At 64.7% G+C, this 53,951-nt stretch carries 57 protein-coding genes (2 of these 57 cut by a window edge); 29 read left to right on the forward strand and 28 right to left on the reverse strand.

Going from position 1 to position 53,951, the window contains the following annotated elements; genetic code table 11:
- Together A9513_RS08075 and A9513_RS08080 are read right to left on the reverse strand one after the other, a co-directional pair.
- A protein-coding gene (locus tag A9513_RS08075; protein WP_037009461.1) for a LysE/ArgO family amino acid transporter crosses the window boundary here: on the reverse strand, positions 1-263 show its 5' end (the start). The gene continues 340 nt to the left of window position 1, outside the view; only the first 263 of its 603 coding nucleotides appear in the window; it begins with the start codon at positions 261-263; its stop codon lies off the left edge, out of view.
- A gap of 3 nt (positions 264-266) precedes the next feature.
- Positions 267-674, reverse strand: coding sequence for an ACT domain-containing protein (locus A9513_RS08080; RefSeq protein WP_037009458.1), 408 nt, complete (start codon positions 672-674; stop codon positions 267-269).
- A 92-nt stretch (positions 675-766) separates the two neighbouring features.
- Between A9513_RS08080 and A9513_RS08085 the strand changes: the two genes are divergently transcribed.
- The gene (locus tag A9513_RS08085; protein WP_141678353.1) at positions 767-1,672 is read left to right on the forward strand and encodes a LysR family transcriptional regulator ArgP; all 906 of its coding nucleotides are present in this window, start codon (positions 767-769) and stop codon (positions 1,670-1,672) included.
- Here A9513_RS08085 and A9513_RS08090 read toward each other — a convergent pair.
- Positions 1,659-2,720: a trans-acting enoyl reductase family protein gene (locus tag A9513_RS08090; RefSeq protein WP_065084429.1), complete on the reverse strand. Its 1,062-nt coding sequence runs from the start codon at positions 2,718-2,720 to the stop codon at positions 1,659-1,661. The genes A9513_RS08085 and A9513_RS08090 overlap by 14 nt on opposite strands.
- A 192-nt stretch (positions 2,721-2,912) precedes the next feature.
- Here A9513_RS08090 and A9513_RS08095 point away from each other — a divergent pair, with 192 nt between their 5' ends.
- A complete protein-coding gene (locus tag A9513_RS08095) occupies positions 2,913-3,902 on the forward strand; it encodes an NAD(P)-dependent oxidoreductase (protein WP_024762596.1) in 990 nt (329 codons plus the stop codon).
- Positions 3,903-3,931: 29 nt separating this feature from the next.
- Here A9513_RS08095 and A9513_RS08100 read toward each other — a convergent pair whose 3' ends face one another.
- Positions 3,932-4,222: a hypothetical protein gene (locus A9513_RS08100; protein WP_037009468.1), complete on the reverse strand. Its 291-nt coding sequence runs from the start codon at positions 4,220-4,222 to the stop codon at positions 3,932-3,934.
- Between the two features lie 264 nt (positions 4,223-4,486).
- Between A9513_RS08100 and A9513_RS08105 the strand changes: the two genes are divergently transcribed.
- The 4 genes from A9513_RS08105 to A9513_RS08120 all read left to right on the forward strand — a co-directional run bounded on the left by A9513_RS08105 (position 4,487) and on the right by A9513_RS08120 (position 8,314).
- Positions 4,487-5,326, forward strand: a complete 840-nt coding sequence (locus A9513_RS08105) for an ATPase (protein WP_024762598.1) — start codon at positions 4,487-4,489, stop codon at positions 5,324-5,326.
- A 189-nt stretch (positions 5,327-5,515) separates the two neighbouring features.
- Entirely contained in the window at positions 5,516-5,743 is a 228-nt protein-coding gene (gene feoA, locus A9513_RS08110) for a ferrous iron transporter A (RefSeq protein WP_024762599.1), read from the forward strand.
- Positions 5,744-5,750: 7 nt separating this feature from the next.
- Positions 5,751-8,045: a Fe(2+) transporter permease subunit FeoB gene (feoB, locus tag A9513_RS08115; protein ID WP_065084430.1), complete on the forward strand. Its 2,295-nt coding sequence runs from the start codon at positions 5,751-5,753 to the stop codon at positions 8,043-8,045.
- Complete coding sequence (locus A9513_RS08120; protein WP_065084431.1) at positions 8,045-8,314, forward strand: FeoC-like transcriptional regulator; 270 nt, start codon at positions 8,045-8,047, stop codon at positions 8,312-8,314. Before feoB ends, A9513_RS08120 begins: the two co-directional genes overlap by 1 nt.
- 139 nt (positions 8,315-8,453) lie before the next feature.
- Here A9513_RS08120 and A9513_RS08125 read toward each other — a convergent pair whose 3' ends face one another.
- The 3 genes from A9513_RS08125 to A9513_RS08135 form a co-directional block, all read right to left on the reverse strand.
- A complete protein-coding gene (locus A9513_RS08125) occupies positions 8,454-9,503 on the reverse strand; it encodes an alkene reductase (protein ID WP_024762602.1) in 1,050 nt (349 codons plus the stop codon).
- Positions 9,504-9,533: 30 nt separating this feature from the next.
- Positions 9,534-10,697, reverse strand: a complete 1,164-nt coding sequence (locus tag A9513_RS08130; RefSeq protein ID WP_065084432.1) for an MFS transporter — start codon at positions 10,695-10,697, stop codon at positions 9,534-9,536.
- A gap of 190 nt (positions 10,698-10,887) precedes the next feature.
- Complete coding sequence (locus A9513_RS08135) at positions 10,888-11,205, reverse strand: helix-turn-helix transcriptional regulator (RefSeq protein WP_024762604.1); 318 nt, start codon at positions 11,203-11,205, stop codon at positions 10,888-10,890.
- Between the two features lie 278 nt (positions 11,206-11,483).
- On the opposite strand from A9513_RS08135, the gene A9513_RS08140 reads away from it, so the two are divergent.
- Together A9513_RS08140 and A9513_RS08145 are read left to right on the forward strand one after the other, a co-directional pair.
- Positions 11,484-12,077, forward strand: coding sequence for an ACP phosphodiesterase (locus A9513_RS08140; RefSeq protein ID WP_065084433.1), 594 nt, complete (start codon positions 11,484-11,486; stop codon positions 12,075-12,077).
- 75 nt (positions 12,078-12,152) lie between these two features.
- The gene (locus A9513_RS08145; RefSeq protein ID WP_226045570.1) at positions 12,153-13,013 is read left to right on the forward strand and encodes a universal stress protein; all 861 of its coding nucleotides are present in this window, start codon (positions 12,153-12,155) and stop codon (positions 13,011-13,013) included.
- A gap of 146 nt (positions 13,014-13,159) precedes the next feature.
- On the opposite strand, the gene A9513_RS08150 is transcribed toward A9513_RS08145, so the two are convergent.
- The gene (locus A9513_RS08150) at positions 13,160-13,930 is read right to left on the reverse strand and encodes a 1-acyl-sn-glycerol-3-phosphate acyltransferase (protein ID WP_037009445.1); all 771 of its coding nucleotides are present in this window, start codon (positions 13,928-13,930) and stop codon (positions 13,160-13,162) included.
- Positions 13,930-14,685, reverse strand: a complete 756-nt coding sequence (olsB, locus tag A9513_RS08155; RefSeq protein ID WP_038803564.1) for an L-ornithine N(alpha)-acyltransferase — start codon at positions 14,683-14,685, stop codon at positions 13,930-13,932. Before olsB ends, A9513_RS08150 begins: the two co-directional genes overlap by 1 nt.
- Before the next feature lie 148 nt (positions 14,686-14,833).
- Between olsB and A9513_RS08160 the strand changes: the two genes are divergently transcribed.
- From A9513_RS08160 to A9513_RS08180, 5 genes are all read left to right on the forward strand, one after another.
- The gene (locus tag A9513_RS08160; RefSeq protein WP_065084434.1) at positions 14,834-15,730 is read left to right on the forward strand and encodes an acyl-CoA/acyl-ACP dehydrogenase; all 897 of its coding nucleotides are present in this window, start codon (positions 14,834-14,836) and stop codon (positions 15,728-15,730) included.
- A gap of 105 nt (positions 15,731-15,835) precedes the next feature.
- Positions 15,836-16,621, forward strand: a complete 786-nt coding sequence (locus A9513_RS08165) for an MBL fold metallo-hydrolase (RefSeq protein WP_024762609.1) — start codon at positions 15,836-15,838, stop codon at positions 16,619-16,621.
- 116 nt (positions 16,622-16,737) lie between these two features.
- A complete protein-coding gene (locus tag A9513_RS08170) occupies positions 16,738-17,865 on the forward strand; it encodes a serine hydrolase (protein WP_065084435.1) in 1,128 nt (375 codons plus the stop codon).
- The gene (locus A9513_RS08175; protein WP_024762611.1) at positions 17,862-18,209 is read left to right on the forward strand and encodes a hypothetical protein; all 348 of its coding nucleotides are present in this window, start codon (positions 17,862-17,864) and stop codon (positions 18,207-18,209) included. The genes A9513_RS08170 and A9513_RS08175 overlap by 4 nt, the downstream gene beginning before the upstream one ends.
- Positions 18,210-18,395: 186 nt before the next feature.
- A complete protein-coding gene (locus A9513_RS08180) occupies positions 18,396-18,995 on the forward strand; it encodes a YceI family protein (protein WP_065084436.1) in 600 nt (199 codons plus the stop codon).
- Positions 18,996-19,234: 239 nt separating this feature from the next.
- Here the strand turns inward: A9513_RS08180 and A9513_RS08185 are convergent, their stop codons facing one another.
- The gene (locus A9513_RS08185; protein ID WP_065084437.1) at positions 19,235-20,734 is read right to left on the reverse strand and encodes an MFS transporter; all 1,500 of its coding nucleotides are present in this window, start codon (positions 20,732-20,734) and stop codon (positions 19,235-19,237) included.
- 109 nt (positions 20,735-20,843) lie between these two features.
- On the opposite strand from A9513_RS08185, the gene A9513_RS08190 reads away from it, so the two are divergent.
- The 5 genes from A9513_RS08190 to A9513_RS08210 all read left to right on the forward strand — a co-directional run bounded on the left by A9513_RS08190 (position 20,844) and on the right by A9513_RS08210 (position 25,688).
- Entirely contained in the window at positions 20,844-21,749 is a 906-nt protein-coding gene (locus tag A9513_RS08190; protein WP_065084438.1) for a LysR family transcriptional regulator, read from the forward strand.
- A 111-nt stretch (positions 21,750-21,860) separates the two neighbouring features.
- The gene (locus A9513_RS08195; protein WP_065084439.1) at positions 21,861-22,436 is read left to right on the forward strand and encodes a YceI family protein; all 576 of its coding nucleotides are present in this window, start codon (positions 21,861-21,863) and stop codon (positions 22,434-22,436) included.
- Positions 22,433-23,590, forward strand: coding sequence for a phosphatidylserine/phosphatidylglycerophosphate/cardiolipin synthase family protein (locus A9513_RS08200; RefSeq protein ID WP_024762616.1), 1,158 nt, complete (start codon positions 22,433-22,435; stop codon positions 23,588-23,590). The genes A9513_RS08195 and A9513_RS08200 overlap by 4 nt, the downstream gene beginning before the upstream one ends.
- 34 nt (positions 23,591-23,624) lie before the next feature.
- Complete coding sequence (locus A9513_RS08205) at positions 23,625-24,917, forward strand: acyltransferase (protein ID WP_083196048.1); 1,293 nt, start codon at positions 23,625-23,627, stop codon at positions 24,915-24,917.
- A gap of 183 nt (positions 24,918-25,100) precedes the next feature.
- Positions 25,101-25,688, forward strand: coding sequence for a GNAT family acetyltransferase (locus A9513_RS08210; RefSeq protein ID WP_065084471.1), 588 nt, complete (start codon positions 25,101-25,103; stop codon positions 25,686-25,688).
- Between the two features lie 7 nt (positions 25,689-25,695).
- On the opposite strand, the gene A9513_RS08215 is transcribed toward A9513_RS08210, so the two are convergent.
- Both A9513_RS08215 and A9513_RS08220 read right to left on the reverse strand, forming a co-directional pair.
- Entirely contained in the window at positions 25,696-25,983 is a 288-nt protein-coding gene (locus A9513_RS08215; RefSeq protein ID WP_065084440.1) for a type II toxin-antitoxin system RelE/ParE family toxin, read from the reverse strand.
- The gene (locus A9513_RS08220; RefSeq protein ID WP_024762620.1) at positions 25,974-26,243 is read right to left on the reverse strand and encodes a CopG family ribbon-helix-helix protein; all 270 of its coding nucleotides are present in this window, start codon (positions 26,241-26,243) and stop codon (positions 25,974-25,976) included. Before A9513_RS08220 ends, A9513_RS08215 begins: the two co-directional genes overlap by 10 nt.
- A 187-nt stretch (positions 26,244-26,430) precedes the next feature.
- On the opposite strand from A9513_RS08220, the gene A9513_RS08225 reads away from it, so the two are divergent.
- From A9513_RS08225 to A9513_RS08235, 3 genes are all read left to right on the forward strand, one after another.
- On the forward strand, positions 26,431-27,009 hold the full coding sequence (locus A9513_RS08225; RefSeq protein WP_065084441.1) for a DUF2846 domain-containing protein: 579 nt from the start codon (positions 26,431-26,433) through the stop codon (positions 27,007-27,009).
- A 103-nt stretch (positions 27,010-27,112) separates the two neighbouring features.
- Positions 27,113-27,694, forward strand: a complete 582-nt coding sequence (locus tag A9513_RS08230; protein ID WP_065084442.1) for a DJ-1/PfpI family protein — start codon at positions 27,113-27,115, stop codon at positions 27,692-27,694.
- Positions 27,695-27,727: 33 nt separating this feature from the next.
- Positions 27,728-28,030, forward strand: a complete 303-nt coding sequence (locus A9513_RS08235) for a ribbon-helix-helix domain-containing protein (RefSeq protein ID WP_017519692.1) — start codon at positions 27,728-27,730, stop codon at positions 28,028-28,030.
- Positions 28,031-28,161: 131 nt separating this feature from the next.
- On the opposite strand, the gene A9513_RS08240 is transcribed toward A9513_RS08235, so the two are convergent.
- A complete protein-coding gene (locus tag A9513_RS08240; RefSeq protein WP_024762623.1) occupies positions 28,162-29,685 on the reverse strand; it encodes a fumarate hydratase in 1,524 nt (507 codons plus the stop codon).
- Between the two features lie 252 nt (positions 29,686-29,937).
- On the opposite strand from A9513_RS08240, the gene A9513_RS08245 reads away from it, so the two are divergent.
- Genes A9513_RS08245 through A9513_RS08255 form a run of 3 tightly spaced genes read left to right on the forward strand, consistent with a single transcriptional unit; the run spans position 29,938 to position 32,806 of the window.
- The gene (locus A9513_RS08245) at positions 29,938-31,065 is read left to right on the forward strand and encodes a diguanylate cyclase (RefSeq protein ID WP_065084443.1); all 1,128 of its coding nucleotides are present in this window, start codon (positions 29,938-29,940) and stop codon (positions 31,063-31,065) included.
- A complete protein-coding gene (locus A9513_RS08250; RefSeq protein WP_065084444.1) occupies positions 31,058-31,996 on the forward strand; it encodes an iron-sulfur-binding ferredoxin reductase in 939 nt (312 codons plus the stop codon). The genes A9513_RS08245 and A9513_RS08250 overlap by 8 nt, the downstream gene beginning before the upstream one ends.
- A gap of 36 nt (positions 31,997-32,032) precedes the next feature.
- Entirely contained in the window at positions 32,033-32,806 is a 774-nt protein-coding gene (locus A9513_RS08255) for an enoyl-CoA hydratase-related protein (RefSeq protein WP_065084445.1), read from the forward strand.
- A gap of 385 nt (positions 32,807-33,191) precedes the next feature.
- On the opposite strand, the gene pyk is transcribed toward A9513_RS08255, so the two are convergent.
- From pyk to A9513_RS08270, 3 genes are all read right to left on the reverse strand, one after another.
- Entirely contained in the window at positions 33,192-34,643 is a 1,452-nt protein-coding gene (gene pyk / locus A9513_RS08260) for a pyruvate kinase (protein ID WP_065084446.1), read from the reverse strand.
- 80 nt (positions 34,644-34,723) lie between these two features.
- A complete protein-coding gene (locus A9513_RS08265) occupies positions 34,724-35,632 on the reverse strand; it encodes a universal stress protein (protein WP_065084447.1) in 909 nt (302 codons plus the stop codon).
- Between the two features lie 100 nt (positions 35,633-35,732).
- Positions 35,733-36,545 (reverse strand): tetratricopeptide repeat protein, encoded by an 813-nt coding sequence (locus A9513_RS08270; protein ID WP_024762629.1) that lies wholly within the window; start codon positions 36,543-36,545, stop codon positions 35,733-35,735.
- A gap of 99 nt (positions 36,546-36,644) precedes the next feature.
- Between A9513_RS08270 and A9513_RS08275 the strand changes: the two genes are divergently transcribed.
- The 3 genes from A9513_RS08275 to A9513_RS08285 all read left to right on the forward strand — a co-directional run bounded on the left by A9513_RS08275 (position 36,645) and on the right by A9513_RS08285 (position 37,931).
- Positions 36,645-37,013, forward strand: coding sequence for a hypothetical protein (locus A9513_RS08275; RefSeq protein WP_065084448.1), 369 nt, complete (start codon positions 36,645-36,647; stop codon positions 37,011-37,013).
- Positions 37,014-37,088: 75 nt separating this feature from the next.
- Positions 37,089-37,511: a DUF4124 domain-containing protein gene (locus A9513_RS08280; RefSeq protein ID WP_024762631.1), complete on the forward strand. Its 423-nt coding sequence runs from the start codon at positions 37,089-37,091 to the stop codon at positions 37,509-37,511.
- Between the two features lie 60 nt (positions 37,512-37,571).
- On the forward strand, positions 37,572-37,931 hold the full coding sequence (locus A9513_RS08285; protein ID WP_024762632.1) for a PilZ domain-containing protein: 360 nt from the start codon (positions 37,572-37,574) through the stop codon (positions 37,929-37,931).
- Positions 37,932-38,002: 71 nt separating this feature from the next.
- Here A9513_RS08285 and A9513_RS08290 read toward each other — a convergent pair whose 3' ends face one another.
- From A9513_RS08290 to A9513_RS08340, 11 genes are all read right to left on the reverse strand, one after another.
- Positions 38,003-39,331, reverse strand: coding sequence for a DUF58 domain-containing protein (locus tag A9513_RS08290; RefSeq protein WP_065084449.1), 1,329 nt, complete (start codon positions 39,329-39,331; stop codon positions 38,003-38,005).
- Positions 39,328-40,338 (reverse strand): MoxR family ATPase, encoded by a 1,011-nt coding sequence (locus A9513_RS08295; protein ID WP_038803565.1) that lies wholly within the window; start codon positions 40,336-40,338, stop codon positions 39,328-39,330. The genes A9513_RS08290 and A9513_RS08295 overlap by 4 nt, the downstream gene beginning before the upstream one ends.
- A gap of 132 nt (positions 40,339-40,470) precedes the next feature.
- On the reverse strand, positions 40,471-40,899 hold the full coding sequence (locus tag A9513_RS08300) for a TetR family transcriptional regulator (RefSeq protein WP_065327382.1): 429 nt from the start codon (positions 40,897-40,899) through the stop codon (positions 40,471-40,473).
- The gene (locus A9513_RS08305) at positions 40,896-42,785 is read right to left on the reverse strand and encodes an integrase (protein WP_065084451.1); all 1,890 of its coding nucleotides are present in this window, start codon (positions 42,783-42,785) and stop codon (positions 40,896-40,898) included. Before A9513_RS08305 ends, A9513_RS08300 begins: the two co-directional genes overlap by 4 nt.
- Positions 42,782-44,461 (reverse strand): hypothetical protein, encoded by a 1,680-nt coding sequence (locus tag A9513_RS08310; RefSeq protein ID WP_065084452.1) that lies wholly within the window; start codon positions 44,459-44,461, stop codon positions 42,782-42,784. The genes A9513_RS08305 and A9513_RS08310 overlap by 4 nt, the downstream gene beginning before the upstream one ends.
- Positions 44,461-45,609 carry a site-specific integrase gene (locus A9513_RS08315; protein ID WP_065084453.1) on the reverse strand — a complete coding sequence of 383 codons (1,149 nt, stop codon included), beginning with the start codon at positions 45,607-45,609 and terminating at the stop codon, positions 44,461-44,463. Before A9513_RS08315 ends, A9513_RS08310 begins: the two co-directional genes overlap by 1 nt.
- Before the next feature lie 120 nt (positions 45,610-45,729).
- On the reverse strand, positions 45,730-47,019 hold the full coding sequence (locus A9513_RS08320; protein WP_065084454.1) for a DUF4350 domain-containing protein: 1,290 nt from the start codon (positions 47,017-47,019) through the stop codon (positions 45,730-45,732).
- Positions 47,016-48,611 carry a DUF4129 domain-containing protein gene (locus A9513_RS08325; RefSeq protein WP_065084455.1) on the reverse strand — a complete coding sequence of 532 codons (1,596 nt, stop codon included), beginning with the start codon at positions 48,609-48,611 and terminating at the stop codon, positions 47,016-47,018. Before A9513_RS08325 ends, A9513_RS08320 begins: the two co-directional genes overlap by 4 nt.
- Positions 48,598-49,584, reverse strand: coding sequence for a stage II sporulation protein M (locus A9513_RS08330; RefSeq protein WP_065084456.1), 987 nt, complete (start codon positions 49,582-49,584; stop codon positions 48,598-48,600). The genes A9513_RS08325 and A9513_RS08330 overlap by 14 nt, the downstream gene beginning before the upstream one ends.
- Positions 49,581-50,318, reverse strand: a complete 738-nt coding sequence (locus A9513_RS08335; RefSeq protein WP_065084457.1) for an RDD family protein — start codon at positions 50,316-50,318, stop codon at positions 49,581-49,583. Before A9513_RS08335 ends, A9513_RS08330 begins: the two co-directional genes overlap by 4 nt.
- An 87-nt stretch (positions 50,319-50,405) precedes the next feature.
- Complete coding sequence (locus tag A9513_RS08340) at positions 50,406-51,221, reverse strand: hypothetical protein (RefSeq protein ID WP_065084458.1); 816 nt, start codon at positions 51,219-51,221, stop codon at positions 50,406-50,408.
- Positions 51,222-51,363: 142 nt separating this feature from the next.
- Here A9513_RS08340 and sbcB point away from each other — a divergent pair, with 142 nt between their 5' ends.
- Entirely contained in the window at positions 51,364-52,794 is a 1,431-nt protein-coding gene (gene sbcB / locus A9513_RS08345; protein WP_065084459.1) for an exodeoxyribonuclease I, read from the forward strand.
- Between the two features lie 69 nt (positions 52,795-52,863).
- Here sbcB and mvaT read toward each other — a convergent pair whose 3' ends face one another.
- Complete coding sequence (gene mvaT, locus A9513_RS08350; RefSeq protein WP_024762638.1) at positions 52,864-53,238, reverse strand: histone-like nucleoid-structuring protein MvaT; 375 nt, start codon at positions 53,236-53,238, stop codon at positions 52,864-52,866.
- Positions 53,239-53,496: 258 nt separating this feature from the next.
- Here mvaT and purU point away from each other — a divergent pair, with 258 nt between their 5' ends.
- On the forward strand, positions 53,497-53,951 hold the 5' portion of the coding sequence (purU, locus tag A9513_RS08355) for a formyltetrahydrofolate deformylase (RefSeq protein ID WP_017519713.1). 397 nt of this gene lie beyond the right edge of the window; the window shows 455 of its 852 coding nt (coding positions 1-455); the start codon lies at positions 53,497-53,499; its stop codon lies off the right edge, out of view.

Genomic DNA, 53,951 nt, shown 5'->3' on the forward strand with positions numbered 1-53,951 from the left:
AGTGCCTTGAGGCCGTACCAGACCAGGAAGGTGACACCGCCCCAGCGGGCGATGGCCAGCAGCGTCGGGTTCTCGGCGAGGATCTTCGCCAGGCCGAACACCCCGGCGCTGACCAGGATGGCGTCACAGGCCACGCACAGCGCGGCGACCGACAGGTGATGCTCGCGGCGCAGGCTCTGGGCGAGGACGAAGGCGTTCTGCGCGCCGATGGCGATGATCAGCCCGGCGGCGACCAGGATGCCGTTGAGATAGCTCTGCCACATGATTCAGATCCCTTCCGGGTCGAGCGTGAGCGCGTGCAAGACGTCCAGCGCGCGCGGGCCGTCGGCGTGGGCGACGAACAGATGGTCGTGGTACCAGGCGGCGACCACGTTGCAGCTGATCCCGGCCTTGGCCAGGGCCGTCGCGACGGCGGCGGTGAGGCCTACCGCCTGCAATGCCGAGTGCACTTCGAGGGTCAGCCACGCGGCGACGTAGTCGAAGGCCAGCCCGGCCTGTTCTGCCTCGGCGCGGGGCAGGATCAGCGTCAACCCTTCGCTTTCACGGAAGCTGCCCAGCGGCTGCAGGCCGGCGGGTATTTGCCCGTCGGGCAAGGTGCAATAGACGTATTCGCCGTCATTGAGCACCGGGGTCATGTCGCGCAGCAGCGCGGCCAGGGAGGTTTCGCCAGCCATGAGGATCAGTCCGTCGAGTAGGGAGTGCTGGCGATTGTCTGGTTTTCGCGGGTATAAGAAAAACCAATACTGCTGATATCTCATTAGGAAAAATGATCATGTTCGACTACAAGCTGCTTGCCGCCCTGGCCGCCGTGGTGGAACAGGGTGGTTTCGAGCGCGGCGCCCAGGTGCTGGGGCTGTCGCAGTCGGCGATTTCCCAGCGCATCAAGCTGCTCGAGGCGCGGGTCGGCCAGCCGGTGCTGGTGCGCGCGGCGCGGCCGCAGCCGACCGATCTCGGCCAGCGCCTGCTCAACCATGTGCAGCAGGTGCGCCTGCTGGAGGGCGACCTGCAGCAATCGGTGCCTGCGCTGGACGACGGCGCTGCGCCCGAGCGCCTGCGCCTGGCGCTGAACGCCGACAGCCTGGCGACCTGGTGGGCGCAGGCGGTCGGGGACTTCTGTGGCGAGCGCCATGTGTTGCTGGACCTTGTCGTCGAGGACCAGGAAGTCGGCCTCAAGCGCATGCGCGCCGGCGAGGTGGCCGGTTGTGTCTGTGCCAGCCCGCGCCCGGTGGCCGGCGGGCGCTGCGAGGCATTGGGCGCCATGCGCTATCGCGGGCTGGCCAGCCCGGAATTCATTGCCCGGCATTTTCCCAAGGGAGTGAAGCCCGAAGGGCTGGTGCGCGCCCCGGCCATCGTCTACGGGCCGGACGATCAACTGCAGCACCGCTACCTGAAGGCCCTGGGCGTCGATGGTCACTTCAGCTACCACCTGTGCCCGTCTTCCGAGGGCTTCGTGCGCATGACCAGCGGCGGCCTCGGCTGGGGGCTGGTGCCCGAGCAGCAGGTGCGCGGCGAGCTGGAACGCGGTGAGCTGATGGACATGCTGCCGGGGCGGGTGATCGACGTTCCGCTTTACTGGCACCACTGGCGCAACGGCGGCGAACTGCTCGCCGCGCTGACCCGGCACCTGCTGGCGAAGGCGCCGGGGCTGATGGTGCCGATCAGCCGCGAATGACGATGCTGCCGCTGCCGGGCAACTGCTCGATGCAGCGCGCGCCGAAGAGCTTCGACGGTGTGAAGTAGCCGACGCTGGTGGGATTGGCCAGCAGATGGCGCACCGCGAAGAGCACGCCGTGGATGGTCACGTCATAGCCGTTGGCCGTTTCCAGGCGCGCCGTGCAGCGTTCGCCACGGGCATTGCGCACTTCGCCCCAGACCCAGGTGCGCAGCTTGCCGCGCGCCACTTCGTCCGGGCCGTGGACGCGCTTCTCCACCTGCTCCTTGAGCCAGTCCTGCACGCGGTCGCGGCCCAGCAGCGGGCGCAAGCTGTCCATCACGCGCATGCCGATGGCGGCGGCGGGCGGCACCGGCAGGTACACCTCGATGTCGCCGATGCCGGTGGAGTAATAGGCTGTCGCCACGTCGCCCCAGGGAATGGTCACGGCATGCTTGAGGCCGCGGCCGAAGTCGATGTCGCGGCGCTTGTAGCCCAACGGCACGTCGCGCAGGCGGCCGGCTTCGCGCACCTTGCCGCCCAGCTTGAGGCCTTCGACGGTGGTCTTGGCGGTACCCGGCGAAAGGCCGCTGCCGCTGTCGAAGCCCAGCGCCAGGGACGTGGCGTCGGGCATGGCTTCCTTGAGGCAGGCGGCGACGCAGTCGGTGGGGATCACGTCGAAGCCGACGCCGGGGCAGATCGCCGCGCCTGCCGTGCGCGCCACTTCGTCGAGGCCGTGGGCGTATTCGAAGACGGATATCTCCCCGGTGATGTCGACGTAATGGGCGCCGCTGGCGATGCACGCTTCGATCATCGGCGCGGCGGTGGCGGAGAAGGGGCCCGCGCAGTTGGCGACCACGGCGATATCTTCCAGCGTGGCCAGGGCGGCGGCGCTGTCGTTCAGGTCGAACACCCGGCACTCCAGTCCCAGCGAACTGCCCAGCGCATGCAGGCTGGCCGGGTTGCGGCCGCCGAGGATCGGCGTCAGGCCTTCGCGTTGCGCCTGCTCGGCCACCAGCCGGCCGGTGTAGCCGTTGGCGCCGTAGATCATCCAGTGGGACTTGCTCATGATGTGGCCTCGTGGATACGCGTGAGTGCCTCAAGGGTAGTCGCAACCACCCCCGGCATGTCGCCGATCTCAAGTCGTGCAACCCTGCCGGCTCGCTGCGGTCTGCAAGGATTCGTTTCTGGCGTGCAAGGCCAGAGTGGTAGCGTGCGGCGGCTGATAGAGTCGCCGGAAATAAAAACAGGAGTGGCGTGCATGAAGATTCTGGTCACCGGAGCCAGCGGGTTCATTGGCGGGCGTTTCGCTCGCTTCGCCCTGGAGCAGGGGCTGGCGGTACGGGTGAACGGACGCCGCGAGGAAGCGCTGCAACCGCTGGTGGCGCGTGGCGCGGAGTTCATGGCCGGCGACCTGTCGGACCCGGCGCTGGTGCGCGCGCTGTGCAGCGACGTCGACGCCGTGGTGCATTGCGCTGGTGCGGTCGGTGTGTGGGGCAGCCACGAGTACTTCCACCAGGCCAACGTGGTGATGACCGAGGCCATCGTCGAGGCGTGCCTGAAGCAGAAGGTCCGCCGTTTGGTGCACCTGTCCTCGCCATCGATCTATTTCGACGGCCAGTCCCATGTCGGCATCAATGAAGAACAGGTGCCCAAGCGCTTCGCCAACCATTACGGCTCGACCAAGTATCAGTCGGAACTGGTCGCCCTCGGCGCCCAGGAGTTCGGCCTGGAAGTGCTGGCGCTGCGCCCGCGTTTCGTCACCGGCGCCGGCGACACCAGCATCTTCCCGCGGATGATCGCCGCGCACCGCAAGGGCCGCCTGCGCATCATCGGCCAGGGCCTGAACAAGGTGGACTTCACCAGCATCCAGAACCTCAACGACGCACTGTTTTCCAGCCTGATGGCCGGCGACGCGGCGCTCGGCCAAGCCTACAACATCAGCAACGGGCAGCCGCTGCCGTTGTGGGACGTGGTGAACTACGTGCTGCGCCGACTGGACATGCAGCCGGTGGAGCGGCACATGCCCTACGGGTTGGCGTACAACCTGGCGCTGATCAACGAGGGCGTGTGCAAGGTCCTGCCCGGTCGCCCGGAGCCGACCCTGCATCGCCTGGGCATGGCGGTGATGGCCAAGGACTTCTCCCTGGATATCTCCCGTGCGCGCCAGTACCTCGACTACGACCCGCAGAACAGCCTGTGGGATGCGCTGGACGAGTTCTGTGACTGGTGGCGGTTGCGCGGCATGTAGAGGCTCGCTCCTGCGAGAGCTTTCTCTGCCTAGCGTGGTGCGCGAGCACCGCCACGCAGTGGGCCGGAATACTGTTGCTCGCCGCCGCCCTGCATTGGCAGAAAGCTCGGCTCCTGCACCAGGCGCGGTAACTGTATGCCGCTCAGCTCGCTGAGGCGCTCGCCCAACTGGCGGGTCTCCTCGCAACTGGAATCGGCACAGGCGCGCAGCATTCGCTCGATGGCATCGCTCTGCTGGTACTGGATCTCCAGCGCCTGTTCTTCACGCAGACGGCGGCGCAATTCGCGCATGCAATCCAGGATGGCCTTGTTGAGTTCGATCACCCGACTTCCTCCCCCGCGAAGGGCGCCAAAGCGGCGCCAAGTATCGGGAGCAGGAGCAAGGGGCGTGCCACGATGTCGCAAAGCCACTATTGGCGGGTCGCCTGGGGAACTGCGCCCTCCGTCACGGGTCTTCTGTGCGCCGACGAGGTGCGTGACGCCCTGTGATGGCACGCTGCTCCCAGGCTGCTCTCAGAGTCATGCGAACGGATATACTGCGCCCTGCGCAGGCAACACGCCGCTTCATCCCCACAGGTTCATTCCATGCGTAATGACACGTTCGACGAATTCGATGATGTGCCCCACCTTTCCACCGACGCCGCCGACCGCGACGAATTCGGCCATCACCCGCGCCGTGTGGTCGAGCCCAGCGGACGTCCGCTGCCCTCGCCGGTGAAACGTGGCGGCGGGACCGGTGCGCTGTGGGCGCTGGTCGCAGCCATGGCCATCGCCCTGGCCGGTGTGGGCTGGTGGAGCCACCAGCAACTGCTGCTCATGGAGCAGCAACTGATCGCCACCCAGGAAAGCTTCGCCAAGATCAGCGAGGAGGCCGCCGGTCGCCTGGACGACATCCGCGGCAAGTTCGTCGCCAACGAATCCAATGGCATGAGCGACCGCGAGGCGCTGAAGCTGCAGGTCAAGCAACTGCAGGGCCGCCTGGCCGAGCAGGCCAAGGCGCAGCAGATTTCCCTGTCGGAATTCGACGGCGCCCAGGGCAAGCGCCTGGCGCAGATCAGCGACGACCTCAAGGCGCAACAGGAAAGTGCCGCGCAACTGGTGGCCCAGCTGGATGCCAAGCTCAAGACCATTTCCGACGAGCAGGCCAAGTTCAAGAACGTGCAGGCCGACCTTGCCGCCGCCAACCAGCAGATCCAGGCGCTCAACACGGAAATCGCCAACCTGAAGAAGGACGGCAGCCAGTCCAAGGCGATCAAGAGCCTGCAGGACGACCTTTTCGTGCTGCGCTCCGAAGTCGATGGCCGCCAGGGCCAGGCCAACAGCGATACCAAGGAGTTCGATGTATTCCGCATCCAGGTGATGCGCAACATCAACACCCTGCAGCAGCAGATGCAGAACCTCCAGCAGCAGATCAGCACGCGCTGAACCGCGGTCTGAAAAAGGCCCCCGCACCGAACGGTCCGGGGGCTTTTCATTGGCCATCCCTCTTTGGGAGTAGTCACGGCAATTCTTGTCTTGAATCAGTTTCAGGGCGGGCTTCGAAGCGAATAATCGCTAACAAATGAGAGTTATTCTGATTCTCCCCTTGTTCGATCATTCGCCCGGAGGCTTTCCATGCACGATCTTCAAGCGCAACGCCGGTACCGCATCGCGGGGTACCGGCCCGGGATCGGCGCCGCCTTCCGCCAGCGACTGTTCTCCATGGGGCTGCTGCCAGGTGCCGAGCTGAAGGTTCGCCGCGTGGCGCCGCTGGGCGATCCGGTGCAGGTGGATACCCGCCAGTGCAGCCTGGTCCTGCGCCGCCGCGATCTGGCCTTCCTCCAGCTCGAAGCGCAGGACTGATCGACCCATGGATGAACTGCGCATCGGTTTGATCGGCAACCCCAACGCGGGCAAGACCACCCTGTTCAACCAGCTCACCGGCTCGCGCCAGCGCGTGGGCAATTGGGCCGGCGTGACCGTCGAACGCAAGGAAGGCAGCTTTCGCACCGCCCGCCACCACGTACGCTTGGTGGATCTGCCCGGCACCTATTCGCTGACCACCTTGTCGACCCAGGCCTCGCTGGACGAGCAGATCGCCCGGCGCTGCATCGTCGATGGCGAGGTGGACGTGCTGGTCAACGTGGTGGACGCCACCAACCTGGAACGCAACCTCTACCTCACCGTGCAGCTGCGCGAGATGGGCCTGCCCTGCGTGGTGGCGCTGAACATGCTCGATATCGCCCGCACCCAGGGCCTGAACATCGACCGCGAGGCGCTGGCGCGGGAATTGGGTTGCCCGGTGGTGCCGCTGGTATCGACCCGCGGCGAAGGCATCGATGCACTGAAGGAGGCCATCGACAGCCTGGGTGTACAGCAACCGCTGCAGGTGCCGTATCCTGCCGCGCTGCGGGACGCCGTCACTCAACTGCTACCGGCCGACGCACCGCCGGCCCACACCTGGATGGCCCTGCTGGCGCTGGAAGGCGACTTGCACAGCGCCAGCCAGCTCAAGCTCGACCCGACGAGCCTGCTGGCCGCGCGTGACTCGATTCGTTGCGCCTGTGGAGAGGACCCGGAACTGCTGCTGGTGGACGCGCGCTACCGGCTGATCGGCAAACTCTGCGAGCGCGCCAGCAACCACCGTGAGGCCGCGCCGCATCGCTTGACCCAGATGCTGGACAGCATCGCGCTGAACCGCTGGCTGGGCATCCCGGTGTTCCTCTTGGTGATGTACCTGATGTTCTTTTTCGCCATCACTCTGGGCGGGGCGCTGCAGCCGATCTTCGACCAGGGCTCCTCGGCGCTGTTCATCGACGGCATCCAGTGGCTGGGCGCGCGCAGCGGCGCACCGGACTGGTTGACCGCGCTGCTGGCCCAGGGCCTGGGCGGTGGCATCAACGCGGTGCTGCCGCTGATCCCGCAGATCGGCCTGATGTACCTGTTCCTCGCCCTGCTGGAAGACTCCGGCTACATGGCTCGCGCGGCCTTCGTCATGGACCGCCTGATGCAGGCCCTCGGCCTGCCGGGCAAATCCTTCGTGCCACTGATCGTCGGTTTCGGCTGCAACGTGCCGTCGATCATGGGCACCCGCACCCTGGATAACCCGCGCGAACGCCTGATGACTTCGATGATGGCGCCGTTCATGTCCTGCGGCGCGCGGCTGGCGATCTTCGCGGTATTCGCCGCGGCCTTCTTCGGCCAGAACGGTGCGCTGGCGATCTTCTCGCTGTACCTGCTGGGAATCGTCGTGGCGGTTCTTACCGGGCTGCTGCTCAAGCACACGCTGATGCGCGGCGAGGCCTCGCCCTTCGTCATGGAACTACCGCTTTACCACGTGCCGCACCTGCGCAGCCTGCTGCTGCAGACCTGGACGCGCCTGCGTGCCTTCATCGTCCGCGCCGGCACCGTGATCATCCTGGTCAGCCTGGTGATCGGCGGGCTGAACAGCGTCACCCTCGATGGCCGCCCGGTGCAGGGCGACATCGCCGACTCGGCGCTATCGAGTCTCAGCCACAAGGTCACGCCGCTGCTGGCGCCCATGGGCGTGCACCCGGACAACTGGCAGGCCACCGTTGGCCTGGTCACCGGCGCGCTGGCCAAGGAAGTGGTGGTCGGAACACTCAACACGCTCTACACCGCCGAGCACATCCAGGGCGAAGCGTTCGACGCCGACGGCTACGACCTCTGGGCCCAGTTGAAGCAGGCCGGGGCGGATACGCTGGACGGCCTGCGCGACTCGTTCAGCCTCAGCGTGTTGGCCAACCCGGTCGCCGCGAGCATGGCAGATGGCGAGATGGAAGAGGGCTCCATGGGCACCTTCGCTGCCAAGTTCGGCAGTCCGTTGGCCGCCTACAGCTACCTGGTCTTCGTGCTGCTCTACGTGCCCTGCGTGGCGACCCTTGGAGCGCTGACACGCGAAAGCGGCCGGGGCTGGATGACCTTCTCGGTGCTCTGGGGCCTGAACGTCGCCTACTCGCTGGCGACCCTCTGCTACCAGGTGTTCAGCTTTGCCGAACATCCGCCATACAGCGCGGTGGCCATCGGCCTGGTGCTGGTGTTCAACCTGGTGCTGTTCCTCATCCTGCGCTGGGTCGGCCGGCGCGGCCTGGAACTGAATGGCGAGCGAGAACTGCGCGCCACTCCGGCCGGGAGCTGCCACTGATGACCTCGGCAATCGCCGTGCGTAACCTGCTGGGTGAGATGGGCGAGGCGGATGTGCCGACTCTGGCTCAACGCCTCGGCGCTTCGAAGGCTCTGCTCGAAGCCCTGCTGGAGCGCTTGCTGGTGATGGGCGTGGTGGAAAAGGTCGCGTCCGAGCCGGCGGCCTGCGGGAGCTGCAAGGGATGCGCGGAGACGACGCCGTGCTCGACGACAGGGTATCGGTTGTCGTCGAGAAACACTGTTGCGCCACTGCGCTGGAGCTCTGTGTAGGGCGTATAACCCGGAACGGGTTATACGCCGCAATGGCGGATAACGCCTGAGGCCTTATCCGCCCTACGAATTGGCACCGGCATGGAAAAAGGGCGCCTTCGCAAGAAGGCGCCCTTTTCGTTGGCGCTGGTACCGGCGCTTACAGGCGCGGGTAGTCCAGGTAGCCGACCGGGCCTTTGCCGTAGAAGGTTTCCGGGTGCGGCTCGTTCCAGGCGGCGCCTTTCTGCAGGCGGGTTACCAGGTCCGGGTTGGCGATGAACGGGATGCCGAAGGCGACCGCGTCGGCCTTGCCGCTTTCCAGCCACTCGGTGGCGGTTTCCTGGGTGAAGCGCTCGTTGGCGATGTACACGCCGCCGAAGATTTCCTTCAGTTTCGGGCCGATGCTGTCGTCAGCGGCCTTCTCGCGGGTGCAGATGAACGCCACGCCGCGCTTGCCCAGCTCGCGGGCCACGTAGCCGAAGGTGGCCAGCGGGTCGGAGTCGCCCATGTCGTGGGAGTCCATGCGCGGCGCCAGGTGCACGCCGACACGGCCGGCGCCCCACACGCCGATCACGGCGTCGGTGACTTCCAGCAGCAGGCGCGCGCGGTTCTCCACGGAGCCGCCGTACTGGTCGGTGCGCTGGTTGGTGCTGCTCTGCAGGAACTGGTCGAGCAGGTAGCCGTTGGCGCCGTGCACTTCCACGCCGTCGAAACCGGCGGCCTTGGCGTTTTCCGCGCCGATGCGGTAGGCCTCGACGATGTCGGCGATCTCTTCGGTTTCCAGGGCGCGCGGGGTGACGAACTCCTTGATCGGACGCACCAGGCTGACATGGCCGGCCGGCTTGATCGCACTCGGCGCCACCGGGGTTTCACCGTTCAGGTACAGCGGGTCGGAGATGCGGCCGACGTGCCACAGTTGCAGGAAGATGCGGCCGCCATTGGCGTGCACGGCCTTGGTGACGTTGGTCCAGCCGCGCACCTGGTCGTCGGACCAGATGCCGGGAGTGTCGGGGTAGCCGACGCCCATCGGGGTCACCGAGGTGGCCTCGCTGAGGATCAGGCCGGCGTCGGCGCGTTGGGTGTAGTACTCGGCCATCAGCGCGTTGGGCACGCGGCCTTCGTCGGCGCGGCAGCGGGTCAGCGGGGCCATGATGATGCGGTTGGGCAGTTCCAGGTCACCGATGACGATGGGATCGAAAAGCGTAGTCATTGCATTACTCCGGGGCGTGAGGGTGGAGGTTCAATCGAGGACGGTTTGTGTCTGGTTGGGCTTGCCGCCGAACGCGATCATCACCGCGATCAGCGCGAGTACGGAGAGCACGGCGCCGGCCAGGGGCACGCGGGTCAGGCCCAGGCCGTGGTCGATGACGCTGCCGCCGACCCAGGCGCCGATGGCGTTGCCGACGTTGAAGGCGCCGATGTTCAGGGTGGCGACGAGGTTGGGCGCGGCGCCGCCGACGCGGACCACGTTGACCTGCAGGGCGGGCACCGCGGCGAAGGCGGCAGCGGCCCAGATGAACAGGGTGATTTCGGCCGGGATCAGCGCGGCGCTGGTCCAGCTCAGCACAGTGGAAACCACCGCCATGGTGGCGAACACGCCGGCCAGGGTGGTGCCCAGGCGCCAGTCGGCGAGGCGGCCGCCGATGATGTTGCCCAGGGTCAGGCCGAGGCCGATCAGTACCAGGCTCCAGGTGATGCCGCGCGGCGAGACCTCGGTGACTTCGCCGAGCAACGGCGCGACGTAGGTGAACAGCGCGAACACCGCGGCGGAGAACAGTACGGTGGTGCCCAGCGCCAGCCACAGCGGGCCGTTGCGCAGCGCGGAGACTTCCTTGCGCATGTCCACCGCTTCTTCATCGTGTTGCTTGGGCAGCACGCGCCACAGGCTGATCAATGCGATGACGCCGATCAGCGTGACTGCCCAGAACGGCGAGCGCCAGCCGGCGACCTGGCCCAGCGCAGTGCCGGCCGGAACGCCGAGCACGTTGGCCAGGGTCAGCCCGGTGAACATCAGCGCCACGGCGGAAGCCTTGCGGTTGGCCGGTACCAGGCTGGCGGCGACCACCGAGCCGATGCCGAAGAAGGCGCCGTGGCACAGCGCAGTAATGATCCGCGCCAGCATCAGCAGGCCGTAGTTGGCGGCCACGGCGCAGAGCAGGTTGCCCAGGATGAAGATGCCCATGAGCATCAGCAGCGCGGTCTTGCGCGGCAGGCGGGCCGTGAGCAGCGCCATGATCGGCGCGCCGATGGCGACACTGAAGGCATAGGCGCTGACCAGCCAGCCGGCGGCCGGAATAGAGACGGACAGGTCGCCCGCGACCTCGGGCAACAGGCCCATGATCACGAATTCCGTGGTGCCGATGGCAAACGCGGACAAAGCGAGGACGAGAAGCGAAGTGGGCATGCGCCTGCTCCTGGAGAGTTGAAATTGTCTTGGCTGGCAGTAGCCGGTCAAACCCGCCCTGAATCTGCTGCGCGTCGGCATAGCTGCGTTGAAAACAGACTCGGAATGCTCATTTACCGCTTGTAAACTGCGCTTCCTTGTCTGTTTTCGCCTTGCTCTGCTCTAGCTCGCAAGATTCTGAACGGGTTTGTTACAGCGCTTCGCTCAGGTGGCGAACAAAGGCCTGGATGGTTTCTTCGTTGCGTTTGAAGAAGTTCCACTGGCCGACTTTTCGACTGGTCACCAGGCCCGCGCGCTGGAGGGTGGCCAGATGCGCGGAAACGGTGGATTGCGACAGACCGGTACGCTGGTCGAACTTGCCGGCGCAGACGCCGATCTCGAAGGATTGGTGTTCCTGCTCGACGAAGAATTTCTCCGGGTCCTTGAGCCAGTGCAGCATGTCGCGTCGCACCGGGTGGGCCAGGGCCTTGAAGATTTCGTCGAGGTCGAGAGTGTGTTGTTCAGTCATGGGCGTATCGGTCTATCGCGTTGGGACGAACTATATATCGGTCAAAAACGATATGAATTCGTTTGGCGCGATAGTAATGATCACCTCCCGTGATAATAGGGGCGGGCTACCGTGGGAGCGTGCTCCGTCCGCGATGGTTCCGCCTCTGCTCCGTGCCGCTTTTAGTCGGTGCGAGGGGAGCCCAGTCCTTGCTCGCGAACCGAGACTGCTCGGTGCCAAGAGGTTCGCGAGCAAGCTCGCTCCTACAGCAGAGCATCGGTACGCGCTAAGCTCATCTCATGAACTACCTCGCGCATCTCCACCTGGGCGGTGACCGGCCCGCCCAACTGCTCGGCAGCCTCTACGGCGATTTCGTCAAAGGCCCGCTGGCCGGGCAGTGGCCCGCTGAAATCGAGGCGGCTATCCGCCTGCACCGGCGCATCGACGCCTTCACCGACAGTCATCCCTTGATACACAGTGCCAAGTCGCGTTTCCCCAGTGAGCGCCGACGCATGGCCGGCGTGCTGCTGGACGTGTTCTACGACCACTGCCTGGCCCGCGACTGGGAGCGTTTCTCCGGCGAGCCGCTGGAGCAGTTCACCCAACGGGTCTACGGTGTACTGGGCCGCACGCCCGGCCTGCCGGAGCGTCTGGCGCGCATTGCACCGCGCATGGCCGCGCAGGACTGGCTCGGCAGCTATCGGCAGTTCGAGGTGTTGCAGGACGTTGTCTCCGGCATGTCCCGGCGCCTGTCGCGGCCGTCCCTGCTGGATGGCGCCTGGGAGGAGCTGGATCGTCTTTACGAGCCATTGAGCAGCGACTTCCGTGAGTTCTATCCCGAACTTCAGGAGTTCGTCAGAAATCCGCCGAAAGCGATGGACGGTCCGGCCTGACTTGATATGCGTCAACCGGCCGGCGGCCCATAGCGTGTGCAATAGACACATCTGAAGGACGACGAGAGGAGCAGCATGATGAAGTCGTTAATGGTCGCAACGGATCTGTCTGGCCGTTCCGAAAAGGCTTTGCACCGTGCGGCGGCGCTCGCCAAGCGCTACGCCTGTCCCTGGACCGTGCTCTACGTGGTCGATGAAGACCAGCCATCGGCGCTGGTCGAGCAGGAAGTCACCCAGGTGCGCCTGATGCTCGAAGCGCGGCTTGTGGAACTCACCGAACTGGGCGGCACCTGCCCGAAACTGCTGGTGGAGCGCGGCGATCCGAATCAGCAGATCCTCGCTGCGGCGAAGAAGCAGAACTGCGAGATGCTGGTGATGGGAGCCCACCGCAAGAGCGTGCTGCGCGACATCTTCGTCGGCACCACGGTGGAGCGAGTACTTCGCGCCGGGCAACTGCCGGTGCTGGTGGTCAACCAGCCCGCCGGCGGCCAATACCGCGACCTGCTGGTCGCCCTCGATACCTCGCCGGCTTCGGCCCATGCGGTGGAAGTGGCCGATGAACTGGGCCTGCTCGAAGGTGCCGTGCGCCGGGGTGTCTACGCCTTCAGCCCGTTGGCCAAGGGCATGATGCAGTACTCCGGAGTGAGCGAGGAGCGCATCGACGAATTTGTCGGCAGCGAGTCGCGCCAGGCGGTGGACGAGTTGAAGAAGTTCCTCCATGACCAGCACCTGGAGGAGCACATCGATGAACAACTGGTGGCCGTCGGGTTGCCGGGCAACGTGTTACAGCGGATGGTCGACAAGCATCGGCCGGATCTGCTGGTCATGGGTACTCGGGGTATGGGCGGAATCAAGCGTGCCCTGATCGGCAGTGTTGCCGACTACGCTCTGCGCGAACTGGATTGTGACATCCTGGTCGTGCCGCCGGAGGCTTGAGCCTGCGGCGTCTGGAGACTGTTTTCAGGCTGCGTCGGGCGACTCGAGGGTGCCGCCCGGCGCAGTTTGAAAGCCGTTTCGTCAGAGTGGGAACCCGCCGGCCGTAGGTTACGGCGGGCTCCAATCCCTTCCCTTGTCAGCGAACGTCAGGCCGCAATGGCCGCCTCTTCCTGCGCTTCACACACCACTGCACGGATTGCCGCGTGCGCTTGTCTGGCCAGCAGGTTGCGGTCCTGGTGGGCGCTGGACAGCGCCGGCAAGAAGTGGATTTCCGCGACTCCCCGATCATTGTCGAACAGCCGCTTCAAGTGGCTGACCAGATCATCGTCACCGATGAAGGGCGCCAGCTCGCACGCCTGCCCGTTGCGCCGGTAGCGTAGCGCCACCGGCTGCACCGGCACGCCGGCCTCGATGGCGCTGGCCATCAGCCGGCCGTGGAAGGTACGCAGGCCCTGGCCGTCGGTGGTGGTGCCTTCGGGGAAGACCAGCAGGGAACGGCCGCGCGCCAGGTGCGTGGCCAATTGCGCGTTGATCATTCGGGCATCGCCAGAACCCCGGCGGATGAACAGCGTGCCGGCCTTTTCCGCCAGCCATCCGGCGACCGGCCATTGGCGCACCTCGGCCTTGGACAGGAAGGTCAGCGGCAGCAGCGCACCGAGCAGCGGGATATCGACCCAGGACACATGGTTGGACACCCACAGCATCGGCTGGCCGGGTAGCTCGCCGTGCACCTTCACCTTGAAGGGCAGGGCAGCCGTCAGGCGCGCCAGGTACCAGCAGGTCAGGCGCTGGCGCAGGGGCATCCAGTCGCGGCCGGGCAGGCGCTCCAGCAGGCTGACGAAGGCAGCCAGCACCAGGCCCACCGTCAACACCAGCAGCAGGCGGGCAACGCGCAGCCAGGCGCGCAGGCTGCGCATCAGACCGCAGCCTTGAAGTGGCGGGCGTAGCGCGGGCAGAGTTCGTCGCGCTTGAGCAGGATGAACACGTCGGCGACGCCGAAGTCCGGGTCCCAGCAGGGCTCGCCGCAGATCTTCGCGCCCAGGCGCATGTAGGCCTTGAGCAGCGGCGGCAGCTCAGCGGTGAGGTTGTCCGGCACGTCCAACTGCGGCAGCGGAGTTTTCGGCTCGGCGCGCAGGTTCTGCTGGCACAGGTAGCGGTCACGCAGGCGCTGCATCACCGCGCGGGCCTGAATGCCGCCGTCGCGCATGGGGATGCTGGCGCAGCCCATCAGGTAACGGTAGCCGCCTTCATTCAGCACTTCGGCCAGCTCGCTCCAGAGCACGGCGATGGTGCCGCCATTGCGGTAGTCCGGGTCGACGCAGGTACGGCCGATTTCCAGCACCGGGCCCTGCAGGTTGTCCAGGCCGTCGAGGGCGAATTCCTCTTCGCTGTAGAAGCGGCCCAGGCGCTGTGCGGCACGGTGGTCGAGCAGGCGGGTGGTGGCCACCAGCGCGCCGGTGTTGAGGTCGCGCACGCCGATGTGGGCGCAGTGGCGGTCGTAGTCGTCCATGTCCAGCCCCTGGTCCGCGCCCTTGAGTTGGGCGTCGAATTCGCTGCTGAACACGCGGTAACGCAGGGCCTGGGCTTCGCGCAGGGCGCGGGCGCCGCGCAGACGCACGGCCTTGAGACGGCGCTGCGCCGGGGTGTCACAGGAGAGGGCGATCTGACTCATGCGAGTGCCTCCGTGAACCGGCCATGCGGGTTGCGGCCGGTCGGCTTTGTTGTGCAAGCTCAGGCTAGGAATGACCGGTGTCACGCCCATGACGGTGCGGTGATGCTTGTATGACAAGAACAACGACCTCGAAGGAAGGAGCGCCGCGATGCCCTGGAAATGCCTGTTCGGCCCGCAGAACCGATTGCCGCCCGGCCTGGCCCTGGACGACTGGTACGCCGAACTGCTGGGGCGCGCCGGCCATAGCGGCAGCTTCGAGCTGGCAGTGCTCGGCGGGCGCCTGGCGACCTCACCGGGGCTGGCTTTCCTCGCCGGTTACCAGGCGGCCCTGCGCGCGCTCTGGCCGGCGGCCCCGCTCAGCCTCGGCGCGCTCTGCGTGACCGAGAAGAAGAGCGTGCGCCCCGCCGACCTGCAGACCCGCCTCGACGGTCTGGTGCTGCACGGTCGCAAGGACTTCGCCACCGCCGCCGACAGCGCCGCGTGGTGGCTGGTCGCCGCGCGTGACGAGGACGAGGGACAGCCTCCGCGCATCGCCATGACCGTGGTGCAGGCCGGCGCCCCCGGCGCGAAGCTGGAGGCGCTGCCGGCCCTGCCGCTGCTGCCTGACATCCCCCACGCCCGCCTGCTGCTCGACGGCGCCCATTGCGAACGCCTGCCCGGCGATGGCTGGGAGGCCTACAGCAAACCTTTCCGCACCCTGGAAGATACCCATGTGCTGGCGGCGATCTGCGCCTGGCTCTACGGCCTGGCGCTGGATAAACAGTGGCCGGCGGAGCTGGGCCAGCGCCTGACCGGTGTGCTGGCCGGCTGCGCGGAAGTCAGCCGGCAGCCGGCTTCGCAACCGGAAACCCACCTGCTGCTGGCCGGCGTGTTCAGCCAGTTCGAAAGCCTCGCTGCGACGCTGGATGCCGCCTTCGCCTCGGGCGACCCGGAACTGGCGGCGGTCTGGAGACGCGACAAGAGTGTGCTCGCCATCGCCGGCGCCGCCCGGGCCAAGCGCCTGGAGAAAGCGAGGGTGGCAATAGGCCTTGACCCACGTCAGTGAGGGCCTGGGGAGGGGACGTTAGCCTTACAGATGTTTCTGAGATACCAAGAAATTTCCGCAGGGCTACCCACTGTTTTCCCTCCCACTGCTTTAGGAAATCCCCTCATGCGACGCGAACCCATCGTGCTGTTCGACGACGGTAAACACCAATGCCTGTGTTTCGACGATCTGGTCAGCGGCGACGGTGTGCAATCCAACCAGTTCCTCATCGTCGACCACGACAAGCGCCTGCTGCTCGATCCGGGCGGCGACCTGACCTATACGCCGTTGTCCCTGGAACTCTCGAAACTGTTCTCGCTGCAGGACCTGGACTACATCTTCGCCTCGCACCAGGACCCGGACATCATCGCCGCGCTGGATAAGTGGCTGCTGCACACCCGCGCCAAGGTCATCTGCTCGAAGCTCTGGGCGCGCTTCCTGCCGCACCTGACGGCCAACTACCTGGCGGTCAGCCATGGCATCTCCACCTATGACCGGGTGATTCCGCTGCCGGACCGCGGCGAGTCGGTGCAGCTGGGCCGCTGCCAACTGAAGATGATCCCTGCGCACTTCCTCCACTCGGTGGGCAACTTCCAGATCTACGATCCGGTCAGCAAGATCCTCTTCTCCGGCGACATGGGCGCCTCCCTGGTGGACGACGCCAGCCCGGTGCAGGATTTCGCTGCGCACGTACCGCACATGGAAGGCTTCCACCGTCGCTACATGGCGTCGAACAAGGTCGCGCGGCTCTGGGCATCGATGGTGCGCGGCATGGACATCGAGATGATCGTTCCGCAGCACGGCCGGCCCTTCGTGGGCAAGGCCATGATCGGAGCCTTCCTCGACTGGATCAGTGACCTGCAATGCGGCATGGACCTGATGGGGCCGGAGGATTACCAGGTGCCACGCTGACAGGCCCCATGCTGACCGATTGCGCCAATCGTCCTTGATTACGGCACGATCGGCGCTTAATTCGTCATCTTCACCGTGCTAGGGTGCGGGCCGACCTGATAACAAGAGGCCCGCCGATGCCCTTCACTTCCTACAGGCCAGCGCTGCGCGCACTGGCCCTGGCCACCTGCCTGCTCAGCAGCCATGCCCACGGTGCCGACACCTGGCCCGAGGCCGACTGGCCCCACGGCGCCACGCCCAGTGGCGCTGCTGTCGAAGCCTTCGAAAGCTATGCCTTCCCCAACCGCGACGACGCGACCCGCAAGGGCGTGCGCACCGATGCGGTAGTGGTGATTCGCGACGGCCAACTGATCTACGAGCGCTACGCCGGCCCGACCAGCGCGCAGACGCCCCACCTGGCCTGGTCGATGAGCAAGAGTGTGATGGCCAGCGTCCTCGGCGTGGCCTTCGGCGAGGGCAAGTTCCAGCTCGACGACCCGGTCGCCCAGCATTACCCGGCCTTCGCCGACCATCCCGATATCAGGATGCGCGACCTGCTGCACTGGGCCTCCGGCCTGGCCTGGCAGGAAGAGTACGAATACGCGCCGGTGCGCTCCTCGGTGGTGGCGATGCTCTACACCCGTGGCCGCGACGACATGGCGAAGTTCACCGCCGGCTTCGCTGCCGATGCCGAGCCGGGCAAGCGCTTCCGCTACTCCAGCGGCGACAGCAACGTGCTTTCCGCCACGCTCAAGCAGATGGTCGGCAAGGACTACGCGAACTACCCCTGGACCGCGCTGTTCGAGCCGCTGGGCATCCAGTCGGCCGTCTGGGAGCGCGATGCCAGCGGTACCTTCGTCGGCTCGTCCTATGCCTACATGACTGCCCGCGACATGGCGCGCATCGGCCTGCTGATGGAGCGCGACGGGCGCTGGAAGGATCGCCAGTTGCTGCCGCAGGACTGGATGAAATTCGTTCTTGCGCCGTTCCCCGAGTACCAGCCTGATCCGAAGAAACCCAACGAAGCGGTGCCCGGTGGCCAGTGGTGGCTCAACCGCCCGGTGGCCGGCGCGCCGGTACCCTGGCCGGATGCGCCCGAAGACACCTTCGCCGCGCTCGGCCACTGGGGCCAGGCGCTCTACGTGATCCCCGAACAGAAGCTGGTGATCGTCCGCTACGCCGACGACCGCGACGGCAGCTACCAGCACGACGCCTTCCTCAAACTCGCCCAGGCGGCCTTCGCCCACGGGGAGGTGCAGCCATGATCCGCCGCCATCCGATCCTCAGCGTTCTCGTCCTTCTGATCGTCGCGCTGGCCGTGGTGATCTGGCAGAACCGCATCCATCTCGCGGCCTTCCCCGGCATCATCGGCGCCTACACCGCCAAGGAGTACTGCTCCTGTCGCTACGTTATGGGGAACTCGGCAGACTATTGCCAGGCCTATACCAAGCAGTACGTGCCGACCAGCGGCTTCCTCGACGACGAAGCGCGCAAGCGGGTGACCGCCCGCGGCCTCGGCAGTACACAGACAGCCGCCTGGCTCGGTGCGCGCGAGGGATGCCAACTGATGCCCCAGGCGGATGATTTGCCCGAATCGGGCAACCACTGAGAACGCGATTACGATCTGCTGCGCGTCGGCAGAACGGCGCTAAAAACAGGCTCGGACTGCTCATTTACCGCTTGTAAACTGCGCATCCTCGCCTGTTTTTGCCTTGTTCTGCTCTAGCTCGCGAGATCGTAATCACGTACTGACGGGCGCGTTCCACGGAGCGGGGCGACCCGCTTCGGAGGACGAATGCATTCTTTTGTAACAGGAGCCGTGTGCGCATTGCTGGTGCTGGCCAGCCCCCTGGCGCTGGCCGAATGGCAACTGGACGGCGACACCTCGCGGATCAGCTTCGTCTCGGTCAAGCGCGGCAAGATGGCAGAAGTGCAGCGCTTCGACCGCCTTTCCGGACAGATCGACGACCAGGGCGCGGTGCGCGTGGTGGTGCCGCTGGAGTCCATCGACAGCGGCCTGGCGCTGCGCGACGAGCGCATGCGCAACTCCTTCTTCGAGATCGAGCGCTTCCCCGAGGCGATCGTCAGCAGCCAGCTGGACCTGAGCCGTTACGACGACCTGCAGGTCGGCCAGTCGCGCCAGGAAACCGTGGACTTCAACCTCGACCTGCACGGCCAGCAGCGTCGGCTGAAGTCACAGGTGCTGGTCAGCCGCCCCAGCGAGAGCCGCATCGAGGTGACGACCCTGGAGCCGCTGGTGCTCAAGCTGATCGACTTCGACCTGGAAGAGAAACTCGAGCCGCTCAAGGAAGTCGCCAACGTGCATTCGATCACGCCCGAGGTGCCGGTGTTCGCGGTGCTGGGGTTCAGCCAGGTGATCAAGCAGGCGCCGTGATCGTTGTGGATCGGCATCTTCGTTCGTGCCGATCTTCTCTGCGATTCGCCGGCCAGGGCGGCGTTGCTCGCGAACCGCACGGCACAGCGTCAATCGAGAAAACAGCCAGCCTTAAGCCCGCGCCGCAATTGCCGGCAAGTCTGGCTGGAAGCGAAAGCCGGAGCCCACGCTGCAACTGGAAGCGCTGATGAACACGAAGGCGAGCAGCAGGATGGTTTTCATGGCGGTCTTCCTGTCAGTCAGGATCGGGCTACCTCCAGTGTAGGTCGTGCCGCCCGGCGCGCGCCGAAGGTCACGAAACTGCCCGCTGCGAACAGCCACGCGCTGACCCCACCGTAGCCCAGCACCCAGCCGAAGCCCTGCACCAGTGCCGCCCGCGCGCTGGCCGGGGCATCGGGGCCCAACTGGCCGGCGGCGATGCTGGCGGCCTGTTGCAGCTTCTCGCTGCCGTTCACGCCGTGCAGCCCGGCAGCGACGCCCCAGAGCAGGATCAACCCCATCACCGCGATATTGATCGCCAGGGAGATCATCCGCGCGCTCATGTCGATGCCCGAGGCCATCCCCGCGCGGGCAGCGGGCACGGCGGCGGTGGAGGTGTTGGTCACCGTGGTGTTGGTCATGCCCAGCCCGATGCCGGCCAGCACGCAGCCGGGCAGCAGGGTCAGCCAGCTGGCGTGATCCAGGGCGCTACCCCAGAGCATCAGGAAGAAGCCGGTGCCGATCACGAACATTCCGCCGGGTATCACCCAGCCGGGGTGGAAGCGGTGCGCCAGCCGCTCGGCGATGGGCGGCACCAGCAGCGTCGGCAGCGTGTACGCCAGCAACGACCAGCCGGCCTTCACGTCGCCGTAACCGAGTACGCCGTGGTAGTAGACCGGCAGGTAGATCATCAGCGGCCAGAAGCTTGCGTTCATCCCCGCCGAGCCGAACATCGCGCCGGAAAACGCGCGGATGCGCAGCACGGAGAAGTCGAACATCGGGTGGGCGACGCGGCGCTCGATCAGGACAAAGGCGGCGAGGCTGGCCAGGCTGAGCAGCAGGATCGCCAGCGCGGCCGGGCTGGTGAAACCCATGCCGGCGCCCTGGGTGATGTAGAACACGATGCCGAGCACGGCCAGTGACAGCGTGAGCATGCCGCCGATATCCAGCCGCTCGGCTTGCGGATCGCGCGACTCCACCGCGCCGTACTGCGCCAGCGCGAGGGTCAGCAGGGCGAGCGGCCCGTGTACCAGGAACACCCACTGCCAGCTGGCCAGGGCGACGATGGCGCTGCCGATGATCGGCCCGAAGCCCAGGCCGATGCCGAACACCACGCCCCAGGCGGCGAAGGCGCGCACGCGTTCGGCCGGGTCGCTGAACTGGCTGGTCAGCACCGCCACCTGGCAGATCAGCATGACGCCGCCGGCGGCGCCTTGCAGGAAGCGCCCGGCGATCATGCTCGGCATGTCGCCCGCCAGCCCGCAGAGCAACGAGGTCAGGCCGAACAGCGCCAGGCTGATGACGAACAGGCGCTTGCGGCCGAAGCGGTCGGCCAGGGTACCGGCGGCCATCAGTACGCTGGTGACGGCGATGGTGTAGGCGTTCATCACCCATTGCAGTTCCTGGAAGTCGCCGTGCAGTACCCGCTCAAGGGCTGGCAGGCTCGCCGGTACGCTGGAGATTTCCAGGCCGAACATCATCGAGGACAGGCATACCGCGGCCAGGGCGATGAGGTTTCTGGGGTTATGGAGGGCAGTCATGAGGATGGCTCCGTGGGACGAGCCACTATTCTGAAAAAGAACAGGGTTCCCCATTGGCGCCATTTGGTCCCATCATTGGGGCTCTTGAGGACTCAAAAGGGGCTGCCTGATGGATGACCGACTCGATGGCATTGCCACCTTCGTCCAGGTGGTGGATGCCGGCAGCTTCGCGCTTGCAGCGGAGCGTTTGAACCTCACGCGCTCGGCGGTCGGCAAGGCCATTGCCCGGCTGGAGGCGCGCTTGGGGGTGCGCCTGCTGCAACGCACCACCCGCAGCCAGAACCTCACCGACGACGGCCAGGTGTTCTACGACAGCTGCGTGCGTGCGCTGGCCGAGCTGGAGGCCGCGCACACTGCGCTGGAGGGCGGTCGGATGGAGCCGCGCGGGCGCCTGCGGGTCAGCGTGCCGATCTCCTTCGGCCACCTCTGCGTGGTGCCGCTGATGCTGGAGTTGGCGCGGAAATACCCTTCGCTGAAGATCGACATGTCCTTCACCGACCGTCGCGTCGATTTGGTGGAGGAGGGTTTCGACCTTGCAGTGCGCATTGGTCCGCTGGGCGATAGTGCAACGCTCGCCGCGCGCAGACTGGGTGCGCAATACACCAGCATCGGTGCGGCGCCGTCCTACATTGCCCAGTGTGGGATGCCCGTGGGCCTGGACGATCTTGTCGGCCACGCCGCCATCAGCTATTCGGTCGCCGGTGTCACCTCGCCCTGGAGTCTGCGTGACGATGACGGCCATCGGCGTCGTATCGACATTGATCCGCAACTGAGCATGGACGACCTGCAGGCGATCGCCGCAGCCGCCGTGGCCGGATTTGGTCTGGCTCGTCTGCCTTCCTGGCTACTGTCTCGGCATGTGAGGAGCGGCGAGCTGGTAGTCGTCAAGGGGCGTTGTAATCAGCCGCCGCAGGATATCCATGCGGTGTGGCAGAAGACCCGCTACATGCCGTCGAAGATCCGTTGCGCCATCGATGCGCTGGTGGCCGGGATTCCGGCGCTGCTGGCCGACTGAACCATTGGCGCCGGCGCCTGCCCAAAGGGCTCGCCGGTTGGCTGGTTTGCAAGCCGACGGCGGGCCGCTATCGTTGGCCGTTGGTCCATCCGTTTCCATGTAAGGGATTTCATGCGCTCGCTGTTCGCCTTCCTCTTCGCGGCCTGCTTCGCCGCGTCCGCCCAGGCTGCCTGGTACCTCGACTACGAGTCCTCGCGGCTGACCTTCGTCACCACCAAGAACGCCGATATCGCCGAGGTAAACCGCTTCCTGGTGATGCATGGCAAGGTGGAGCAGCAGGGGCAGGTGGAGCTGCGCATCGAGATGGATTCGGTGAGCAGCGGCATTCCGCTGCGCGATGAGCGCCTGCGCGACAAGCTGTTCGATACCGAGAAGTTTCCCGAGGCGCGCATCACCTCGCGCATCGACCTGCGCCCGATCACCGAACTGGCCAGCGGCGTGCAACTGGAGATGCGCCTGCCACTGCGCCTGGAGCTCAATGGCCAGGCGAAGAACTACCGCACCGACGTGCTGATCACCCGCTTGGACGAGCACCGCTTCCAGGTGGTGACCCTGCAGCCGCTGGTGATCAATGCCGCTGACTTCGGCCTCGCGCCGGGCGTGGCGCAGCTGCGCAAACTGGCCGGGCTGAAGAGTATCGGCCTGTCGGTGCCGGTGGGCGCCGTGCTGATCTTCGCCTCGCGGTGAGCGGCCCGATCTTCCCCTGGCGGACGGGCAACCGTTTCGCCCTGCTCTGCGATGGCGAGCGCTTCTTCCCGCGCATGTTCCAGGCCATCGACAGCGCCGAGCGGCAGATCGAGCTGGAACTCTATCTGGTGGAAAGCGGCAGTTGCGCCGAGGCGTTGCTCGACCGGCTGCTGGCTGCCCTGGGGCGCGGCGTGAAGGTGCGTTGCCTGTTCGACGCCTTTGGCAGCCTGAAGCTTTCCAGCGCCTGGACGCGCCAGTTGCTGGAGGCCGGCGGCGAGCTGCGCCACTACAACCCGCTGAACTGGAAAGCCGGCCTGCGCAACCTGTACCGCGACCACCGCAAGCTGTTGCTGGTAGATGAGCGCATCGCCTATGTCGGTGGCACCGGCGCCACCGACGAGTTCTGGTCCGCGCGGGAGAACCGCAGCGACTGGCACGAAGTGATGGTGGAAATGACCGGGAACATCGTCGCCGACTGGCAACGTCTGTTCGAGCGGCAGTGGAATGCCTGCCTCGGCGTACGGGCCTGGAAGCCGCGCGAGGAAGTGCTGCTGACCCGCCTGCCGCCGATTCCCAGCTACGGCGAAGGTTTGGCGCGCGTTGCCTATGCGGATGCCGGCCAGCATCGTGACATCCTCCAGGCGCTGGTTCGTTCGCTGCGTGGTGCGCACCAGCGCGTCTGGTTGGCGACACCGTATTTTCTGCCGACCTGGAAGGTCCGTCGCGCACTGCGCAAGGCTGCACAGCGCGGTGTCGACGTGCGCCTGCTGCTCACCGGCCGGCTCACCGACCATGCGCCCGTGCGTTACGCCGGTCAGCGCTATTACCCTGGACTGTTGCGCGCCGGGGTGAAGATCTTCGAATACCAGCCGCGCTTCCTTCATCTGAAGATGGTACTGGTCGATGACTGGGTCAGCGTCGGCTCGTGCAACTTCGATCATTGGAACCTTCGGTTCAATCTGGAGGCCAATGTAGAAGCGTTCGATCCGCCATTCACCGCGGCGGTGGCCGATTGTCTGGCTGCCGACTTCGCGCAGAGCCGCGAGATCGACCTGGGTTTCTGGCGCGCGCGCCCCTGGTGGAAACGCCTTCGCGAGCGACTGTGGGGCTCGCTGGACCGACTGGTGGTGAACTTCCTCGACCGCCGCCGATGACGTCGCAGGGTTGTCTGTCGAGTAGGAGGCCGGTGTGGAAAAGATTCAAAAGGAGCGTTTCATCGGGCTGGAGTGGCTGCGCTTCCTGATGGGCCTGTACGTGGTGATCTACCACACGCTGCACAGTTACCCGGCGGAGCAGAAATTCGCCGGCCTCGATGACCTGACTGCCCTGGGCTTTTTCGCCACCAGCACCTTCTTCGTGCTCTCCGGCTTCCTGCTCTGCCACGTCTACGTCACCGACGGGCACCTGCGCGAGAGCCCGCGCAGCTTCTTCACCAAGCGCCTGTCCAACCTCTACCCGCTGCACATCTTCTCGATCCTGCTGACCATCGCCGTGCTGCTGGTGGTGAGCGGGCTGGGCATCGGCCCGGACCTGGACCAGGCGACGCCGCGCTTCGTCATCTACGACACCAACGAAGCCATCGGCCGGCTGCAGCCGGAGCTGTTCCACCACTGGATGAGCGACCGCGAACTGCTGTTCAACAGCATCCTGCAACTGACCATGCTGCAGGCGTGGAACCCGTATTACCTGACCTTCAACGCGCCGCTCTGGTCGCTGTCGACGCTGTTCTTCTTCTACCTCTGCTTCCCCTTCGTCGCCCCGCGCCTGGCGCGGCTGCAGCACAAATGGCGCTGGCTGCTGGCGCTGTGGATGCTCTACCTGATCCCGCCGATCCTGGTGGTTGCCAGCGAGCAGTACGGCATGCCCTGGACCGGCCTGCTGCACCGCAACCCGCTGCTGCGATTGCCGGAGTTCCTCAGCGGCATCCTCGCCTACGGGCTGTTCCGCGAGTACAAGGACGCCGGCCATCTGCCTGGCCGCGGATTGCTGGTGGCGATGGGCGCGTTCGTGCTGGCCAATTTCCTGGTTGCCGATTACCTCTACACCCACGGCGCGAAGTTCTGGTACTTCCTGCTACACAACGGCCTGTTGCTGCCGGCCCAGCTGATGCTGGTGTACATGAGCGCTTTGCCGCGCGATCCGAAGAGCAGCGTGATCCGTCATTGGTCGCCGCGATTGGGCGCTGCATCGTTGTCACTGTTCGCCTTGCACGTGCCGCTGTTCACGCTGTTCTCGCGGACGGAAAAACTGATTCGTGCACCGGGGGATTGCCTCGCGGACTGGGCTTTCTGTGTCGAGTCCGCGACCCATCAGCAGTTGTCGATCTGGCTGTATCCGTTGTTCCTGCTGTTCATGGTCGCCAGTTGCGTGCTGGTGCAGGAGCGCTGCGTGGTGCCGGTGCGCAAATGGCTGGTGCGCCACCTGTTGCCGGTGCCGCCCACACCGCCAGCCCCGCGGCGACGGGTGGTTACCGAGTCGTAATCCATCGTTGGGCCGTTCGCGAGCAAGCTCGCTCCGACAGGTTGCGCTCTTCGTAGGAGCGAGCTTGCTCGCGAAGCAGAAACAGCGCCGCCCTTCACCGGCTTCTGCCGACCTGCGCTGCCGGTGCTAGGTTTTCTGCAGTGCCGCCGCTGCGGCCCCTTGCGGAAGAAAGCCACCATGCCCATCGAGTTCCGTCTACTCAGCGGCGGCGCCCTTCGCCCGTTCATCGATGATCTGGCGCGACTGCGCATCACCGTGTTCCGTGATTATCCGTACCTCTACGACGGCGGCCCGGAATATGAAGCCGGATACCTCGACAGCCATGTGCGCTCGGCCTGGAGTCTGTGCGTACTGGTGATCGATGAGGGCCGGGTAGTAGGGGCTTCGACCGGGCTGCCGCTGGTGGACGAGGCCGAGGCTCTCCAGCAACCGCTCCTCGCGCAGGGCTGGAACCCGGAACGAATCTTCTATTTCGGCGAGTCGGTGGTTCTGCCGGAGTACCGCAGCACCGCTTTCGACCTGCGTTTCTTCGAGGAGCGCGAGCGCTTTGCGCGTGGCCTGGGACGCTTCGATTGGGCGGCCTTCTGCGCTCTTCGGCGACCACCGGAGCATGCCGCGCGACCTGCCGGTTATCGCTCACCGGACGCCTTCTGGCTGCAGCGCGGCTTCACTCCGCAGCCCTCCCTGCGGATCGAATACCACTGGCGCGATATCGGAGGGCAGCGAGAGACTGCGAAATCGATGATGTTCTGGCTAAAGGAACTGAGCTGACTCGGGTTCAGTAACCGGCTTCGCGCTGGTGGCGGATCGCGAGGATGACCCGTGTTTCTCCATCGATGTGGTAGCGAGCTATGTAGCCGCTGTCACCGAAGTCGATGGGCCATTCGCGGAATTCGATCGGCAGGTCATCGATCAGTCGCCCCATCTGCGGATAGGCCCCCAGCGCCTGGGTGGCCTGGAGAATGATCTGGCCGGCACGGCGGGCGGCGGTGGGATTGGTTTCCCGGAGGAATCGGCGCAGGCGGTCGAGGTCGCGAAGCGCCGCGGGCGCGTAGATCACTCGCATTTTGGTGCGGCTTGCTCGTCCTCATCGCCCCAGCTGTTCAGCCAGCTCTCCACCGCTTCGGCAGTGACGTGCTGGCCGGTCGCCTGGAATTCTTCCCAGGCCTGCTCGGTATCGCGCTTGAGCTTCTCGCGCTGCTCTTCACGCACGACGTATTGGCCGATGGCTTCACGCATGATCCAGTGCGGCGAGCGCTGGCGCAGTTCGGCCAGCTCGCGGACGCGGGCGAGCATTTCCTCGTCGAGTTTGACTGAAGTGGCCATGGCGGCACCTGTGTAGTTAAAGGTAATACCGGGTAATACTTCGCTCTGGGTGCAGCAGTGTCAAACAGGTTGGGATGAGCGAGGCTCGCCCTGGCGTTTGTGTGAGCTCTTCGACCCGGACTTTCGACGGGTGGCAAGCTCACGCGCCGTGGTTATGCTCCGGGCATAACCATAAGAGGGACTTTCCATGCTCCGACTGGCCCTGTGCGCCTTTCTCCTGATGCTGGCCGGCTGCAGTTCGCCCGGCGCCTTCTTCGGCGCGGTGGATGGGCCGCCGTACAGTGCGCAGCCCGCGGATTCGCAGCAGGCCACGGTGTACCTCTACCGGCCGCAGAACCAGTGGTCCGATGAAGAACTGGAAGCGCCGGGGCTGTTCCTCAACAACGAGCTGATCGGCAGCCTGCCGAGCAACAGCTACTTCACACTGCACTTCGCTCCCGGCAGTTATCCACTACAGATGCGCCGCCCGCTGCTGGGCAGCTTCTGGACCTTCTTCGCCGGTGGCAGTCTGGACTTCACCCTGATCGCCGGCTTCACCCTGGAGGCCCGCGCCGGCGAGGTTTATTACCTGCGCTACGACGAAACCCACACGCCACCCAAATACGAGCACACCGCCGGCCAGGGCGCTGGCCCCTTGCAACTGGTGGGCAAGGAACTGGGCTCGCGGGAAATCCCCGCCACGCGCCAGGTGCAGGAGCCGGTGAGCATCGCCGCCAGTGGCAAGGAAGTCGAAGGGCCGGGCTTCTTCGAGCGCATCGGCCTCTGACCGTGCTGTAGTAGCGGCGTATTACCCCGCCGCCAGCGTGACTGTCTAAGCTCTCCCGCATGCCCCGCCGCCACGGCGGGGCCCTGCCGGGAGGATGCCCCAGATGGCCGCGAAGAAGATCCTGATGCTGGTCGGCGACTACGCCGAAGACTACGAAACCATGGTGCCGTTCCAGGCGTTGCTGATGGTCGGACACACCGTCCACGCCGTCTGTCCGGACAAGAAGGCCGGCCAGAGCATCCGTACCGCCATCCATGATTTCGAAGGCGACCAGACCTACAGCGAGAAGCCGGGTCACAACTTCGCCCTCAATGCCAACTTCGCCGATGTGCGCGCCGACGACTACGACGCGCTGCTGATCCCCGGCGGCCGCGCCCCGGAATACCTGCGCCTGAATGCGAAGGTGATCGAACTGGTGAAAGCCTTCGACACCGCGAAGAAGCCCATCGCCGCCGTCTGCCATGGCGCCCAGCTGCTGGCCGCTGCTGGCGTGCTCAAGGGGCGCGCGTGCAGTGCGTACCCGGCCTGTGGCCCGGAAGTCACGCTGGCCGGTGGTGAGTACGTGGACATCCCGGTAGACGCCGCCCATGTCGACGGCAACCTGGTCACCGCGCCCGCGTGGCCGGCGCACCCCGCCTGGCTGGCGAAGTTCCTCGACGTACTGGGCACCAGGATCAGCCTGTAAACTTGCCCGCTCCCGAAGCAGGAGAAGCCGTCCATGTGCGAACTCTATGTAAAGGCCGACCCGATCCTCTATGAGTCGCGCTCCCGCTCGCTGCGCATCCGTGGCGTGGTCACCACGCTGCGCCTGGAGAACCAGTTCTGGGACATCCTGCGCGAGATCGCCGAGGTGGACGGCATGACCACCAACCAGTTGATCGCCAAGCTCTATGACGAGGTGATGGACTATCGCGGGGAGGTGGTGAACTTCGCTTCCTTCCTGCGGGTGAGCTGTACGCGCTTCCTCGCCCAGCGCCGTGACAACGTCGTGGAGCTGAACCGGGTGCCGCGCAGCGCCTGAGCCCTGCTGCCGACCGTTACGGGATCGGACTCATCCGCGATCGGCCTGCCCCTGCATCGAAGCCACAGACATTCACCCATGAAAAAGCCCGGCACATGGCCGGGCTTTTTCATGGGGCGGTCATGCAGTGATCACTGCACTTCCACCGCCAGGTTCTCGGCGATCTTCTTCTGCCAGATGGCCGGGCCGGTGATGTGCACCGACTCGCCATGGGTGTCGACCGCGACGGTCACCGGCATGTCCTTCACTTCGAACTCGTAGATCGCTTCCATGCCCAGTTCGGCGAAGGCCAGGACCTTGGACTTCTTGATCGCCTGGGCGACCAGGTAGGCGGCGCCGCCCACGGCCATCAGGTAGACGGCTTTGTTGTCCTTGATTGCCTCGATGGCGATGGGGCCGCGCTCGGACTTGCCGATCATGCCCAGCAGACCGGTCTGCTCGAGAATCTGGCGGGTGAACTTGTCCATCCGGGTCGCGGTGGTCGGGCCAGCCGGGCCAACCACTTCGTCACCGACCGGATCGACCGGGCCGACGTAGTAGATGAAGCGGCCTTTCAGGTCCACCGGCAGCTCTTCGCCCTTGTTCAGCATGTCGACCATGCGCTTGTGCGCAGCGTCGCGACCGGTGAGCATCTTGCCGTTGAGCAGAATGGTCTCGCCCGGCTTCCAGCTCTGCACTTCCTCGGGGGTGATGCTGTCGAGGTTGACGCGGCGCGCGCTCGGGCCGGCTTCCCAGACGATTTCCGGGTAGGCGTCCAGCGACGGCGCTTCCAGTTCGGCCGGGCCGGAGCCGTCGAGCACGAAGTGCGCGTGGCGGGTAGCGGCGCAGTTGGGGATCATGCAGACCGGCAGCGAGGCGGCGTGGGTCGGGTAGTCCATGATCTTCACGTCGAGCACGGTGGTCAGGCCGCCCAGGCCCTGGGCACCGATGCCCAGCTGGTTGACCTTCTCGAACAGCTCGAGGCGCATTTCCTCGATCTTGTTCTGCGGGCCGCGGGCCTTCAGCTCGTGGATGTCGATCTCGTCCATCAGGACTTCCTTCGCCATCACCGCGGCCTTCTCGGCGGTACCGCCGATGCCGATGCCGAGCATGCCCGGCGGGCACCAGCCGGCGCCCATGGTCGGAACGGTCTTCAGCACCCAGTCGACGATGGAGTCGGACGGGTTGAGCATGGCCATCTTCGACTTGTTCTCGGAGCCGCCGCCCTTGGCCGCCACGTCCACCTCCACGGTGTTGCCGGGGACGATGGAGTAGTGGATCACCGCCGGGGTGTTGTCCTTGGTGTTCTTCCGGCTACCTGCCGGGTCGGCCAGGATCGAGGCGCGCAGGACGTTTTCCGGCAGGTTGTAGGCGCGACGCACGCCTTCGTTGATCATGTCGTCGACGCTCATGGTGGCGCCGGCCCAGCTCACGTCCATGCCCACGCGGACGAACACGGTGACGATACCGGTGTCCTGGCAGATCGGGCGATGACCGGTGGCGCACATGCGCGAGTTGATCAGGATCTGCGCCATCGAGTCCCGGGCGGCCGGCGATTCTTCGCGCAGGTAGGCCTCATGCATGGCCTGGATGAAATCAACCGGGTGGTAGTAGGAGATGAACTGCAGGGCATCGGCGACGCTCTGGATCAGGTCGTCTTGCTTGATCACGGCCATGGAGCACGGTCCTCTTCAGGCGGGTAGTACAGGCATGGGGCCTGTTACATCGGGAATTCGCCGACACGGCTGCGGCGAAAAAAGGCGCCGTAGTATACCGCCGCGGCCGCTCGCCGCGCACCCGCCAGCGATCCGACCTTGGTCCCAGATGGACTCTGAACCTTGCCAGGGCCGCCCACATTCCGATCGGCTAGGCACTGGGGCGCTTTGATAGTAGAGTGAGGGCAAGGTGCCATTACGGGACGGAGCCCCATGAGCACGCTGAAACCACCTCTGAAGCAGCACGCCTTACAAAAACTACTCATCAGGCGATTCGGCATGGCCCTCGGGACCTATGCCCTGGCGCTGCTGTTGTTGTGGTTGGCGGTGTTCGGCGAGTTCTATCGCGCGCCCGTCAGCTTCGCCCTGACCTGCACCCTGCTGGTCGCCGGCAGTCAGCTGGTGTTCGGCTGGCTATTCCTCACCGGGCGCAACCAGCGCTTCACCGACCCGAGCATGACCGAGCCGCAGGTCTTGGTGGCAGTGGTCTGGAACACTCTGTTCCTGGCCAACGTGGATACCGCGCGCGGCACGCTGATGGTGCTCTACGTGCTGATCCTGCTGTTCGGTGTCTTCCAGTTGCAACCCAGGGTGTTCGCCCGCTGTGCGGCGCTGGCCTTCATCGCCTTTGCCGGGCTCAACCTCCACGAAGCCTTCCAGCAACGCCTGCAACTGCCGGCCCAGGCCGTGTTGCAGTTGCTGGTGCTGTTTATCGTGCTGACCTGGCTGAGCCTGTTCGCTGGCTACGTGCAGTCGCTGCGCCAACGCATGCGTCAGCGCCGCTACGCGCTGCAGGCACACCAGGACACGTTGCGCGGCATGATGCGCCAGCTCGAAGACCTGGTCGCTACCGACGAACTCACCGGTCTGTTCAACCGCCGGCATTTTCTCCGTCTGGCCGGTCGTGCGCTGGAAGAAATGCGCGAAGGCCAACGCCACGGCCTGGCGCTGATCGACCTCGATCACTTCAAGCGCATCAATGACGTTCACGGCCACGCTGCCGGCGACCGCGTGCTGCAGACCTTCGCCGCCGTGGCGCGGGCCTGCCTGCGCGAGGGCGATGTGCTGGCACGCTACGGCGGCGAGGAATTCGTCCTGCTGCTGCCCAACGCCGATGCCGACCGCCTGACCACCTGCTGCGAACGCCTGCGGCTGGCCTATGCTGCGGCGGAACCAGTGGGCGTGAATATCGAAAGCCTGAGCCTGTCGGCGGGCATGACGCTGCTCGACGCCAACGACGATCTAGACGAGGCCTTGCAACGGGCCGACCAGGCGCTCTACCGTGCGAAACGCAGCGGACGCAACCGCTGCGATGCCGCATGGGAGTGGACGCGTGCCTGAGATACAGGCCGGATCGCAACGCTTTTCGGTCAGCCCCGGAACCAACCTGCTCGATGCCCTGCGCGGGGCCGGCATCGCCGTGCCCTACAGTTGCCGGGCCGGCAGCTGCCATGCCTGCCTGGTGCGTTGCACGCAGGGCGAAGTCCTCGATGCGCTGCCTGATGCCCTCGATGCTGCACGGCGTGAAGAGGGTTGGCGGTTGTCCTGCCAGTGCCGGGTGATCGACGACATTGCGGTGGAAACCTTCGACCCGCAGCGCGACGGCCTGCCGGCCAGTGTTGCCGAGCTGGACTGGCCGACCCCCGATGTCCTGCGTCTTCGGCTCATCCCGCAACGCCCGCTGCGCTACAGCGCCGGGCAACACCTGATTCTCTGGAGCGCCGACGGCGTGGCCCGGCCTTATTCCCTGGCCAGCGTGCCGGGGCTCGATCCCTGGCTGGAGTTCCACATCGACTGTCGCGGGCGCGGCGCCTTCGCCGATTTCGCCCGTGAGCTGAAGATCGGTGACGCAGTACGCCTGGGCGAACTGCGCGGAGGCGCGCTGCACTACGACCCGGAATGGCACGAACGACCCTTGCTGCTGATGGCCTCCGGCACCGGCCTGGCGCCGCTCTGGGGCGTCCTGCGTGAAGCGCTGCGGCAGCATCACAGCGGGCCGATCCGCGTCATTCACCAGGCCCATGATCGTGCTGGCCATTACCTCGCCCAACCCCTGCAAACCCTGGCCGCCAGCCACCCGGAGCTGGAGGTCACGCTGATGACCACGGCCGAGTCGACCGAGGTTTTGGCGCAACTCCGGCTTGTTTCGCGGCGAACCCTCGCCTTACTCTGCGGCCATCCCGCCAGCGTCGATGCCTTCGCCCGCCGCCTCTATCTCTGCGGCGTGCCCCGTGGCCAGACCCTGGCCGACCTGTTCCTGCCCCACGCCTGAACCGGTCGCTCCACTCAAAAACAACAAGGACTTGCCATGAGCGAACAGATTCTCGTCGAGCGCGAAGAGGGCCTGCTGACCCTGCGCCTGAACCGTCCGGACAAGATGAACGCGCTGACCCGCACCATGTATGCGGGGCTCGCCGATGCCCTGGAAGCGGCGCAGGAGGATCGTTCGGTGCGTGTGGTGCTGATCACCGGCAACGCCGAGTGTTTCACCAGCGGCAACGACATCGTCGATTTCCTCCAGGAGCCGCCGAGCGGCCCGGACAGTGCGGTGTTCCGCTTCATGCGCGCGCTGATGGAGTTCACCAAGCCGGTGGTCGCTGCCGTCGCTGGCCCGGCCGTGGGTATCGGCACCACGCTGCTGCTGCACTGCGACCAGGTATTCATCGCTAAAGGCGCCAAGCTGAAGATGCCCTTCGTCAACCTCGGCCTGTGCCCGGAGTTCGGCTCCAGCTTCCTGGTGCCGCGCCTGGTCGGCCCGGTGAAGGCTTCCAGCCTGTTGCTGCGCGGTGAAGGTTTTACCGGCGAGCAGGCCGTGGCCTACGGCATTGCCAATGAGGCGCTGAACGATGGCGCGGCTGCGCTGGAGCGTGCCCGCGAGGTCTGCCAGGCCTTCCAGCAACTGCCTCCGGCGGCGGTGGCGCTGAGCAAGCGCCTGCTGAAAGAGCCTTTCATCGAGCAATTGCGCCGCGTGGTGGCGGAGGAGGGGCAGCACTTCGTGCAGCGCCTGCACTCCCCGGAAGCCCACGAAGCGCTGAGCGCCTTCACCCAGCGCCGCCAGCCGGATTTCTCCAAGTTCCTCTGAGGCAGGTTGCCCACACAATCTGTGGAACGCGTTGTGGATAAGCTCTGGGGTAACCTGCAGAACCCACGCCGCGTATGGCCTGCAGGGGATTGAGCGGTATTTGAGCGATGCCGTGCAGGTTGCCCACAGTAGATGTGGAAGGCGTTGTGGATAAGCTCTGATGCAACCGCTGCAAGCCAGGCGCCATAGGCCTTGGCGCGGATTGGACAGGAATTGAGCAGCGCGAGCTTTTGCTCTTCGTAGGACCGAGGGGAACGCCCAGTGCTTGCTCGCGAACAAGCCCCTGCTGCGATCCTGGTTCGCGGGCAAACTCGCTCCAACAAGGTCCCTGCAACGGAAATGAAAAGGCCGCCCCGAGGGCGGCCTTTTTGTTGCTGACGCAGGGTCAGACCAGCAGATCACCCACGTGCAGCACCTTCATGGTGTTGGTGCCGCCCTGGGCGGTGTAGCTGTCGCCCTTGGTCAGGATCACCCAGTCACCCTTGGTCACCACGCCACGCTGCAGCAGCGCGTCGACGGCTTCCTGGCTGACGCGCTCCGGCGGCAGGGCGGCCGGGTCGAACGGGATGGTTTCCACGCCACGGAACAGCGCCACGCGAGCCTGGGTTTCGCGGTGCGGGGAGTAGGCGAAGATCGGTACCGAGGAGCGGATGCGCGACATGATCAGCGGGGTGTAGCCGCTTTCGGTCAGGCAGATGATCGCCTTGATGCCCGGGAAGTGGTTGGCGGTGTACATGGCCGCCAGGGCGATGCTTTCGTCGCAGCGCTCGAAGGTCTGGCCGATGCGGTGGCTGGACTTCTTGGTGGTCGGGTGCTTCTCGGCGCCAGCGCAGATGCGTGCCATGGCCTTGACCGCTTCCACCGGGTACTCGCCGGCGGCGGATTCGGCGGAGAGCATCACGGCGTCGGTATAGTCGAGCACGGCGTTGGCCACGTCGGAGACTTCCGCGCGGGTCGGCATCGGGTTGTGGATCATCGACTCCATCATCTGGGTCGCGGTGATCACGGCCTTGTTGTAGCGGCGGGCGTGCAGAATGATCTTCTTCTGGATGCCCACCAGCTCGGCGTCGCCGATTTCCACGCCGAGGTCGCCACGGGCCACCATCACCGCGTCGCTGGCGCGGATCAGGCCGTCCAGGGCCTCGTCGTCGGCGACGGCTTCGGCGCGCTCGATCTTGGCCACCAGCCAGGCGGTGCCACCGGCTTCAGTGAGCAGGCTGCGGGCGTATTCCATGTCCTTGGCGTCACGCGGGAAGGACACGGCGACGTAGTCCAGGTCCATGCTCGCGGCCAGCTTGATGTCGGCCTTGTCCTTCTCGGTCAGGGCCGGCGCGGTGAGGCCGCCGCCACGACGGTTGATGCCCTTGTGGTCGGACAGCGGGCCGCCGATCAGGACTTCGCAGACCAGTTCGTCTGCCTTCACTTCCTTCACCACCATGACCACGCGGCCGTCGTCCAGCAGCAGCTCATCGCCGATGCCGCAGTCCTTGACCAGGTCCGGGTAGTCGATACCCACGACCTGCTGGTTGCCGTCGGTGCGCGGGTGGCTGGTGGAGAAGCGGAAGGTGTCGCCGACCGCCAGTTCGATGCGCTTGTTGGCGAACTTGGCGATGCGGATCTTCGGACCCTGCAGGTCGCCCAGCAGCGCCACGAAGCGGCCGTGCTTGGCGGCGATATCGCGTACCAGCTGGGCGCGGGCGCGGTGTTCGTCGGGAGTTCCGTGGGAGAAGTTCAGGCGGGCGACGTCGATCCCGGCGAGGATCAGCTGTTCCAGGACTTCGGGGGAATTGCTGGCTGGGCCGAGGGTGGCGACGATCTTGGTGCGGCGAAGGGACATGCGGGACTCCTAGGGGAAAGCAGCGGTCAGGTTGCCCCGCGAGCGGGTCCGAGGCAGCCAGGGCGCCATCTTACTCTCTTTCAGGTGACAGGTCTGATCACCAGCAGATCGCATTCGACTTCCTCGAAGACCCGCTCGGCGGTCTGGCCGATCAGCGCGTTGTCGAGCTGGCCGCGGGCGACAGCGCCCATCAGCAGCAGGTCGATGCCGTGCTCCTTTACATAGGTGGGGATTAGCTCCTCGGCGAAGCCTTGGCCCAGGTGAGTACGTGCGCGGTCGATCTGTGGATAACTGGCCAGCAGGGCGTCGAAGGCCTTGCGGTGATGCGCCTCGGTACGCAGTACGTAGTTATCGTAGTCGGCCAACAGTTCGGCGTTGAATGCGAGGGTGTGCGGCAGGGCCATGTAGGCGTGCAGGTAATGGGCGTCGAGTTGCAGACGCTGCTCAAGTTCGCGGGCCACCGTGATCAGTCGATGGTCCAGCGTGGCGGGGACGTCGCCGCTGTGCAGCGGATCGACGGCGGCGCACAGGCTCCTGCCGGCCCACTCGCCATGCTGCACCAGCCACAGCGGCTGCGGGCAGTGGCGGATCAGTTGCCAGTCGTTGTTGGTGAGGAACAGGCGCTTGAGCAGGCTGTGGTGGTGCGCGGACTTGAGGACCAGGTCGGGCGTGGTCTGCTCGCAGTGGAGGACGACCTGGTGGTGCAGGGACTTGCCCCAGCGTACCTGGCAGTGCACATCGAGGCCGCCGTCGCGCAGCGGCTCGGCCAGCGCTTGCAGCCAGGCCAGGCGTTCGTCCAGCAGGTTGCGCTGGGCGGCGTCGAGGTCGCCGCGCTCCAATAGCAGCGCGTTGTCCAGCGCCGGGTTGTATTCGCAGGCCAGCAGCTCCAGGCGTGCGCCGCAGCGCTGGGCGATCCAGCGGGCGCGGGTGAGGGCGGGCTGGTCCTCGCGGGTCGGGTCGATGATGACGAGCAGGTGCTGCAGCTTCATGGCGGAGTCCTCGCTTGCTCTGCGCTCAATGCAGAGCAAGCGTAGACACTGGCGCCTGCCGCGCGCCTTGATGTGGCTCAGCGGCGCGCCGGGTTTGCCGTCAGCTGCGTGGCGAGGTCTGGTTCAGCGCACGATCCAGATGGCGGGCGCCCTTGTCGGCCAGCTCGCCGTTGGGGAATTCGGCGAGCTGGCGGCGCAGGTAGGCGATGGCCTTCTCGCGGTCCGGGTGGGGGTTGTCCTGTGCCATGTACATCAACCCCAGCTGGTACAGCGCCTTCTCGCGGATGTCCGGCGGGATGGCTGGATCGTTGGCGCCCAGCAGGTAGAGTTGCGCGGCCTCGTCAACACGGTCCTTGAGGACGGCACGGCGTGACAGCAGGGTCATGTCCGGATCGAGGGTCGGCTTGTTCAGGTCCAGGTTGTACTGCGGCTGCCAATCGGCCAACAGTTGCTTCGCGGTTTTCTGCACCGGGTCCTTGGCGCGCTGGCGGATGATCAGCTCTCGCGCGTCGGCATGTTCGGCAGCCTGGGTGCCGGGGAACTCGCGGTCGATGCGCTGGAAGTAGTCCATGGCCTTCTGGTCATCGCGCTGGTCGTTGTAGCGGCTCATGTAGATCAGGCCGATCTGGTAAAGGGCGATCGCCCGCACTTCCGGGCTGTAGCGGGTGTTGTCGTAGCCGGTGAGGTAGAGCTTTTCGGCCTCGGCGCTCTTGCCATCGCGGATGGCCTGGGCGCTGTAGGTGAGCAGGTCGCCTTCTTCTTCCACCGCGGCGGTCATGCGCTTGTTCTTGAGCTGTTTGTACTCCGCGACTTCACCGGTGGTGATCTGCGCGACGAACAACGGCGTGGTAGGGGCGCAGGCGGCGAGCCAGGGCAGCAGCATGACGAGGGGCAGGGCATGGACGAAACGCATGGCAACTCCTTTGCGCCAGGGCGAGGTCCACGTGAGTCTAGTGGCGGGCTACAGTACGGCCAAGACGGGCCGATACACTTCCCAACGGAGGATATGCCCATGCGAACCTTTTTCCTCGCGCTGCTGGCGCTGAGTGTTACCGGCTGCACCAGCTGGTCGATGAACTATCACCTGAACAACGCCTACCGCGCGTACAAGAGCGGCGACTGCCAGCGCGTGCAACTGGAGCTGTCCGAGACCGAGCGCAAGGCCCGCGCGCGGCCGTGGATCCAGCCGGAAATCTCCATGCTGCGCGGGCAGTGCCTGGAGCGTGAGAAGTTCTACGTCGACGCGGCGCAGACCTACCAGTTCATCATCGCCCGCTACCCCACCAGCGAGTATGCTTACCGGGCCAAGGCACGCCTGGAGACACTGCGTCTCAACGGTCGGCTGCCCGGCGATTCGCGTACCTACCCGGCTACCCCCTGACCGCCGGTCGGTGGCGAACTTGAGCCAGGCCGCTAGCTGGCTAATCTCTTGAGTGCTTTGTGCAAGGAGGTACGAATGCGCGCCCTGTGGCTTTGCGCCTGGTGTTTCCCCCTGCTCGCTTCGGCGGATATCTACCGCTGGACCGACGCTCAGGGAAAGGTGCACTTCAGCGAAACACCACCGCCAGGGGCGCAACGCGTCGAGGTCAAGCCGCAGGTTGTCGAACGTGACGCGGCGACCCGCGAGCGGGAGGAACGTACCCGCCGCTTCTACGATGCGCGTCGAGATGAAAGCGCGGCCGCGCAGAGCCAGGCGGCGCAGCAGCAGGCCAAGCTGGACCAGCAGTGTGCGAAGTGGCGTCATGACCTGGAGTCGCTCAGTCATGGCGGGCGCTACTTCTCGCAGGACGGCAGTGGCGACAGGACTTACTACAGCGATGCACAGATCGACGCCGCTCGTCAGGCGCTTAGCGCACGACTGGCGGAAGGTTGTCGTTAGGACTGGCCCCCGGCGGGCAGCATCGTCATACTGGACGATATCTCATAGCGAAACGCCATTATGCGTCATCAACGACATATCGAGCGCCATCAGCTGCCCTACTACCTGAAGGTGTTCAACAGCATCACCGACAAACCGATGGGTTACCTGGGCAACGTGTCGCTGGACGGGCTGCTCCTCATCAGCCAGCTGCCGATGCTGGTGGGTGGCCGCTTCGAAATGCGCCTGAAGATCCCGGGGCATGACGGCAAGCTGCAGCTGATCGAGTTCGCCGCCACCTGCCAGTGGTGCCGCGAAGACGTCAATCCGGGCAACTACGATTCGGGCTTCAGCCTGGCGGCGGCGCCGACGGAGTACGTCGAACTGGTCGACGCGCTGCGCCGTTATTTCAGTTTTCGCCGGCAGGTGGAGTCGGTCTGAAGCGCAGGACGCGCTGACCGATCTGCTCGGTGTGGGACGCCAGGGAGTCGGTGTCCGGTCGTGGCGCGCTGTTACAGCGCGCCAGCCTTCTTCCAGCCCAGGTAACGGCTGATCAGTTCCGGCCCCAGCTGGCTCGGCCGCGCGTCGAGCACCGGCACGCCATGGGCTGCCAGCTTCTCGTGCAGGCCGGCGCGGGCGTTCAGGTAATCCACTGCACCGCAGTACGCCAGGGCTTCCTCGAAACCCTCCACCGGCGCCTGGCGCAGGCGGTCCAGCACTTCCTCGCGCAGGCTCGCGACGAGCACACGATGCTGGCGTCCGAGGCGCTTCACCGCGGCCACCAGTTCCTCGTCATCCTCGTCGCGCAGGTTGGTCACTATCACCACCAGCGCGCGGCGGCGCTGGTGCGTCAGCACGGCTTGCACGGCCGCCGGGTAGTCCGCCGGGCGCTGGCTGCTGCGCAGGTCGTAGACGCTGTTGAGCAGGGCGGTGAGCTGGGCGCTGCCCTTGGCCGGCGGCAGGTGGCGCGGCTGATCGCCGGCGAAGGTCATCAGGCCCACGGCGTCGCCCTGGCGCAGGGCGACGTAGGCCAGCAGCAGGCTGGCATTGAGCGAATGGTCGAAGTGCGAGAGGTCGCCGTCGTGGCTGCGCATGCGCCGGCCGCAGTCGAGCAGGAAGAGAATCTGCTGGTCGCGTTCGTCCTGGTATTCGCGGGCGATGGGCGTGCGCTTGCGTGCGGTGGCCTTCCAGTCGATCTGCCGCAGGGTGTCGCCGTCGCGGAACTCGCGCAACTGGTGGAAATCCAGGCCCAGGCCACGCCGCTGCCCGGAGCGCACGCCGATGCGGTTGAGCCAGTGGTCCACGGCCATCAGCTCGGCGCCGTAGAGGCGGGCGAAGTCCGGGTAGACGCGGGTTTCGTCGCGCTGTTCCAGGTAGCGCCGGCCCTTCCACAGACGCAGTGGGCTGGACAACTCGATCTCGCAGCGCTGGAAGACGAAATGCCCGCGGGACAGCGGGCGCACGCGGTAGCCCAGTTCAGTCTGTTCACCGGGGTGCAGTTCCACGGTCTGCGGCAGGTATTCGAACTCCATGCCGGCCGGCAGGTGGTCGAACACCGTGACGCGTTGTGGCTGGGCGTAGCGGTGATGGAACTGCAGGCGTATCTCGCTCCAGCGGCCCAGCGGCAGGTTGCCGCTCAGCTGGCGGCGTAGCTTGGGCGAGGGCGTGCGGCGCAGCCAGAGCGCATCGGCCAGCGCCAGCAGGAGGAGCGCGCTGAGCGCCCCCCACCAGAGGCGGCCGAGCAGTGCCGATCCCGAGTCCAGGGCCTCGGCCGCGCCGAGGGCGATGGCAATCGCCAGCAGGGCGCCGAGCAACGCGAGGAGCGCGCGCGATGGCTTCATACGCGCGGCGCCGGTACCTGGTCGAGCAGTTGTTGCAGCACCTGGTCCACCGACAGGCCTTCGATTTCCAGTTCCGGCGACAGGCGCACGCGATGGCGCAGCACGGCCAGGGCGCTGCCTTTCACGTCGTCCGGAATCACGAAGTCGCCACTGCGCAGCAGGGCGCGGGCTCGCGCGCAACGCACCAGGGCGATGGACGCACGGGGGCCTGCGCCCAGTGCCAGGCCCGGCCAGTTGCGGGTGGTACGGGCGATACGCACGGCGTAGTCGAGCACCTGGTCGTCGATGGGCAGGTCGGCAGCGATCTTCTGTAGCGCCAGCACGTCCTTGTCCTTGAGCAGGGCGCGCATGGGCGCCACGTCGAGCATGTCGCTGCGCGCCGAGCGGGTGACCTGGCGCACCAGGGTCTGTTCCTCGGCCTCCAGCGGATAGTCGATGCGCAGCTTGAGCATGAAGCGGTCGAGCTCGGCTTCGGGCAGCGGGTAGGTGCCTTCCTGCTCGATGGGGTTCTGCGTGGCCAGCACCATGAACGGCTGCGGCACCGGCAGGGCGCGGCCTTCGAGGGTGACCTGGCGCTCCTGCATCACTTCCAGCAGCGCGGCCTGGGTCTTGGCCGGGGCGCGGTTGATTTCGTCGGCCAGCAGCAGGTGGGTGAACACCGGTCCCTTGCGCAGCTTGAACTGCTCGGTGGCGAGGTCGTATACGGCGTGGCCGGTGACGTCGCTGGGCATCAGGTCGGGGGTGAACTGGATGCGCGCGAAGCCGCCGTCGAAGCAGCGGGCGAGGGCGCGCACCAGCAGCGTCTTGCCCAGGCCGGGCACACCTTCGATGAGCACATGGCCGCCGGCGAGCAGGGCGGTGAGCACGTCGTCGATTACGGCCTGCTGGCCGATCAGGGCCTTCTGCAATTCGTGGCGCAGCGCCTGGGCCAGCTGGCTGGCGCGCTGGCGCTGGGCGGCGGCATTGGGGGCGGTGGTGCTGGAGGGTTCAGGCGTCTGTTCGCTCATATCTTCCGGAGCCTTGTTAACTGTTAGAGGCTTTTTATCTTCCATAAATCAATTGCTTACCTGAGCTAACTTTTTTGAGTCATTTGGCGTGCGGAAGAGGAGTCACCAAGCTGCAACCTTTCCACAATCGATCTAACCATGCGGCTTCCTTTCTGCCAGATCGACGACCTTGCGGTTGCCCATCTTAGCTTTAAGAACACGGTTTTCCTCCAACAACACTTCGTTTATCGACGCGAGATTTGCGATCTTGGCCCGCAGATATTCGATCTCCTCCCGGTAGGCTGCGGACTTCTTACGTTCGGCAGTCAGGTCTTGGTGCTTCTCATCGCGCATGGCCCGACTGGAGCGACCCTGGGCCTCACGAATGGCCTCGGCAATGCTTGGATAGTGGTTGTGGATTAGAGCCGTTGATACACCGGCCTCACGAGCTACTGCTGCTATGGTGACTTTTGTTTCCCCGGTGTGGGCACGGCCTTTCTGAATTCGGTACAAGGCAAGCCTCAAATCTTTTTCACGATCCTCTGCTGGCTTGTATTTCGCTGCATTTTCTTTGGGCTTCATGCAGTCAAAATCTCCGGGGGAATTCCCAGCTGTGTCAGCACATCGCGGCAGCGCTTCAGGTCTCGCTCAATGCGTTGGCGACCACCATTACCAATGTCTGGGCTATTCAGAAGTCCCTTCAAATCGCCATAGAGTCGTTGGTAAATAGCCGTGTGACGGCTTCCGATCACTGCGCTGTCGCAGTTGCCGCACCGGGTTCGTTCGAGGGTGTTCCCAACGCACCCGTCATTATCCGCCGTACACCAAGCGTGGCCATTGCTGCGAATCGCGGTGCTGTCGGCAATCGACTTCAGCATTGAGGCGTGATCTTTGAAAATCAGCAGATTGTCCGGCTCCCGCTGCCACTGCTTGAAGGAATGGCCATAGCCGCCAGCCAAGGCTTCGGCGCTTATCCAGCTATCGACGACGCCTAGCTTTATGTCTTCTAACTCTTCCTGTATTTCTGCATACAAATCGAGGTCAAGGTTCTCTCCCCACCTATCGTCCACCGCATAAATCAAAGTCATATCCAGTGACCAGTGCGCGTAATGCTCTTTGAGGTAACGTAGGTCACCAAATTTACTGTGCGCGGCGTAGTTGGCGAATTTTCGGCGAAACTGGTGACTGGCGAGCTTCCAGCTAAGGCCACAATCTTTGGCGAAAGCCTTGAGGTATATATTCCATGTGCCATTGGTAAGGGTGCGTACCTTCTTACCGCCCAAGCCCACGCCGAGGAAGAGCGCATGGCGATGCTTATGAGCCTCGGCGATCTGAGGACTATGTGGGGTGTCTCGACGCAGTTGTGTGATTTCAGCCGCGATCATTGCCTGGTAGGGTTCGGCCCAGCGCTCCATTAGACGGAGAGTCCGTACAGCAGCTTCTGGAACCATCCAATCGTGGATGTAGGCGTCGGTCTTTTCTGATTTTGACCGCATCCAATGAAAAGTAGCGCCTACGTCATCCTCGGTACGGTGGTGCGCGCCTGACTGCACGTTAGCCAACTCATGGTTACGGCAGCCTGACGTGCTAGCTAGGACAATGTAACAAGCGGTACGCAGGTCGATCAGTGCTTTGTTGAATGCCCTCAAGCCGCCATTCCAACCTTGCTCATTCAGATGACGGTTCTTGACCCAAACTAGGCCTTCCTGGCTAAGCGTCCTACGTTGTGCTGCAACGGTTTGTAGAGCATCTCGCAGATCAAGCAGTTTCTGGCCATGCTCAACCTGCTGGTAGGCGCTCTCAAATAGATTGCAAAAAACATCGTCGGGGAGCAGGGGCGTCTTGCCAGCTTGCTTGCCGGAGACACCGTGACTGAAGAGCCCAGCCATCGTTTTCGCGGAGGTCTCAGCCCAAGGATGTTGGGGCATCTTGTCATCCGTGTACTGGCTAAGTTCATGGATTGCTTCTACGCCCCTGAAACGGCTGAGCAAACCATCTTGCGAAAGAGGTTTGTCCTCGTGAGTTTGTCGGAACTTCTTGCAGGCACTCACATACGTTGCGCAGATCAAGGGAGTGACCGCCCTCAAGCTGGAGATTTTTAGCGTCTCTAAGTAGCGCAAAAATGGCGCTGCGTCAGTGAAAAACTGTCGCGCACCACCACCTCTGGGGCGGCCCGCTCCGCGACGCCCACGGCGTAGGTAGCGGTAAAGCATCGCTTTCATCGTCGCCCGAAACAATGGAGCGATGATGCCGAAATTCAACCGCCTTTTGTTGGCGGGCACATTGTTTGCGAATCCATTGAGTTCCCAAATGTCATCACCGTAGCGGCTGACAATGACCCACTGCCCATCGACCTGTACAGCGCTGATTATCAGGGCGTCACGTTCGGACTCCGACAGTCCTCTCACATCACCCGCCTGGGTAGAAAGGAGAGGACAAGATAGTGTTGCCATGGTGCTTTCGCTCATGCCAAGACCTCCAGGCTATCAATCAGGTCTACGGACCAAAAAGGGTGTGGCTGAGTGCGGGCTTTCTCACGCGCAGCTTCTACGTCTGTCGCTTTGAAGGTGCCTCGCCGCAAGCCTTCGGAAACAATGTATTGGTCGATCAAGCGAGGAATATGGGCGTAGTCCCGTGCCCAGCGCCGCTTGTCCATGCGCGAGCGCTCGGTCAGCACTCTGAAGTAGAAGCTGAACAATTTGTACAAGTCCTGTGCAGTCACCGCATAGTGCTTACAGCGCAGGCAGTTCATGAAGTTCATGCACGTCGCGCCTTCGCGCTTAGGAGCGTATTGGCCATTCACAGTGTCGGCGCACTGTCCCATCGGGGTGTCTGCGTAAGTGGCTCCAATAGTTCCGCTCAGCAGCTCTTGTACCAGTACCTCTCCCATAAATTTCCAGTTGCGACGTGCGTCCTCTCCTGGGGCCAGATAGCTTTGGTCTGTTACCTTCAGGCTATTGCCGAGTGCTGCGGCGGTGGTTGCAAGATCAGCGTCGGTAAGTTCAAAGATGCGATTCGCGAAGGTTTTGCGTAGACGTGAGACGTTTATTCGCAGCGGAGCGCCGTCGCTGTCGATCAAGCCATACTCAGTTACTAGACGGTCTGCTGCCCAACCCAGCGCAGCGGCATTCAATGCGGTGACTTGCCCAGCCCCCCAGTTGCTGCCCTTGCGATACAGCCACAGGCGTCCTCTGAGGTCGTCTGGTGCCTCTGTTTCCAGGGGCTCCGTCACTATCATCACGCGACGAATTAGGCGCTCCACGTTGGTTCTCAGACTAGGCGTGGACTCCAGGAGTCTCTCGGAGTCTGGTTGGCCGCGCAGTGCCACTTTGCTGGTGTTGTAGCCTCGCCGTTTCCACAGCATAAGGAACACTGTGTTGCCCTTCGGGTGCGGGCGCAGGCAGTCGCGGCTCATTTCCAGAAGTGGGGTGGTATTTCGCCCTGTGTGCAGTGCCACGACAAGGAGAGCGAGCGCCAGCAACTCTCCGGTTATAGGTGTATCACCGGTCCAAATTGGCTTGATTGCTTGTTTGAGCGCCACAGTAAACGCCTGCCGCTCTCGCTGGTTCAGCGGGGTCTCACCCTTGTATTTGCGATTGATGTTCGGAAATGGGTTTCGGGGGAAAGTGGCCTCATCGCCGGAGGGGACCAAGGAGAACAGCCCGCGTTGTCCTAGAGGCAGCAAGACCGCTTTGGTATGTGCGTAACAGCTTTTTTGAGTGGTAGTTGCTACGCCCAGCCCAGCCAGATGGCCAAGGTAGCCATCGATTAGATCTCGATTCACATCGAGTAGTGACAACTCCCTCCCCAAAGCTGTCGCCCCTAGAACGCAAAACTCAAGAAAATGGCGCAGGCCGCTCACGCAGTGACTAACCACAGTGGCGGTGGTGAGTGATCCGTCCAGTCCGGTGAGAAAACGCTCGATTTGCCGTTGACAGGCGTAAGTGAGCTGATCAATGCCGGCACCGTACCAGCGGGAAAAATCGAATTGACGGACGTTGGACGCATTCCGTTCAAACACAACGGTGGAGACTGTCGGAGGAATGGCTTCGGGAAGAATTACCACGTTGCCTGCCGCGTCGTGGCTGTGCTCGATTTGTGGGACACTCAGGTCGGTCTTGGTAAATACCTTGCGCTTACCCATCAAACCGCTCCTGCCAGTTCGTTCAGCTCGTCGTCATACGCCAGCACGGCCTCATCTGCCATTTCGTTTATCAAATGCAGGTACACCATGGTGGTCTGAATCGAGCTATGACCGAGTTGTCTTTGAACGAACACCAGAGGGTTCAACCCGCGCACCGAGGTGCGCTGAAGGCTGGCCAACGTATGCGTTGCGTAGGTGTGGCGTAGCATGTGGGTGTGGACTTTGATTCCAGCGTGCTGGCCCGCATCCCTGATTATTCGATTGAGGCTCTTCCCATCCGTACCGAAAGGTTCCCCCCACTGATTGAGCAGTACGGTCTTTGGAAAGATCTTGCTCAGCGAGGCTCGCTCACCACGTACTTTCGTCGCATAACGATAAAGTTCAGCCATGAATTGGCGGCTGACGTAAATCTCTCGTGGCTTGCTGCCCTTAGTCGCCATGCCACTGCCGTCGAACGGATCGAGATAGATGCGGACATTTCGCTCGCTGCTTGCGAGCTTGTCTGGGTTAAAGACATAAGCCAACGGAAACGAGGCAATTTCCTCACGCCGCATGCCCGTGTGTAGAGCTAGGCGCATCATCATCCGATGATGAGGATTTTCCGTTGCTCCCAGCAGCGCTTTGATCTCAGCCATGCTCAGGAATTTAGGCAGGGTCTTGCGGGGACGAGGCATCACATCATTTGCCAACGCTTTGCCGCCACTGGTATCGACGTGCGCCAGGAAGCCGGGTTCCCTCCTGACCGTGCGCTCCTCATGGGCGAAGGGCAAGCGCTTCACCCATTTCTCCTTCAGGGCAAACTCATAGAACTTGCAGACGTAATGCAGACGTTGGCGCGTGGTATTCACTGCCAATTTGCACGTCTTGAGGCAATAGTCTCGATAGGCCGCGACAAGGTTCTTGGCCTGACCACGATCAACGTCGTGCCAGTCGAGATCGTGTGCCTGGAGGAAGCTGAAGAAATCGTAGAGCGCACGCCCTGTGCTGGGCCAGGACTGCTTGGAGCCAATTTCCCCCCGCAGCAGATAATGGCGGAAGAAGAGATTGGCTGGGACGCAACTCTCCATCGAGTCCCAAAGCAGAATGGGAAATCCTGCATAGGGTTGACCGGCTATCACCAAATCATCAGTGGCCCACACAAGCTCCATGCTTCGTCTCCTTCCGACCAGAAATTCAATCCCCTAATCGCTCCAGCAGACCGATTGGCTGCTTTTCTTTAAGAGATTGTTCTAAGTATGGTTAGGATCTAACGAATGCCAAGAGCCGGATCATAGGGCATTCCTGAGGCTTTGCAGGTGCGCGACCTGGCGGGTGAATTCGGCGACGGCCATGCGCTGTTGCGGATAGGGGCGCATGGCCTGGCTGATGGCGCTGACCGACATGCGCGTCATGCGGCCCAGAGCTTGCCATTGTTCGGCGACCGGCAGGCGGTCGAAGCCGGGCTGGCGCTGCCGCGCCCGGCGCATCACATCTCGTTGCAGGCCTTGCAGCAGGGCGAGCTGGCCGCGCTGGCGGAGGATGAAGTCGGCGCCGGCGCGCAGGTGTTCTTCCAGTTGCCGACGGCTGCGGTCCGGATTGGGCTGCTGCGGGCCCTGGCGCAGGCCATTGCGCCAGAGCAGCAGTGCCAGCAACAGGGCGGCAGCCAGCAGTGCCTGCGGGAAATAGCGCATCAGCAGGGTCATGAGGCTGGTGCCGTCGGCGCGGTAGACCAGGGTAACGGCGCTGTCCTGGGCCAGGTACCAGAGCAGCCAGGCGTTGTCGTAGGCGTCGAGTTCGCCGTTCTGCCAGATCCAGTTGTCGGTGAGCACGGTGATCAAGCCCTGGCCCCGCTGCAGTTGCAGCAGGTGGGTGGAGTCGGCGCTGTTGGCCCAGGCGTAGGCGAGGTTCTTCGAATCGAACAGGTGATAGTCGGTGTCGAAGTCGATATAGGCCGGGGCCTTCTCGTTCTCCAGGTAGAGCTTGGTCAGGTTCGGGTAGGGATCGGCTTCTGCATCGGCCTTGTCGGTAGTGCCGGAGGTCTGGTCCGGGTGCTCGTGTTCCACTTCTGCCTTGCCGGTATCGTCGTCCGCGCGGTCCTCGGATGGGGCTGCAGTCTGCTCGTCGGACTGAGTGGATTTCTCCTCCTCCTTGTCCTTCAGGTCGGCCGTGAGGAATTGCTGGACGCCCAGTTGATCCAGCAACAGGTCGCCACTCTTGCCTTCATCCTCGTCCCACAGGCTTTCGGCGGTGACGATGAGGTGGCCGCCGCGGTTGGCCCAGTCGAGCAGGCGGGCGTTCTGCGTCGGCGTGACGTTCTCGCGGGTGCCCAGCAGGATCAGGGTCTGGCCCTTGCTCGGCAGCTGGTCCAGCACTTCCATGCCGCGGGCGGTGGTGACGCGGATGCCGCGGCCACGCAGGTACATCTCGGCGGCAAGGTAGGGGTTGGCGCGGGCCTCCGGGGAGGCGCCGTGCTCGACGGTCTCGGTGTAGGGCTCGAGGTTGCGGTACAGGTAGTAGCCGATGCCGCCGAGCACCAGCAGGACGAGCAGTACCAGCAGGGCGAGGTTGCCGCGCTTCATGCCCGCACCTCGTTACCGAACAGGTGGCGCCATTCGCCGCACAGCTGCTGCTTGAGTTCGGCCCGCGGCGGGCGGTGCCCGTAAGCGAGCGCCTGCCACTGCTGGGTCAGGCTGCGGGCGAAATTGTCCAGCGGCGGGTCGTTGAGGTCGGCCACGCGTACAAGGACTTCCCCTTCGGTGGTGGACTCGCGCAGGGGCACGCGAAAATCGTGCAGCAGGCGGCTGAGCAGGGCGCGATAAAGCAGGCCGAGGGCGGCGCGTGGTTGCTCGTCCCACAGGCGCTCGGCCTCGCTGGCGACGTCATTGGGCAGGGTTTCCGGCGCCAGGTCCAGCCCGAACAGCACGCTGGGGGCTTCGCGGCGCGGCGCCTGCGGCAGGCCGATGCGCCCGACGAACAACCGCAGCCATTGCCGATACCGCCAGATGACCAGGGCGATGACGGTGAACAACAGGCCCCAGAGCAGTACCTCGATGCCCTGCGCGGCGAACTTGAAGGCCTTCCAGTTCTCCAGCGCCTCGAAGAAGCTCTTCAGGCGTTTGGCGTCATTCGGGTCTGCCGACTTTTCCTCTTTCTTGTCTTCGCTCAGGCGCCAGCCGGTGACCTTCTCGCTGTTCTTGAAGGGCGGCGCAGCGAGGATCCTTTCCGCGGCGCTGCGCGAGTCCTCGCTGTTGAGTTTCTGTTGGGTCAGCCGCGCACCCTGCGGGCCGTCGGGGTTCTGGTCGGGCAACGGGCAACTCTGGCTGGCCTTGCCGCCGGCTTCCGCGCCGGCCGCCAGCGCGTCATGGGCCGGCAGTAGCGCGAAGGCGCCGGCCACCACCAGCAGGAGGGCATAGGCGCTGCCGATCAGGCGCTGGCGCAGGCGACGGAACACCAGTTCGATGTCCCAGGCTTCCAGCTCGGTGCGGCGGTTGAGGTAGAGGGTGAAGCCGCAGGCGACATACACCGGCTCCCAGACTATCAGCAGCAGGGCGTAGACCAGGTTGCTGATGTGTTCGAGCCACACCCAGTCGCCTTCGGCGGCGCTGATCAGCGACTTCCATTCCCAGTCTTCCACCCACTGGTTCGGCAGCATCAGGTACATCAGCGTGGTCAGGCCCAGCCACAGCGCCAGTTCGAAATGCATGCCGACGATGGTCAGCCAGGTGGCCCCGCCCGCGTTGCGCTGGCCGAGCACCACCAGGCGCTGGCTGCGAGCCTGGCCCTTGAGGCCTTCGAGCTGCAGCACCGGCAGGTCGAAACTGCGGGTCGGGCTCAGCCGTCGCCAGAGCAGGCTGGGCAGCAGCTGTGACTTGAGCAGTCCGGGGAAGGCCCTGAGCGCTTCCTTGAGCGTCGGCGTGTCGCCGAACAGCGAGCGCGAGAGGATGTACAGCGGCAGGCGTTCGAAGGCGGGCTTGAGCCACCAGAAGATCAGTATCGCCCAGCTGGAGTAGTTCCACAGCAGCACGGAGAGCAGCACGAACACCGGCAGCGTGACGATGGCCCAGCTGGCCATCAGCACACCGGCGTGGCGGCGAGCCAGGAGAATGCCCAGGTCCAGTGCCTCCCAGGCGCTGCGCGGGCGAATGGCGACGCTGGCGTCAGTCAGGCGCATGACGCCTCCGTCCGGCAAGGAGGAAGTAGCTGCCCACCAGCAGCCACAGGCAGGCGCCGACGATGTACTTCACGGTGGCGGAGAAATGCGTGACGGAGGACCAGTAGCCCTCGACGAAAGCGGCGATCAGCAGCATCAGGATCACCCCGCCGATCAACTGCACGGCGCGGGCGGCGGCCTGGCGCAGGGCTTCCAGGCGGCTCAGGCGGCCGGGGGCGAGCAGCGCCCAGCCGAGCTTTAGGCCAGCGCCGCCGGCGAAGGTGATGGCGGTCAGCTCGAAGGCGCCGTGGCCAATGACGAAGGACCAGAAGGTCTCGATGTAGCCGACCTGGGTCAGGTGGCCGGCCACCGTGCCGATGATCAGGCCGTTGAACAGCAGGAAGAACAGGCTGCCGACGCAGAACAGCAGGCCGCTGGCAAAGGTCTGAAAGGCGATGCCGATGTTGTTCATGATGTAGTGGCCGAACATTTTCCAGTCATCGCCGGCGTCGCGCGTGCTCATGGGGCCCAGGCGCGTGGTGTCCGGCGAGTACATCGACTCCATCTCGGCCACTCGCTCCGGTGCCATGACGCTGTAGACCAGGTCGGGGAAGTGGTAGACGAGCACGCCCATCAGCAGCAGGCTGCCGTAGAACAGCAGGCTGGCGATGGTGATGCAGCGCCACTCCTCGCGCACCAGGCGCGGAAAGCCGGCGACCAGGAAACCGAGGATGCGCGCACCCAGATGGCTGCGGTGCCGATAGAACTGCTGGTGGCCACGCATGGCGAGCTGCTGCAACTGGTCGATCAGGTGGCTGCTGTAGCCGCGCTCCTGGGCCAGGGCGAGCTGCTGGCAGATACGCCGGTAATCGGCGGCGAATTCTTCGGGCTTCTCGCTCGGTTCCTGGCGCTTGCCGCTTTCCAGTTGTTCCAGGCGCTTGGCGAAGCGTTTCCAGCTGCCCTGGTGGCGTTGTTCGAAGAAGGCCTGCTTCATGGGTGGCCCGTCCCGTTACCGAGCAGGCCGCTGGCGATGCGATTCAGGCGGGCCTCCGCCTGTTCCGGGGCGATACCCAGCGGTTGCGCCAGAATGCCGGCCAGTTCCTCGCGGCGGGCGGCGGAGAGTTGCGTGCCGCGCTCGGCAAAGCTCATCAGTGCGCGTTGCTCTTCCAGCTTCAGCGGCCAGGGCGCCAGCTCGGGCGCAGCCTCCGAGACCTGCGGGCGGCTTGGCGGCGGGTCGCGGTAGATCACCAGGGTGCCGGCCGCGAGATCGCCCAGGCGCTTGAAGGCCGAGTTGGACAGGCAACTGAGCAGCCCGAGCGTGTAGGCGAACGGCAGGATATCGGCGAAGCGCAGCAGGTTGCGCAGCAGCGAGGCGGACCAGCCGATTGGCGTGCCGTCGTCGTGTACCACGCGCAGGCCCATCATCTGCTTGCCGGGCGAGCGGCCCTGGTTGAGCACTTCGAACAGCACCATGTACCACCAGGTCATGACGAAGGTGAGGATCAGCCCGAGGCCGGTGCCCAGTTCGCCGAGGAAGGCCAGCAGCATGAACAGCGCCAGCATCAGCAGGATGCGGATACCCAGGTCGATCAGGTAGGCGAGGGCGCGGGGGACGACACCGGCGGGACGCAGCAGCAGATCGATGCCTTCCGGAGTCTCCACGTGGTAGCGGGTGTCCAGGACGGGGGCGTGGGAAGACGCTCGGGATGAAAGGTCTGCTGGGCTCAAGGGAAACCGCTGTCGATGACTGAGAGCCAGATGCTAGCCAGCGCGGTGCGGCGAGGCAACCACGCTGGCAGGCTCAGGCCGGATTGATCACTTGGCCGGTGGCAGCACACCGAAGATGGTGCGATACAGCACGCCGATGGCGACGATCAGCCACGGCATCACCCAGATCAGCGCGATACCCAGGGTCAGGGTGCTGAGCATGAACAGCAGGCCGAACACCAGCAGCAGGCCGAAGACCTTGAACCAGTGCTGGCTGATGGCCTTGCGCGAGGCTTCCAGCGCCGCCCAGGGCGACAGGCCGCGCTCGACCACCAGCGGGATGGCGAGCATGTAGGCGATGCTCAGGTAGATGCCCGGCAGCACGAAGAGGAAGTAGCCGACGCAGATCAGGAGGGTGCTGAGCAGCACGCAGACGACCACCTGGAAGGTGCGGCCGAAGTGGCTGAAGACTTCGTTGAAGCGCAGCGGTTGGTCGGCGGCGCGGCGGATACCGAGCATGTTCACGCCCGCCAGCAGCGGGTAGCACACGGCGGTGGCGACGAAGCTCAGGACGATGGAGCCGATGAAGAAGGCCACCAGCGCACCGACCGCCATGCCGCCGGCGGCTTCGCTATCGCCGAGCAGGCCCATCCCGGCGATGCCGGCGACGCCGACCACGGTGAGGAACAGGCTGAGCAGGTTGACCAGGGCGAAGATCGCCGCATAGAAGACCACGAAGCCGCCAATGATCAGCCCCTTGGTGCCTTTGGTGCGGCGCCAGGATTCGCCCAGCAGTTCGTTGATGCTGAAGTTGTAGCCGCGGCTCAGCGCCTCGGCGACGGAGGGCACGGCGCCCTGGGCTGCGCCCGGTTCGAGGTTGCTCAGTGGAGCGCTGTAGGGATTTTGTGCTGCGAGGTCTTGCATGAGGAAAGTCCTTTCCAGTGGGGTGTCCTTGCGACGGCCATCATAAAGGCGCGGGCTGGCTAGGTGCCAGCGAGGCGTTTTGGAAGTGTGGTCGGCAGCACTGTTAGACTGCGACGCACTCGCTTGCAGGCAAGGAAAAACGATGAACGCCAGCATCTTCTGGTACGACTACGAAACCACCGGCATCGACCCGCGCCGCGACCGTCCGCTGCAGGTGGCCGGCATTCGCACGGACGAGGACCTCAACGAGGTCGGTGAATCGCTGAACCTCTACTGCCGGCCCAGTGATGACATCCTCCCGCATCCGGCCGCCTGCCTGGTCACCGGTATCACCCCGGACCGCCTGGAGGAGCGCGGTCTGGGCGAAGCCGAATTCATGACCCGCCTGTACGCCGAACTGGCGCAGCCGGGCACCTGCGTGGCCGGCTACAACACCCTGCGTTTCGATGACGAGGTCACGCGCTACAGCCTGTACCGCAACTTCTTCGATCCCTACGCCCGCGAGTGGCAGGGTGGCAACAGCCGCTGGGACCTGATCGACATGGTGCGCACCGCCTACGCGCTGCGCCCGGAGGGCATCGTCTGGCCGCAACAGGATGGCGCCGTCAGCCTCAAGCTGGAACGCCTCACCGCGGCCAACGGGATCGACCATGGGCAGGCGCACGACGCGCTGTCCGACGTGCGCGCCACCATTGCCCTGGCCCGGCTGGTGCGCGACCGCCAGCCGAAACTCTATGACTACCTCTATCGCCTGCGCGGCAAGCAGGGCGTGCTGGATCAGGTTCGTGTGCTGCAACCGATGGTGCACATCTCCGGCATGTTCTCCGCGGCGCGGCACTACCTGTCCGTGGTGCTGCCGTTGGGATGGCATCCACGCAACCGCAACGCGCTGATCGTCTGCGACCTGGGCGTGGATGTTTCGCCGTTGCTGGAGCTCGATGCGGAAACGTTGCGCAAGCGCCTCTATACGCGCCGTGATGAGTTGGCCGAAGGCGAGTTGCCGGTGCCGCTGAAACTGCTGCACATCAACCGCTGCCCGGTGGTGGCGCCGTTGTCCGTGCTGCGCCCGCAGGATCGCGAGCGCATCGGCGTGGATCTCGATGCCTGCCTGGCCGCTGGGCAAACCCTGACCCAGGCGAAAGCGATCTGGCAGGACAAACTGGCGCCCTTGTATGCCGAGGAAAGTTTCGCCGGCAGCGAAGATCCCGAGCAGCAGTTGTATGACGGCTTTATTGGTGACCGTGATCGCCGATTGTGCGAACAGGTGCGTCAGGCTGATCCCGCGCGGCTGGCGAAAGAACAATGGCCATTCGATGATGCGCGACTTCCCGAACTTCTCTTCCGTTATCGGGCACGCAATTTCCCGGAAACTTTGAGCGCCACACAACAGCAACAATGGCAGGACTTCTGCCGCGCGCGCCTGAGTCAGGCCGAATACGGCGCACCGAATACTCTGGATAACTTTGCCGCGGCAATGAGCGAACAGCTGGTCAATGCCACGCCGGCCGGCCGTTTGGTGCTGGAAGAGTGGGAGAAGTATGCGCAGGTGTTGCGCGCGCGCTATCGCCTGTAGCGCCGCGCACTTTTCGGCAGGCAATAAAAAACGCCAGCGCGAAGCTGGCGTTTTTCATCTCCGCAAGGCTCAGCCCAGCAGTGTGGCCCAGCCTTCCACGGCTTCGGCGCCCCACTTGGCTTTCCATTCCTTGAGGGTCTTGTGGTTGCCGCCCTTGGTCTCGATGACTTCACCGGTGTGCGGGTTCTTGTATTGCTTGACCTTGCGCGCGCGCTTGGCGACGGTGGCTTTTGCGGTGCGCGGCGATTTGCTCAGCTTCGCGTCCGGATCGAGCAGGGCGATGACGTCACGCAGGGACTTGCCATAGCTGGCCATCAGCGCGCGAAGTTTCTCTTCGAACTCAAGCTCTTTCTTCAGCTTGTCGTCCTGCTCCAGGGATTTCAGGCGCTCCTGAAGTTCCTTGATGGCTTCTTCGGTAGCGCGGTACTCGTTGATCAGCGACATGTTGGGTACCTTGTTCTGGGTCCAGCGGTGGCGGATAGTTTGTAGCAGACATAATAGTCAGCGAAGTTGTTCAAGTAAATGCTTGTGGAAAGTTTTGTCGTTAATTGTCGACTTATTTAACTAATTTATTCTCTGGTAATTAATCGATGCACTCGCAATGCACCGAACTGGCTCTCGTCGGCGCACTGCGGCAATGGCTGATCTTTTCCCCGGCAGCCGCTAGAATGGCGGCCTTCGCGATGTATCTGGAGTACACCCATGCGCACTTTCCGACTGGTGATCGCCTGCCCCGACGGGGTCGGCATCGTCGCCAAGGTGAGTAATTTCCTGGCCACTTACAACGGCTGGATCACCGAGGCCAGTCACCATTCCGACAACGACAACGGCTGGTTCTTCATGCGGCATGAGATTCGTGCCGACTCCCTGCCGTTCGATATCGACGGTTTCCGCCAGGCCTTCGCCCCCATCGCCCGCGAGTTCTCCATGGAGTGGCGGATCACCGACTCCTCGGTGAAGAAGCGCGTCGTGCTGATGGCCAGCCGCGAATCGCATTGCCTGGCCGACCTGCTGCACCGCTGGCACAGCGGCGAGCTGGACTGCGAGATTCCCTGCGTGATCGCCAACCACGATGACCTGCGCAGCATGGTGGAATGGCATGGCATTCCTTACTTCCACGTCCCGGTGGACCCGAAGAACAAGCAGCCGGCCTTCGA

Source organism: Pseudomonas sp. AU12215 (assembly GCF_001675465.2).
In the GTDB taxonomy this organism is placed as follows: Bacteria; Pseudomonadota; Gammaproteobacteria; order Pseudomonadales; family Pseudomonadaceae; genus Pseudomonas; species Pseudomonas nitroreducens.

Excerpts from the sequence above, each read along its gene's own strand:
- A9513_RS08080 (WP_037009458.1), bottom strand. The coding sequence starts at position 674 with ATGGCTGGCGAAACCTCCCTGGCCGCGCTGCTGCGCGACATGACCCCG.
- A9513_RS08085 (WP_141678353.1), top strand. The coding sequence starts at position 767 with ATGATCATGTTCGACTACAAGCTGCTTGCCGCCCTGGCCGCCGTGGTG.
- A9513_RS08090 (WP_065084429.1), bottom strand. The coding sequence starts at position 2,720 with ATGAGCAAGTCCCACTGGATGATCTACGGCGCCAACGGCTACACCGGC.
- A9513_RS08095 (WP_024762596.1), top strand. The coding sequence starts at position 2,913 with ATGAAGATTCTGGTCACCGGAGCCAGCGGGTTCATTGGCGGGCGTTTC.
- A9513_RS08105 (WP_024762598.1), top strand. The coding sequence starts at position 4,487 with ATGCGTAATGACACGTTCGACGAATTCGATGATGTGCCCCACCTTTCC.
- feoA (WP_024762599.1), top strand. The coding sequence starts at position 5,516 with ATGCACGATCTTCAAGCGCAACGCCGGTACCGCATCGCGGGGTACCGG.
- feoB (WP_065084430.1), top strand. The coding sequence starts at position 5,751 with ATGGATGAACTGCGCATCGGTTTGATCGGCAACCCCAACGCGGGCAAG.
- A9513_RS08120 (WP_065084431.1), top strand. The coding sequence starts at position 8,045 with ATGACCTCGGCAATCGCCGTGCGTAACCTGCTGGGTGAGATGGGCGAG.
- A9513_RS08125 (WP_024762602.1), bottom strand. The coding sequence starts at position 9,503 with ATGACTACGCTTTTCGATCCCATCGTCATCGGTGACCTGGAACTGCCC.
- A9513_RS08130 (WP_065084432.1), bottom strand. The coding sequence starts at position 10,697 with ATGCCCACTTCGCTTCTCGTCCTCGCTTTGTCCGCGTTTGCCATCGGC.
- A9513_RS08135 (WP_024762604.1), bottom strand. The coding sequence starts at position 11,205 with ATGACTGAACAACACACTCTCGACCTCGACGAAATCTTCAAGGCCCTG.
- A9513_RS08140 (WP_065084433.1), top strand. The coding sequence starts at position 11,484 with ATGAACTACCTCGCGCATCTCCACCTGGGCGGTGACCGGCCCGCCCAA.
- A9513_RS08145 (WP_226045570.1), top strand. The coding sequence starts at position 12,153 with ATGATGAAGTCGTTAATGGTCGCAACGGATCTGTCTGGCCGTTCCGAA.
- A9513_RS08150 (WP_037009445.1), bottom strand. The coding sequence starts at position 13,930 with ATGCGCAGCCTGCGCGCCTGGCTGCGCGTTGCCCGCCTGCTGCTGGTG.
- olsB (WP_038803564.1), bottom strand. The coding sequence starts at position 14,685 with ATGAGTCAGATCGCCCTCTCCTGTGACACCCCGGCGCAGCGCCGTCTC.
- A9513_RS08160 (WP_065084434.1), top strand. The coding sequence starts at position 14,834 with ATGCCCTGGAAATGCCTGTTCGGCCCGCAGAACCGATTGCCGCCCGGC.
- A9513_RS08165 (WP_024762609.1), top strand. The coding sequence starts at position 15,836 with ATGCGACGCGAACCCATCGTGCTGTTCGACGACGGTAAACACCAATGC.
- A9513_RS08170 (WP_065084435.1), top strand. The coding sequence starts at position 16,738 with ATGCCCTTCACTTCCTACAGGCCAGCGCTGCGCGCACTGGCCCTGGCC.
- A9513_RS08175 (WP_024762611.1), top strand. The coding sequence starts at position 17,862 with ATGATCCGCCGCCATCCGATCCTCAGCGTTCTCGTCCTTCTGATCGTC.
- A9513_RS08180 (WP_065084436.1), top strand. The coding sequence starts at position 18,396 with ATGCATTCTTTTGTAACAGGAGCCGTGTGCGCATTGCTGGTGCTGGCC.
- A9513_RS08185 (WP_065084437.1), bottom strand. The coding sequence starts at position 20,734 with ATGACTGCCCTCCATAACCCCAGAAACCTCATCGCCCTGGCCGCGGTA.
- A9513_RS08190 (WP_065084438.1), top strand. The coding sequence starts at position 20,844 with ATGGATGACCGACTCGATGGCATTGCCACCTTCGTCCAGGTGGTGGAT.
- A9513_RS08195 (WP_065084439.1), top strand. The coding sequence starts at position 21,861 with ATGCGCTCGCTGTTCGCCTTCCTCTTCGCGGCCTGCTTCGCCGCGTCC.
- A9513_RS08215 (WP_065084440.1), bottom strand. The coding sequence starts at position 25,983 with ATGCGAGTGATCTACGCGCCCGCGGCGCTTCGCGACCTCGACCGCCTG.
- A9513_RS08220 (WP_024762620.1), bottom strand. The coding sequence starts at position 26,243 with ATGGCCACTTCAGTCAAACTCGACGAGGAAATGCTCGCCCGCGTCCGC.
- A9513_RS08225 (WP_065084441.1), top strand. The coding sequence starts at position 26,431 with ATGCTCCGACTGGCCCTGTGCGCCTTTCTCCTGATGCTGGCCGGCTGC.
- A9513_RS08230 (WP_065084442.1), top strand. The coding sequence starts at position 27,113 with ATGGCCGCGAAGAAGATCCTGATGCTGGTCGGCGACTACGCCGAAGAC.
- A9513_RS08235 (WP_017519692.1), top strand. The coding sequence starts at position 27,728 with ATGTGCGAACTCTATGTAAAGGCCGACCCGATCCTCTATGAGTCGCGC.
- A9513_RS08240 (WP_024762623.1), bottom strand. The coding sequence starts at position 29,685 with ATGGCCGTGATCAAGCAAGACGACCTGATCCAGAGCGTCGCCGATGCC.
- A9513_RS08245 (WP_065084443.1), top strand. The coding sequence starts at position 29,938 with ATGAGCACGCTGAAACCACCTCTGAAGCAGCACGCCTTACAAAAACTA.
- A9513_RS08255 (WP_065084445.1), top strand. The coding sequence starts at position 32,033 with ATGAGCGAACAGATTCTCGTCGAGCGCGAAGAGGGCCTGCTGACCCTG.
- pyk (WP_065084446.1), bottom strand. The coding sequence starts at position 34,643 with ATGTCCCTTCGCCGCACCAAGATCGTCGCCACCCTCGGCCCAGCCAGC.
- A9513_RS08265 (WP_065084447.1), bottom strand. The coding sequence starts at position 35,632 with ATGAAGCTGCAGCACCTGCTCGTCATCATCGACCCGACCCGCGAGGAC.
- A9513_RS08270 (WP_024762629.1), bottom strand. The coding sequence starts at position 36,545 with ATGCGTTTCGTCCATGCCCTGCCCCTCGTCATGCTGCTGCCCTGGCTC.
- A9513_RS08275 (WP_065084448.1), top strand. The coding sequence starts at position 36,645 with ATGCGAACCTTTTTCCTCGCGCTGCTGGCGCTGAGTGTTACCGGCTGC.
- A9513_RS08280 (WP_024762631.1), top strand. The coding sequence starts at position 37,089 with ATGCGCGCCCTGTGGCTTTGCGCCTGGTGTTTCCCCCTGCTCGCTTCG.
- A9513_RS08285 (WP_024762632.1), top strand. The coding sequence starts at position 37,572 with ATGCGTCATCAACGACATATCGAGCGCCATCAGCTGCCCTACTACCTG.
- A9513_RS08290 (WP_065084449.1), bottom strand. The coding sequence starts at position 39,331 with ATGAAGCCATCGCGCGCGCTCCTCGCGTTGCTCGGCGCCCTGCTGGCG.
- A9513_RS08295 (WP_038803565.1), bottom strand. The coding sequence starts at position 40,338 with ATGAGCGAACAGACGCCTGAACCCTCCAGCACCACCGCCCCCAATGCC.
- A9513_RS08300 (WP_065327382.1), bottom strand. The coding sequence starts at position 40,899 with ATGAAGCCCAAAGAAAATGCAGCGAAATACAAGCCAGCAGAGGATCGT.
- A9513_RS08305 (WP_065084451.1), bottom strand. The coding sequence starts at position 42,785 with ATGAGCGAAAGCACCATGGCAACACTATCTTGTCCTCTCCTTTCTACC.
- A9513_RS08310 (WP_065084452.1), bottom strand. The coding sequence starts at position 44,461 with ATGGGTAAGCGCAAGGTATTTACCAAGACCGACCTGAGTGTCCCACAA.
- A9513_RS08315 (WP_065084453.1), bottom strand. The coding sequence starts at position 45,609 with ATGGAGCTTGTGTGGGCCACTGATGATTTGGTGATAGCCGGTCAACCC.
- A9513_RS08320 (WP_065084454.1), bottom strand. The coding sequence starts at position 47,019 with ATGAAGCGCGGCAACCTCGCCCTGCTGGTACTGCTCGTCCTGCTGGTG.
- A9513_RS08325 (WP_065084455.1), bottom strand. The coding sequence starts at position 48,611 with ATGCGCCTGACTGACGCCAGCGTCGCCATTCGCCCGCGCAGCGCCTGG.
- A9513_RS08330 (WP_065084456.1), bottom strand. The coding sequence starts at position 49,584 with ATGAAGCAGGCCTTCTTCGAACAACGCCACCAGGGCAGCTGGAAACGC.
- A9513_RS08340 (WP_065084458.1), bottom strand. The coding sequence starts at position 51,221 with ATGCAAGACCTCGCAGCACAAAATCCCTACAGCGCTCCACTGAGCAAC.
- sbcB (WP_065084459.1), top strand. The coding sequence starts at position 51,364 with ATGAACGCCAGCATCTTCTGGTACGACTACGAAACCACCGGCATCGAC.
- mvaT (WP_024762638.1), bottom strand. The coding sequence starts at position 53,238 with ATGTCGCTGATCAACGAGTACCGCGCTACCGAAGAAGCCATCAAGGAA.